General features: G+C 60.9%; 59 protein-coding genes and 1 pseudogene (1 of these 60 cut by a window edge). 34 read left to right on the forward strand and 26 right to left on the reverse strand.

Annotated features, from left to right (window positions below; all coding sequences use genetic code 11):
• The 4 genes from Q7F16_RS16445 to Q7F16_RS16460 all read left to right on the forward strand — a co-directional run.
• A protein-coding gene (locus Q7F16_RS16445; protein ID WP_014339833.1) for a transporter crosses the window boundary here: on the forward strand, positions 1-2 show a 2-nt sliver of it. The gene continues 1,021 nt to the left of window position 1, outside the view; only 2 of the gene's 1,023 nt are visible here; the start codon falls outside the window, past its left edge; the stop codon is cut by the window's left edge — 2 of its three bases fall inside, at positions 1-2.
• A gap of 142 nt (positions 3-144) precedes the next feature.
• Positions 145-288 (forward strand): hypothetical protein, encoded by a 144-nt coding sequence (locus Q7F16_RS16450; RefSeq protein WP_162893862.1) that lies wholly within the window; start codon positions 145-147, stop codon positions 286-288.
• A gap of 37 nt (positions 289-325) precedes the next feature.
• A complete protein-coding gene (locus tag Q7F16_RS16455; protein ID WP_409556062.1) occupies positions 326-556 on the forward strand; it encodes a hypothetical protein in 231 nt (76 codons plus the stop codon).
• A 102-nt stretch (positions 557-658) separates the two neighbouring features.
• Entirely contained in the window at positions 659-1,858 is a 1,200-nt protein-coding gene (locus Q7F16_RS16460) for an MFS transporter (protein ID WP_095974138.1), read from the forward strand.
• Here the strand turns inward: Q7F16_RS16460 and arfB are convergent.
• From arfB to Q7F16_RS16475, 3 genes are all read right to left on the reverse strand, one after another.
• Positions 1,855-2,268 (reverse strand): alternative ribosome rescue aminoacyl-tRNA hydrolase ArfB, encoded by a 414-nt coding sequence (gene arfB, locus Q7F16_RS16465; protein WP_018604539.1) that lies wholly within the window; start codon positions 2,266-2,268, stop codon positions 1,855-1,857. The genes Q7F16_RS16460 and arfB overlap by 4 nt on opposite strands.
• A gap of 267 nt (positions 2,269-2,535) precedes the next feature.
• Positions 2,536-3,957, reverse strand: a complete 1,422-nt coding sequence (locus tag Q7F16_RS16470; protein WP_046062573.1) for an amino acid permease — start codon at positions 3,955-3,957, stop codon at positions 2,536-2,538.
• Between the two features lie 418 nt (positions 3,958-4,375).
• A complete protein-coding gene (locus Q7F16_RS16475; protein ID WP_046062574.1) occupies positions 4,376-4,600 on the reverse strand; it encodes a hypothetical protein in 225 nt (74 codons plus the stop codon).
• A 14-nt stretch (positions 4,601-4,614) separates the two neighbouring features.
• Between Q7F16_RS16475 and Q7F16_RS16480 the strand changes: the two genes are divergently transcribed.
• Together Q7F16_RS16480 and Q7F16_RS16485 are read left to right on the forward strand one after the other, a co-directional pair.
• A complete protein-coding gene (locus Q7F16_RS16480) occupies positions 4,615-4,752 on the forward strand; it encodes a hypothetical protein (protein ID WP_003178782.1) in 138 nt (45 codons plus the stop codon).
• A 93-nt stretch (positions 4,753-4,845) separates the two neighbouring features.
• Positions 4,846-5,811 (forward strand): leucyl aminopeptidase (aminopeptidase T), encoded by a 966-nt coding sequence (locus Q7F16_RS16485; RefSeq protein WP_046062575.1) that lies wholly within the window; start codon positions 4,846-4,848, stop codon positions 5,809-5,811.
• A 225-nt stretch (positions 5,812-6,036) separates the two neighbouring features.
• Here Q7F16_RS16485 and rluB read toward each other — a convergent pair whose 3' ends face one another.
• The 5 genes from rluB to Q7F16_RS16510 form a co-directional block, all read right to left on the reverse strand.
• Complete coding sequence (gene rluB / locus Q7F16_RS16490; protein WP_046062576.1) at positions 6,037-7,272, reverse strand: 23S rRNA pseudouridine(2605) synthase RluB; 1,236 nt, start codon at positions 7,270-7,272, stop codon at positions 6,037-6,039.
• A 350-nt stretch (positions 7,273-7,622) separates the two neighbouring features.
• Entirely contained in the window at positions 7,623-8,570 is a 948-nt protein-coding gene (gene scpB, locus Q7F16_RS16495) for an SMC-Scp complex subunit ScpB (protein WP_409556063.1), read from the reverse strand.
• Positions 8,571-8,581: 11 nt separating this feature from the next.
• Complete coding sequence (locus Q7F16_RS16500; RefSeq protein ID WP_172898801.1) at positions 8,582-9,280, reverse strand: segregation and condensation protein A; 699 nt, start codon at positions 9,278-9,280, stop codon at positions 8,582-8,584.
• A gap of 132 nt (positions 9,281-9,412) precedes the next feature.
• On the reverse strand, positions 9,413-10,042 hold the full coding sequence (locus Q7F16_RS16505; RefSeq protein WP_046062687.1) for an L-threonylcarbamoyladenylate synthase: 630 nt from the start codon (positions 10,040-10,042) through the stop codon (positions 9,413-9,415).
• A 13-nt stretch (positions 10,043-10,055) separates the two neighbouring features.
• Positions 10,056-10,919 carry a PHP domain-containing protein gene (locus Q7F16_RS16510; RefSeq protein ID WP_409556064.1) on the reverse strand — a complete coding sequence of 288 codons (864 nt, stop codon included), beginning with the start codon at positions 10,917-10,919 and terminating at the stop codon, positions 10,056-10,058.
• Between the two features lie 87 nt (positions 10,920-11,006).
• On the opposite strand from Q7F16_RS16510, the gene Q7F16_RS16515 reads away from it, so the two are divergent.
• The 11 genes from Q7F16_RS16515 to Q7F16_RS16565 all read left to right on the forward strand — a co-directional run bounded on the left by Q7F16_RS16515 (position 11,007) and on the right by Q7F16_RS16565 (position 23,374).
• Positions 11,007-11,603: a septation protein A gene (locus tag Q7F16_RS16515; protein ID WP_079303492.1), complete on the forward strand. Its 597-nt coding sequence runs from the start codon at positions 11,007-11,009 to the stop codon at positions 11,601-11,603.
• A 1-nt stretch (position 11,604) separates the two neighbouring features.
• Positions 11,605-11,904: a YciI family protein gene (locus Q7F16_RS16520; protein ID WP_409556065.1), complete on the forward strand. Its 300-nt coding sequence runs from the start codon at positions 11,605-11,607 to the stop codon at positions 11,902-11,904.
• Positions 11,905-12,011: 107 nt separating this feature from the next.
• Positions 12,012-12,422 carry a translation initiation factor 2 gene (locus tag Q7F16_RS16525; protein WP_046062581.1) on the forward strand — a complete coding sequence of 137 codons (411 nt, stop codon included), beginning with the start codon at positions 12,012-12,014 and terminating at the stop codon, positions 12,420-12,422.
• Between the two features lie 7 nt (positions 12,423-12,429).
• Positions 12,430-13,107, forward strand: coding sequence for a response regulator transcription factor (locus Q7F16_RS16530; RefSeq protein ID WP_409556066.1), 678 nt, complete (start codon positions 12,430-12,432; stop codon positions 13,105-13,107).
• A 304-nt stretch (positions 13,108-13,411) separates the two neighbouring features.
• The gene (locus Q7F16_RS16535; RefSeq protein ID WP_014339849.1) at positions 13,412-13,849 is read left to right on the forward strand and encodes a Spy/CpxP family protein refolding chaperone; all 438 of its coding nucleotides are present in this window, start codon (positions 13,412-13,414) and stop codon (positions 13,847-13,849) included.
• A gap of 65 nt (positions 13,850-13,914) precedes the next feature.
• Entirely contained in the window at positions 13,915-15,255 is a 1,341-nt protein-coding gene (locus Q7F16_RS16540; protein ID WP_046062584.1) for a sensor histidine kinase, read from the forward strand.
• 154 nt (positions 15,256-15,409) lie between these two features.
• On the forward strand, positions 15,410-16,837 hold the full coding sequence (locus Q7F16_RS16545) for a di-heme oxidoreductase family protein (protein ID WP_409556067.1): 1,428 nt from the start codon (positions 15,410-15,412) through the stop codon (positions 16,835-16,837).
• A 28-nt stretch (positions 16,838-16,865) separates the two neighbouring features.
• On the forward strand, positions 16,866-17,930 hold the full coding sequence (locus Q7F16_RS16550) for an imelysin family protein (protein WP_409556068.1): 1,065 nt from the start codon (positions 16,866-16,868) through the stop codon (positions 17,928-17,930).
• Positions 17,931-17,932: 2 nt separating this feature from the next.
• Entirely contained in the window at positions 17,933-19,030 is a 1,098-nt protein-coding gene (locus tag Q7F16_RS16555; RefSeq protein ID WP_409556069.1) for a DUF1513 domain-containing protein, read from the forward strand.
• A gap of 155 nt (positions 19,031-19,185) precedes the next feature.
• Positions 19,186-20,334, forward strand: coding sequence for an efflux RND transporter periplasmic adaptor subunit (locus tag Q7F16_RS16560; RefSeq protein ID WP_046062587.1), 1,149 nt, complete (start codon positions 19,186-19,188; stop codon positions 20,332-20,334).
• A 13-nt stretch (positions 20,335-20,347) separates the two neighbouring features.
• The gene (locus tag Q7F16_RS16565; RefSeq protein ID WP_409556070.1) at positions 20,348-23,374 is read left to right on the forward strand and encodes a multidrug efflux RND transporter permease subunit; all 3,027 of its coding nucleotides are present in this window, start codon (positions 20,348-20,350) and stop codon (positions 23,372-23,374) included.
• 207 nt (positions 23,375-23,581) lie between these two features.
• Here the strand turns inward: Q7F16_RS16565 and Q7F16_RS16570 are convergent, their stop codons facing one another.
• The 5 genes from Q7F16_RS16570 to colR form a co-directional block, all read right to left on the reverse strand.
• The gene (locus tag Q7F16_RS16570) at positions 23,582-23,809 is read right to left on the reverse strand and encodes a hypothetical protein (RefSeq protein WP_041476108.1); all 228 of its coding nucleotides are present in this window, start codon (positions 23,807-23,809) and stop codon (positions 23,582-23,584) included.
• A gap of 2 nt (positions 23,810-23,811) precedes the next feature.
• The gene (locus Q7F16_RS16575) at positions 23,812-24,522 is read right to left on the reverse strand and encodes a lipopolysaccharide kinase InaA family protein (RefSeq protein ID WP_046062589.1); all 711 of its coding nucleotides are present in this window, start codon (positions 24,520-24,522) and stop codon (positions 23,812-23,814) included.
• A 4-nt stretch (positions 24,523-24,526) separates the two neighbouring features.
• Positions 24,527-25,195 (reverse strand): class I SAM-dependent methyltransferase, encoded by a 669-nt coding sequence (locus Q7F16_RS16580; protein WP_014339858.1) that lies wholly within the window; start codon positions 25,193-25,195, stop codon positions 24,527-24,529.
• Between the two features lie 114 nt (positions 25,196-25,309).
• Positions 25,310-26,587 (reverse strand): sensor histidine kinase, encoded by a 1,278-nt coding sequence (locus Q7F16_RS16585; protein WP_046062590.1) that lies wholly within the window; start codon positions 26,585-26,587, stop codon positions 25,310-25,312.
• The gene (gene colR, locus Q7F16_RS16590; protein ID WP_014339860.1) at positions 26,577-27,260 is read right to left on the reverse strand and encodes a two-component system response regulator ColR; all 684 of its coding nucleotides are present in this window, start codon (positions 27,258-27,260) and stop codon (positions 26,577-26,579) included. The genes Q7F16_RS16585 and colR overlap by 11 nt, the downstream gene beginning before the upstream one ends.
• 311 nt (positions 27,261-27,571) lie before the next feature.
• Between colR and Q7F16_RS16595 the strand changes: the two genes are divergently transcribed.
• A complete protein-coding gene (locus tag Q7F16_RS16595) occupies positions 27,572-28,315 on the forward strand; it encodes a phosphatase PAP2 family protein (RefSeq protein WP_046062591.1) in 744 nt (247 codons plus the stop codon).
• Between the two features lie 145 nt (positions 28,316-28,460).
• On the opposite strand, the gene groL is transcribed toward Q7F16_RS16595, so the two are convergent.
• The 4 genes from groL to Q7F16_RS16615 all read right to left on the reverse strand — a co-directional run bounded on the left by groL (position 28,461) and on the right by Q7F16_RS16615 (position 31,967).
• On the reverse strand, positions 28,461-30,104 hold the full coding sequence (gene groL, locus Q7F16_RS16600; protein ID WP_014339862.1) for a chaperonin GroEL: 1,644 nt from the start codon (positions 30,102-30,104) through the stop codon (positions 28,461-28,463).
• Between the two features lie 50 nt (positions 30,105-30,154).
• Positions 30,155-30,448, reverse strand: coding sequence for a co-chaperone GroES (locus Q7F16_RS16605; RefSeq protein ID WP_003204913.1), 294 nt, complete (start codon positions 30,446-30,448; stop codon positions 30,155-30,157).
• 244 nt (positions 30,449-30,692) lie between these two features.
• Positions 30,693-31,169, reverse strand: coding sequence for an FxsA family protein (locus tag Q7F16_RS16610; protein ID WP_014339863.1), 477 nt, complete (start codon positions 31,167-31,169; stop codon positions 30,693-30,695).
• 66 nt (positions 31,170-31,235) lie between these two features.
• Complete coding sequence (locus Q7F16_RS16615; RefSeq protein WP_046062592.1) at positions 31,236-31,967, reverse strand: HugZ family pyridoxamine 5'-phosphate oxidase; 732 nt, start codon at positions 31,965-31,967, stop codon at positions 31,236-31,238.
• A 164-nt stretch (positions 31,968-32,131) separates the two neighbouring features.
• Between Q7F16_RS16615 and Q7F16_RS16620 the strand changes: the two genes are divergently transcribed.
• A complete protein-coding gene (locus tag Q7F16_RS16620) occupies positions 32,132-32,890 on the forward strand; it encodes an SDR family oxidoreductase (RefSeq protein ID WP_003204919.1) in 759 nt (252 codons plus the stop codon).
• Between the two features lie 190 nt (positions 32,891-33,080).
• Here the strand turns inward: Q7F16_RS16620 and apbC are convergent, their stop codons facing one another.
• Positions 33,081-34,175 carry an iron-sulfur cluster carrier protein ApbC gene (gene apbC / locus Q7F16_RS16625; RefSeq protein WP_014339866.1) on the reverse strand — a complete coding sequence of 365 codons (1,095 nt, stop codon included), beginning with the start codon at positions 34,173-34,175 and terminating at the stop codon, positions 33,081-33,083.
• A 343-nt stretch (positions 34,176-34,518) separates the two neighbouring features.
• Between apbC and metG the strand changes: the two genes are divergently transcribed.
• The 8 genes from metG (at position 34,519) to Q7F16_RS16665 (ending at position 41,321) form a co-directional block, all read left to right on the forward strand.
• Entirely contained in the window at positions 34,519-36,564 is a 2,046-nt protein-coding gene (gene metG, locus Q7F16_RS16630) for a methionine--tRNA ligase (RefSeq protein WP_409556071.1), read from the forward strand.
• A 130-nt stretch (positions 36,565-36,694) separates the two neighbouring features.
• Positions 36,695-37,267 carry an Rnf-Nqr domain containing protein gene (locus Q7F16_RS16635; RefSeq protein ID WP_046062594.1) on the forward strand — a complete coding sequence of 191 codons (573 nt, stop codon included), beginning with the start codon at positions 36,695-36,697 and terminating at the stop codon, positions 37,265-37,267.
• Positions 37,264-38,289: an electron transport complex subunit RsxB gene (gene rsxB / locus Q7F16_RS16640; protein WP_409556072.1), complete on the forward strand. Its 1,026-nt coding sequence runs from the start codon at positions 37,264-37,266 to the stop codon at positions 38,287-38,289. Before Q7F16_RS16635 ends, rsxB begins: the two co-directional genes overlap by 4 nt.
• On the forward strand, positions 38,276-39,262 hold the full coding sequence (locus Q7F16_RS16645; RefSeq protein ID WP_409556073.1) for an RnfABCDGE type electron transport complex subunit D: 987 nt from the start codon (positions 38,276-38,278) through the stop codon (positions 39,260-39,262). Before rsxB ends, Q7F16_RS16645 begins: the two co-directional genes overlap by 14 nt.
• Complete coding sequence (locus tag Q7F16_RS16650; protein ID WP_409556074.1) at positions 39,259-39,870, forward strand: RnfABCDGE type electron transport complex subunit G; 612 nt, start codon at positions 39,259-39,261, stop codon at positions 39,868-39,870. The genes Q7F16_RS16645 and Q7F16_RS16650 overlap by 4 nt, the downstream gene beginning before the upstream one ends.
• Positions 39,863-40,396 (forward strand): Rnf-Nqr domain containing protein, encoded by a 534-nt coding sequence (locus tag Q7F16_RS16655; RefSeq protein WP_046062598.1) that lies wholly within the window; start codon positions 39,863-39,865, stop codon positions 40,394-40,396. The genes Q7F16_RS16650 and Q7F16_RS16655 overlap by 8 nt, the downstream gene beginning before the upstream one ends.
• On the forward strand, positions 40,393-41,031 hold the full coding sequence (gene nth, locus Q7F16_RS16660; RefSeq protein ID WP_046062599.1) for an endonuclease III: 639 nt from the start codon (positions 40,393-40,395) through the stop codon (positions 41,029-41,031). The genes Q7F16_RS16655 and nth overlap by 4 nt, the downstream gene beginning before the upstream one ends.
• Before the next feature lie 107 nt (positions 41,032-41,138).
• Positions 41,139-41,321 (forward strand): PA3496 family putative envelope integrity protein, encoded by a 183-nt coding sequence (locus tag Q7F16_RS16665; RefSeq protein WP_014339874.1) that lies wholly within the window; start codon positions 41,139-41,141, stop codon positions 41,319-41,321.
• Positions 41,322-41,376: 55 nt separating this feature from the next.
• Here Q7F16_RS16665 and Q7F16_RS16670 read toward each other — a convergent pair whose 3' ends face one another.
• Complete coding sequence (locus Q7F16_RS16670) at positions 41,377-42,003, reverse strand: response regulator (protein WP_409556075.1); 627 nt, start codon at positions 42,001-42,003, stop codon at positions 41,377-41,379.
• 471 nt (positions 42,004-42,474) lie between these two features.
• Between Q7F16_RS16670 and Q7F16_RS16675 the strand changes: the two are divergent.
• A pseudogene (locus Q7F16_RS16675) lies at positions 42,475-42,732 on the forward strand (hypothetical protein); the annotation flags it as partial.
• A gap of 316 nt (positions 42,733-43,048) precedes the next feature.
• On the opposite strand, the gene Q7F16_RS16680 reads toward Q7F16_RS16675, so the two are convergent.
• Together Q7F16_RS16680 and Q7F16_RS16685 are read right to left on the reverse strand one after the other, a co-directional pair.
• A complete protein-coding gene (locus Q7F16_RS16680; RefSeq protein ID WP_003204943.1) occupies positions 43,049-44,266 on the reverse strand; it encodes an argininosuccinate synthase in 1,218 nt (405 codons plus the stop codon).
• 127 nt (positions 44,267-44,393) lie between these two features.
• The gene (locus Q7F16_RS16685) at positions 44,394-45,395 is read right to left on the reverse strand and encodes a flagellar protein MotY (RefSeq protein ID WP_079303511.1); all 1,002 of its coding nucleotides are present in this window, start codon (positions 45,393-45,395) and stop codon (positions 44,394-44,396) included.
• Positions 45,396-45,585: 190 nt separating this feature from the next.
• On the opposite strand from Q7F16_RS16685, the gene pyrC reads away from it, so the two are divergent.
• Positions 45,586-46,632 (forward strand): dihydroorotase, encoded by a 1,047-nt coding sequence (gene pyrC, locus Q7F16_RS16690; RefSeq protein ID WP_003204946.1) that lies wholly within the window; start codon positions 45,586-45,588, stop codon positions 46,630-46,632.
• The gene (rnt, locus tag Q7F16_RS16695; protein ID WP_046062602.1) at positions 46,629-47,306 is read left to right on the forward strand and encodes a ribonuclease T; all 678 of its coding nucleotides are present in this window, start codon (positions 46,629-46,631) and stop codon (positions 47,304-47,306) included. The genes pyrC and rnt overlap by 4 nt, the downstream gene beginning before the upstream one ends.
• A 220-nt stretch (positions 47,307-47,526) precedes the next feature.
• Here rnt and Q7F16_RS16700 read toward each other — a convergent pair whose 3' ends face one another.
• Positions 47,527-48,129: a peroxiredoxin gene (locus Q7F16_RS16700; RefSeq protein ID WP_003204949.1), complete on the reverse strand. Its 603-nt coding sequence runs from the start codon at positions 48,127-48,129 to the stop codon at positions 47,527-47,529.
• Positions 48,130-48,442: 313 nt separating this feature from the next.
• Here Q7F16_RS16700 and Q7F16_RS16705 point away from each other — a divergent pair, with 313 nt between their 5' ends.
• Both Q7F16_RS16705 and bfr read left to right on the forward strand, forming a co-directional pair.
• Entirely contained in the window at positions 48,443-48,661 is a 219-nt protein-coding gene (locus Q7F16_RS16705; protein WP_014339879.1) for a bacterioferritin-associated ferredoxin, read from the forward strand.
• 198 nt (positions 48,662-48,859) lie between these two features.
• Positions 48,860-49,333 (forward strand): bacterioferritin, encoded by a 474-nt coding sequence (bfr, locus tag Q7F16_RS16710; protein ID WP_003204954.1) that lies wholly within the window; start codon positions 48,860-48,862, stop codon positions 49,331-49,333.
• 215 nt (positions 49,334-49,548) lie between these two features.
• On the opposite strand, the gene grxD is transcribed toward bfr, so the two are convergent.
• The 3 genes from grxD to Q7F16_RS16725 form a co-directional block, all read right to left on the reverse strand.
• Positions 49,549-49,890, reverse strand: a complete 342-nt coding sequence (grxD, locus tag Q7F16_RS16715; RefSeq protein ID WP_003204956.1) for a Grx4 family monothiol glutaredoxin — start codon at positions 49,888-49,890, stop codon at positions 49,549-49,551.
• Positions 49,891-49,979: 89 nt separating this feature from the next.
• Positions 49,980-52,088: a molybdopterin oxidoreductase family protein gene (locus tag Q7F16_RS16720; RefSeq protein WP_409556076.1), complete on the reverse strand. Its 2,109-nt coding sequence runs from the start codon at positions 52,086-52,088 to the stop codon at positions 49,980-49,982.
• A 131-nt stretch (positions 52,089-52,219) separates the two neighbouring features.
• Entirely contained in the window at positions 52,220-52,507 is a 288-nt protein-coding gene (locus Q7F16_RS16725; RefSeq protein ID WP_014339882.1) for a hypothetical protein, read from the reverse strand.
• Between the two features lie 403 nt (positions 52,508-52,910).
• Between Q7F16_RS16725 and argF the strand changes: the two genes are divergently transcribed.
• A complete protein-coding gene (gene argF / locus Q7F16_RS16730; protein WP_409556077.1) occupies positions 52,911-53,831 on the forward strand; it encodes an ornithine carbamoyltransferase in 921 nt (306 codons plus the stop codon).
• A complete protein-coding gene (locus Q7F16_RS16735) occupies positions 53,828-54,937 on the forward strand; it encodes an ABC transporter ATP-binding protein (RefSeq protein WP_046062605.1) in 1,110 nt (369 codons plus the stop codon). The genes argF and Q7F16_RS16735 overlap by 4 nt, the downstream gene beginning before the upstream one ends.
• Before the next feature lie 152 nt (positions 54,938-55,089).
• Here Q7F16_RS16735 and Q7F16_RS16740 read toward each other — a convergent pair whose 3' ends face one another.
• A complete protein-coding gene (locus Q7F16_RS16740) occupies positions 55,090-55,872 on the reverse strand; it encodes a PhzF family phenazine biosynthesis protein (protein WP_046062606.1) in 783 nt (260 codons plus the stop codon).
• Between the last annotated feature and the right edge of the window lie 50 nt (positions 55,873-55,922).

The raw sequence follows: 55,922 nt of genomic DNA on the forward strand, positions 1-55,922 counted from the left end.
GAACATGACGTGTCTAGACAATCCCTTTTGTCGGCCCGACGGGATTTAAAAGTCTTTTTGTCATTTCTCCTGCTGTATCCTGCCCAGGCTTTGTAAAAGCGCGGATCTACCAGATCTATCCACAGACTTTGCGAGGAGCGCGATATGCACGAGATCCCTAATCTCCCCTTCCCAAGCCTGCACGACACTGAGCAGACGACCACGCTACAAGCCGGGGGGCAACCAGACGCCCAGCAACCCGAGCCAAAAGAAGCCACTGAACGCCGCCAGGCCGACAGCGAAGACTGATTGACCCGCACCACCAGACCGTGTGGAAAGCGCTAAGATGCGCTTTCCACACTGCCTGAATCCCGAGCCCTCCATGACCGATGACATCCCTCCCTTCAGCGAAGCCCAGGCCAGCGTGCTGATCGGAACTGCCGAAAAAATGGTCGATATCTGGACCCGTCTTCCTGCCGAGAAACAAGCGGCCCTGCTGGCGCGTTTTGGCAGCGAAGAAAATGCCATCGCCGCACTGGTGACCACACGCCTGGTCAGCGGTGAGAACGACAGCTGAACCACCGTTGGGCAAATAGTTTTACTTTTCCCCGCCCTGACCCCACGGTCGCCGTTATCATAAGCAGCCTATCTATCCAGCTGCTCCGTGGACCTCTTCCCCATGTCAGATTCCCAGCGCCCCCTGGCGGTCACGCTGCAAGTCGTTTCCATCGTCCTGTTCACATTCATCGGCTACCTGAATATCGGCATTCCGCTTGCCGTGCTGCCCGGGTTCGTCCACGGCAAACTGGGCTTCGGCGCGGTAATCGCCGGGTTGGTGATCAGCGTGCAATACCTGGCCACCCTGCTCAGTCGTCCTTACGCCGGGCGAATCATCGATAACCTGGGGAGCAAGCGCGCGGTGATGTTCGGCCTCGCCGGCTGCGGGCTGAGCGGTGTGTTCATGCTGGTGTCTGCCTGGACGCCCCACCTGCCCACGTTCAGCCTGATCAGCCTGCTGATCGGTCGCCTGGTGCTCGGCAGCGCGGAAAGCCTGGTGGGCTCCGGTTCGATTGGCTGGGGCATCGGCCGGGTCGGTGCGGCGAATACCGCCAAGGTGATCTCCTGGAACGGTATCGCCAGTTACGGCGCGCTGGCGATCGGTGCACCGCTGGGGGTGTGGCTGGTCAATGCGCTGGGACTGTGGAGCATGGGCGTGAGCATTATCTTGCTCGGTTTGCTGGGATTGGCATTGGCCTGGCGCAAAACCGCCGCGCCCATCGTCACTGGCGAACGCCTGCCGTTCATGCACGTGCTGGGACGTGTGCTGCCACACGGCTGCGGCCTGGCCCTGGGTTCCATCGGGTTTGGCACCATCGCGACCTTCATCACCCTGTACTACGCCACCCAGCACTGGGACAACGCCGTGCTGTGCCTGAGCCTGTTCGGCGCCAGCTTCATCGGCGCGCGCCTGCTGTTCGGCAACCTGATCAACCGTCTGGGCGGCTTTCGCGTGGCGATTGCCTGCCTGTCGGTGGAAACCCTCGGCCTGTTGCTGTTGTGGCTCGCACCGGATGCCCACTGGGCCCTGGCGGGCGCGGCGTTGAGCGGTTTCGGCTTTTCCCTGGTGTTTCCGGCGCTGGGCGTGGAAGCGGTCAACCTGGTGCCGGCCTCCAGCCGCGGGGCGGCGGTGGGCGCTTATTCACTGTTCATTGATTTGTCGCTGGGGATCACCGGACCGCTGGCCGGTGCAATTGCCGCCGGCTTCGGCTTTGCCTCGATCTTTCTGTTCGCCGCACTGGCGGCCCTGGGCGGCTTGGCATTGAGCGTCTACCTGTACCGACAGGCGCCAAGGCATCGCCAGGAACGGGAGAAAAGCTAGAAGTCCACCTTGCCGCGCCCGGCCTTGATCGAGCCGCGCTTGGTCTTGGATTCCAGGCGACGCTTTTTCGAACCCAGGGTCGGCTTGGTCGGACGGCGCTTCTTTTCGACCTTGGTGGCGCTGAGGATCAGTTCGGTCAGGCGCTCCAGGGCATCGGCGCGGTTCTGTTCCTGCGTGCGGTATTGCTGGGCCTTGATGATCAATACACCGTCGCTGGTAATGCGACTGTCGCGCAGGGCCAGCAGCCGCTCCTTGTAGAACTCGGGCAGCGACGAGGCCGGAATGTCGAAGCGCAAATGCACGGCGCTGGAGACCTTGTTGACGTTCTGCCCCCCTGCCCCCTGGGCGCGGATGGCCGTCAGCTCGATCTCGGCGTCCGGGATGTGCACGGTGTTGGAAATGACCAGCATGGAAAGTGTCCGGTATCAGGACCCACAGGATACCCGAAACAGCCGGAATGAAGATTGCGAGAGCCTGACCTGTGGAATTGGTCTGTGGGAGCAAGGCTGCCCGCGATGGCATCGCCTCGGTCCATCAGCTGCACCGAGGTGACTGCATCGCGGGCAAGCCTTGCTCCCACAGACCTTGTTCCCAGAGTTCTTGCTTCCACAGGATTTGTGTCTTGCCTGAAACGACAAACCCGGCACTTGGCCGGGTTTGTCATATCTCAGGATTACCTACTTGGCAGCAGCCGCCACAGCCACTTCATGCCGGGCACTACGCTTGTTCTTGATCACGTAGCACACCCACATGAACACCACCCATACCGGAATCGCATAGACCGATACCTGGATGCCGGGGATCAGCAGCATCACGCCCAGGATGAACACCACGAACGCCAGGCAGATGTAGTTGCCGTACGGGTACCACAGCGCCTTGAACAGCGGCGTCTGGCGGGTCTGGTTCATGTGCTGGCGGAACTTGAAGTGCGAGTAGCTGATCATCGCCCAGTTGATCACCAGGGTCGCGACCACCAGCGACATCAGCAACTCCAACGCATGCTGCGGGACCAGGTAGTTCAACAGCACCGCCACCAGCGTGACCGCCGCCGACGCGAGGATCGAACGCACCGGCACGCCGCGCTTGTCGATCTTGGACAAGGCCTTGGGCGCATCGCCCTGCTCGGCCATGCCCAGCAACATGCGGCTGTTGCAATAGGTGCCACTGTTGTACACCGACAGCGCGGCGGTCAGCACCACGAAGTTGAGGATATGCGCCGCGGTGTTGCTACCCAGCATCGAGAACACTTGCACGAACGGGCTGCCGCTGTAGGCGTCGCCGGAAGCGTTGAGTGTGGTCAGCAGACTGTCCCAAGGGGTCAGGGACAACAGCACCACGAGCGCACCGATGTAGAAAATCAGGATCCGGTAGATCACCTGGTTGATGGCCTTGGGGATCACGGTTTTCGGTTTGTCGGCCTCGGCTGCGGTGAAACCGAGCATTTCCAGGCCACCGAAGGAGAACATGATGATCGCCATGGCCATCACCAGCCCGCTGACGCCGTTGGGGAAAAAACCGCCGTGGGACCACAGGTTGGTCACCGACGCCTGCGGCCCGCCATGGCCGCTGACCAGCAAATAGCTGCCCAGGGCAATCATGCCGACAATCGCCACGACCTTGATGATCGCGAACCAGAACTCGGCCTCGCCGAAGACTTTGACGTTGGCCAGGTTGATGACGTTGATCAGGATGAAAAACGCTGCCGCCGACACCCAGGTCGGAATGTCCGGGGCCCAGTAATGGATGTACTTGCCGACTGCAGTCAGCTCGGACATGCCCACCAGGATGTAGAGAATCCAGCAGTTCCAACCCGACAGGAAGCCGGCGAAACCGCCCCAGTACTTATGGGCAAAGTGGCTGAAGGAACCGGCCACCGGCTCTTCGACGATCATTTCGCCCAACTGGCGCATGATCATGAAGGCGATGAAGCCGCAGATGGCGTAGCCCAGGATCATCGACGGGCCGGCTGATTTCAGCACCCCCGCCGAGCCGAGGAACAGGCCGGTGCCGATCGCGCCACCAAGGGCGATCAGTTGAATGTGGCGATTTTTCAGGCCGCGTTTCAGCTCGCCCGAATGCGTATTTTCTACAACGGTCATGCGTCACCTATTTGTTTTTATCTGTGACGAAATCGAACCCGACACGCTTATGACGTGGCGGAGTGAACAAGGCGGATAACCTTGAAAATGCGTGGGTACGCGAAGGGTCACAGTAAAACGCCGCGCATTGTACACTGCGGCCCTCCTGCTGCCAGACACCACCGGATCAGCGTCTCACCCCGCACTTCAGGTATGGCGCGCATCTGACCCTTCCCGTTGGCCTGAAACAAGCGCTGCGAAGTATCAGAAAACTCGTCAAACCGGTGCCCTCGGCAGCTTTTTCTTACAGCCATCCGAAACGCCGACAGAGGCCCGTTCACAAGGCAAAAATCGTCAGCATTCCTTTACGCCGCGTAACGCAAACTTTCCAAAGAGGAAATTTCCGTAGGCTGACTGCAAATTGACGGTAGGTAGCTACCTATTTAAAAAAGCACCCAGGCAGCTGTTTTTGAATGACTAATGTCGTCGTAAAAAATGGAACAAAAAGTTCAAACAAAAAAAATAAAATTATTTTTTTGCAATCCAAAAATCCCTCGACTAGGTTTTCAGCGACTTGCCAAGGCATCGTGCCGACAAGTTCTGCGGTGCCGTTGCCGGCCTGTTCCATTCGCCGAATCGAGCCGCAAATTTCCGTAAAAGTCATCTAGGAGATTCACTATGCAAGCACTGGACAAAGACTTGGAAACCGAACTGCAACTGGACGAATGGTTTGAAGCCCCAACCCATGAAGCCGCCGTTGAAATGATGCAGGCCGACGCCGTCGTTCCGTTCGGCACGGCGATGTGGCCTCTGTAGGCACCGCCCGGCGGAGGCGATCCGGCCGGTCGACTCCGCCACTAGTTGCCGGCTGTCAGGGACGTTAAATGAACTTGTCAGGGAAGAATAAGCATGGACACACAACGAGCCATCTCACATTTCCTTTACTACCTCGAACACCATCCCGCCCTGGTCGGCATCCAGCCCGCCAAGGTGTTGCTCGGCCATACCGCTGACTACGAAGCGCTGACCGGCGCCATTGCCGAGCAGGCTGGCAGCGGCTCGCCCTTCCGGTTCAGTGCCATGCGCCTGGACCTTGAACCCACGGAACGCCTGTCCAAGGCCATTGCCGACAGTGATCTGTATATTTTCTTCTACGACTCTTCCACCCTGCCCAACCCTCGCCCCGACGGCCCGGACTTTGTCCGCGCGCTGCAAGGCGTGATGGCCGACAACTGGAAGAAATCACTGCTGTTCAAGGACTACGGCGACTACTTCTACGACACCTTCAGCGTGATTCCCCAGCGTATCGCCGGGCTCAACAGTCATCTGATCCGGCGCATGTCCCAGGCGACGACCTTGAGTTTCCAGGATGACCACGGTTCGTATTTCGACACCGCCCTGGGCAGCGTGAAAAAATGGACCGACATCAACGGCCTCGGCAACTACGACCTGGCCCCCGGCGAAATCGCCACCCACAGCGACACCATCAATGGCCGAGTGAATTTCGTCGGCACCTTCCTGAGCACCATCCCGTTCGCGCGCAAATATGGCGTGCTGCAATCGCCACTGGAGCTGTGGATCGAAGACTCCACCATCCAGAAAATCGCCACCGACGTACCGGGCCTGGAGCACGACTTCAACAAATACCTGGACGCCAACCCGTCCAACCGTCGCATCGAGGAACTGGGGATCGGCACCAACGAAGGGGTCAAGAACCTGTACGCCCGCAATGCCGGTTTCGAAGAACGGCATTGCGGCCTGCACCTGGGGCTCGGCGGCGGGGCCAAGGGCAGCCATCACCTGGATCTGATTTTCGAGAAGGGGATGTTGGCGCTGGATAACGAGCCGATGTTTGATGGGCGGTTTGTGCTTTAGGCTGGGATTTCTGCAAGGCTGATATCGCCATCGCGAGCAAGCTCGCTCCCACAATGGAACGGTGTCAAACACCTATCTCCCATCCACTGAAGATCAACTGTGGGAGCGAGCTTGCTCGCGATGACGAACTCACCGGCACCGCATCAATTAAAGCCAGACAAAAAAACGCCAACCCAACGGTTGGCGTTTTTTCTTGCAGCTTGCAGCTAGAAGCTCACAGCTGCCTCACTCCGGCTTACGACGCCCAAACCCCGGACGCTGTCCCGAACCTGCCGGTGCACCACGGCGTTTACCCGATGGCGCATCGCGGTCGGCCAGGATGATACCCGGGCGTTTTTTCGGCGCTGGCTTGGCCGGGCGCTTGGTGTCGGCCGGGCGATCGGCGACTGGCGTACCGCGACCAGCCGGAGCACCGCGACCTTCGCCGCGCTCAGTGCGACCATTGGCCGGACGCGGCGTGCGTGGACCACGCTCGCCGTCCTGACGTGGTGCAGGCTTGCGGGCCGGGCGTTCGCCTTCGATCTGCGGCTCGCGCGAAGGACGCGGACCGGTCGGCGCGCCTTCGGCAGCCGGACGCAGCGTACGCACACGCTCGGTCTTGCCCATCGGGCGCGAGGATTTACGCTGCATCCGCTCCAGCTTGTCCTTGCTCTTGGCGGTCATCTGCGGCATTGCTACCGGCTTGAGGCCCACTTCGGCGGCCAGGATGTCGACTTCGTACTGGCTCATTTCGCGCCAGCGGCCCATCGGCAGGTCGGAATTGAGGAACACCGGACCGAAACGCACGCGCTTGAGGCGGCTGACCACCAACCCCTGGGATTCCCACAGACGCCGCACTTCACGGTTGCGGCCTTCCATCACCACGCAGTGGTACCAGTGGTTGAAGCCTTCGCCGCCGGGCGCCTGCTTGATATCGGTGAAACGCGCCGGGCCGTCTTCCAGCACAACGCCGGCCTTGAGGCGCTCGATCATCTCGTCGTCGACTTCGCCACGCACACGCACGGCGTATTCGCGGTCCATCTCGTAGGACGGGTGCATCAAACGGTTGGCCAGTTCACCGTCGGTGGTGAACATCAGCAAACCGGTGGTGTTGATGTCCAGGCGACCGATGTTGATCCAGCGGCCTTCTTTCGGACGCGGCATCTTGTCGAACACGGTCGGACGGCCTTCCGGGTCGTCACGGGTGCAGATTTCGCCGTCGGGCTTGTTGTACATGATCACGCGGCGCACCGTTTCGGCGGCCTCTTCGCGCTTGATCACCTTGCCATCAATGGTGATGGCGTCGTGCATGTCGACACGCAGGCCCAAGGTGGCATCTTTGCCGTTGACCTTGATCCGGCCCTGGGTGATCCAGGCTTCCACGTCGCGGCGCGAGCCGACGCCGATACGGGCGAGGACTTTTTGCAGCTTCTCGCCTGCTGGGCCGATTTCCTGGCTGTCGTTCTGGTCTTGGTCTTTCATTCTGGGCACCTCCCGGTGTGGTCGGGTCAGGCTTGGCCTGACGCTTTGAAAACGGGTCTTCGACGAAGGGATCGCCAAAGGGTCGCGAATCATACGCTCGTTGAGGCGATTGCGCATCAGAGACTAGCTGATCGACGAACGCCCGGCGCTTTTTCCGCCGACTGGTGCGGCGCACGAATCATGTGGGAGCGAGCCTGCTCGCGATTGCCGGTGTTGACTGTCAGACCGCTATCGCGAGCAAGCTCGCTCCCACAGGGATTGGGGTGCACCGGGTTCCTGTGACCGCCGCAGATCCACTGTGGGAGCGAGCTTGCTCGCGATAGCGGAGGTCCAATCACCAAAAAATCGGATCAGTCGTCGAACTGGCGCCGTTCGTTCTCGATCGCTTCGGCCAGGGCGCGGGCTTCGGCTTCTTCGTCACTCAGTTCGGGTTCCGGCGGCTGGAGGGCGGCGACGGCGGCCAGCAGTTTTTCCCGGGCTTGGGCAACGCCGAGGATGTCTTCTTCTGGCTCTGGCTCTGGCTCAGGTTCCGACTCGCTGTCAGGCTCCGGCAACTCATCCGACTCACCCTCAGGCCCCGGCCCCTCACGCAGCAGGTCATCGAAATCGGTCTTCAAGCCCTCCTCCATGGTGTCCAGCTCCAGCAACAACGAGTGGAAACTGGTCTCTTCCTTCGGTTCCTCTGGCTCGGCACTGGCATCGGCCAATTCCTGCAGGCCCTGGGGCACCGGGGCGTCGTCGAACTCCAGCATCGGTTCGGGTTCCAGCTCCCGAAGCTCGGCCAGCGGCGGCAGGTCATCCAGGTTCTTCAGGTTGAAGTGATCGAGAAAGGCCTTGGTGGTGGCGAACATCGCCGGTTTGCCCGGCACATCGCGATAGCCGACGACGCGGATCCACTCGCGCTCCAGCAGCGTCTTGACGATATGACTGTTGACCGCCACGCCGCGCACATCTTCGATTTCGCCGCGGGTGATCGGTTGGCGGTAGGCAATCAACGCCATGGTTTCGAGCATGGCGCGAGAGTAGCGCTGCGGCCGCTCCTCCCACAGGCGCCCGACCCATGGCGCAAACTTCTCGCGGATCTGCAGGCGATAGCCGGACGCCACTTCCTTGAGCTCGAAGGCCCGCCCCTCGCAGGACTTGCCCAACAGCGTCAGGGCTTTCTTGAATACGGCCGGCTCGGGTCGCTCGCCTTCTTCGAAGAGTTCGAACAGGCGCTCCATCGATTGCGGCTTTCCCGAGGCCAACAGGAAAGCTTCAAGCAAGGGGGCCAGCTCGCGGGGTTCAGTCAGATTCATTGATTTGCTCGTTATTCGGCTCGTGCCCGCACGTGGATCGCTGCGAACGGCTCATTCTGCACCAGCTCGACCAAGGATTCCTTGACCAATTCCAGGACCGCCATAAACGTCACCACCACCCCCAGGCGTCCTTCCTCGGCGGTGAACAGCTCGACGAACGGCACGAAACCGCCGCCCTTGAGCCGCTCCAGCACATCGCTCATGCGCTCGCGGGTGGACAGCGCTTCGCGGCTGACCTGGTGACTTTCAAACATATCGCCCCGGCGCAGGACTTCGGCCATGGACATCAGCAACTCTTCCAGGCTTACATCCGGCAGCAACTTGCGCGCCCGCGCTTCGGGTGCGTCAAGCTTGGGCACCACCACATCGCGCCCGACCCGGCTCAAGCCGTCGATGCCTTCGGCCGCGACCTTGAAGCGTTCGTACTCCTGCAAGCGCCGGATCAACTCGGCCCGCGGGTCGTCTTCTTCCTCTTCGATCGCTGCCGAGCGCGGCAGCAGCATCCGCGACTTGATCTCGGCGAGCATGGCCGCCATCACCAGGTACTCGGCCGCCAGTTCCAGGCGCACCGACTGCATCAACTCGACGTAGCCCATGTACTGGCGGGTGATTTCCGCCACGGGGATGTCGAGGATGTTGATGTTCTGTTTGCGGATCAGGTAGAGCAGCAGGTCAAGTGGACCCTCGAAGGCTTCAAGGAACACTTCCAGCGCATCTGGCGGAATGTACAGGTCCAGAGGCATTTCCATTACCGCCTGGCCATAGACCATGGCGAACGGCAACTCCTGCTGCGCACCGGCCTGGCTGTCGGCACTGTCCACGGCGGTTTCCACGGCGGACATTCAGGCCTCGACCATGAACGGCGTCGGATCGCCACAACCGACGCGCACCACCTGGGGCTCGCCGTCGGCCAGGTTGATCACCGTAGACGCCGACATACCGCCGAAACCGCCGTCGATGATCAGGTCCACCTGATGTTCGAGTATCTGGCGCATCTCATAGGGATCGGTCAACGGCTCGGTCTCGCCGGGCATGATCAGCGTCACGCTCATCAGCGGCTCACCCAGTTCCGCCAGCAGCGCCAGGGCGATGGGATGGCTCGGCACCCGCAGGCCGATGGTACGTTTTTTCGGGTGCAGCAACAGCCGCGGAACTTCCCGCGTGGCATTGAGAATAAAGGTGTACGGCCCCGGTAAATGCGCCTTGAGCAGGCGGAAGGTGCCGGTGTCGATCTTGGCGAACAGGCCCAACTGCGACAGGTCGCTGCAGATGAGCGCGAAGTTGTGCTTGTCGTCCAATTGACGCAGGCGTCTGACCCGCTCCACGGCATTCTTGTCGCCGATCTGGCAACCGATGGCGTAGGAGGAGTCGGTGGGATAGACCACCACGCCACCGGCACGAATGATCTCCACGGCCTGTTTGATCAGGCGCGCTTGCGGGTTTTCCGGATGAATCTGGAAAAATTGACTCACGTGTTCTACCTGTTCAGACGGCGGCGGTAACGGGATCATGTTTGAATCTACACCAGAGTGGTGGCAGATCTTCCGGCAACGGGCGGTATTCGCCGATCTCGGACCAGCCCCCAGGGCCATGGAAATCACTGCCGGCGGTGACCAGCAGGCCGAACTCACGGGCCAGGATCGCCAGGCAGCCAACCTGCTCGGCAGGCTGATGGCCGTTGACCACCTCAATGGCATGGCCCCCCACTTGAATATAGTCGGCGACCAGACGGCGGCGCTTGCTGCGAGTGAAATCATAGTGCCATGGATGTGCCAGGCTGACCCAGGCGCCAGCGGCCCGCAGGGTCCCGACGGTTTCTTCCAGCGTCGGCCAGTGCTGCTTGACGTCCCCCAGCTTACCGGCCCCCAACCACTTGCGAAACGCTTCGGCGCGGTCCTTGACGAACCCTTCGCGCACCATCCAGTCGGCAAAGTGTGGCCGGGCCGGTGCGTTGCCACTGTCGCCCAGTTCCTGCTGGATCTGCCTCGCGCCGTCCAGCGCACCGGGCATGCCCTTGAGGGCCAGCTTGCGGCTGATCTCTTCGGAACGCAGCCAGCGCCCGTCGCGCAGTTGTGCAATGGCCTGGACCAACGCCGGCGCATTCACATCAAAGCCGTAGCCCAGCACATGGATGGTCGCCCCGCCCCAGGTACAGGACAGCTCGACCCCATTGACCAGCTGCATGCCCAGCGCCGTGGCGGCGCTGCGGGCCTCGTCGAGGCCTTCGAGGGTGTCGTGATCGGTCAGGGCCAGGACTCGCACGCCGTGCTCGAACGCCCGCGCCACCAGAACCGCAGGCGCCAGGGCGCCATCGGAGGCCGTGCTATGGCAGTGCAAATCAACATTCACGAGAGTTTGTTACCTCAAATCAGCTGGCCCTATCGCGGCCAAGGATGTTTGTTATTATGCCGCCACATCCTGCTTCTGGCTGCCACTGTGAAACAATTCATCGACTTCATCCCGCTCCTGCTGTTTTTCATCGTCTACAAACTTGATCCCCGGGCCGTCGACTTCGCCGGTCATTCCTTGACTGTAGGCGGTATTTACAGCGCCACGGCAGTGCTGATCATCAGCTCCCTGGTGGTCTACGGCGCGCTGTTCGTGTCCCAGCGCAAGCTGGAGAAGAGCCAGTGGCTGACCCTGATCGCCTGCCTTGTGTTCGGCAGCCTGACCCTGGCCTTCCACAGCGAAACCTTCCTCAAATGGAAGGCCCCGGTGGTCAACTGGCTGTTCGCCCTCGCTTTCATCGGCAGCCACTTCATCGGTGACCGCCTGCTGATCAAGCGCATCATGGGCCATGCCATCAACCTGCCGGAACTGATCTGGACCCGGTTGAACATCGCCTGGATCGCGTTTTTCCTGTTCTGCGGCGCCGCCAACCTGTTCGTCGCGTTCACGTTCCAGGACTACTGGGTCGACTTCAAGGTCTTCGGCAGCCTGGGCATGACGCTGTTGTTCCTGATTGGCCAGGGTATCTACCTGTCCCGTCATCTGCATGATGCCGACCCCACCACGCCAAAAACCGAGGACTGACATGCTCTACGCAATCATTGCTACCGACGTCGCCGACTCCCTGGAAAAACGCCTGGCCGTACGCCCGGCCCACCTGGAACGCCTGCAACAGCTCAAGGCCGAAGGTCGTATCGTGCTGGCCGGCCCGCACCCGGCGGTGGACAGCAATGACCCGGGCGCCGCGGGTTTCACCGGCAGCCTGATCGTGGCCGAATTCGATTCCCTGGCCGCCGCGCAGGTCTGGGCCAAGGCCGATCCGTTCGTGGCGGCCGGCGTCTATGCCGATGTCGTGGTCAAGCCGTTCAAGCAAGTCCTGCCGTAAATCCCCCTTGGCGCGATGAGCCTTCGCGGCTCATTGCCCCCGTTGCTCATCTTTCTCATTCGCCTGCCGACAACCTGTCTAATCTCGATTGGAATTCAGGAGTTGCAATGCGCAAAGGTCCGTTGTGCCTGTTGTTGGTCTCGTTGGCGATCGGGGCACCCGCCCATGGCGAGGAAAGCACCGAGGGCAGTCATTCGGCGCCCTTGTCCCTGAGCGCCGGCGGCCAGATCGCCGAACTGCAGCAACGCCTGAAAGACAGCGAACGCCAGCGTGAAGAACTGAGCAAGCAATTGCAAAGCGCTGACAGCGCACGCGAGAGCGCACTGCTGGCCAGGCTGCGCCAGGAAAACCAGCGACTGAAGCTGCAACTCAAGGAAGCCCAGGCAAGCCCGCTGCCACGCCTGTTGACCGATCAACAGCAATGGTTTGTCATTGGTGCCGGGGTAGCGCTATTGGCCCTGCTGTGCGGTATCTTTGCCAGCGGTGGACGTAGACAACGTCGGCAATGGCTAAATTGAGTGAGTCATGAGCGAGCTGTTACTGATAGACGATGACCAGGAGCTGTGTGAGCTCCTCGTAAGCTGGTTGAGCCAGGAAGGTTTTCAGGTCCGGGCCTGTCACGATGGCCAAAGTGCCCGCAAGGCCCTGGCCGAAACCTCTCCGGCAGCCGTGGTACTGGACGTGATGCTGCCCGACGGCAGTGGCCTGGAACTGCTCAAGCAATTGCGCAACGATCACCCGGAGCTGCCGGTGCTGATGCTGTCGGCCCGGGGAGAACCGCTGGACCGTATCCTCGGCCTGGAACTGGGCGCCGATGACTACCTGGCCAAGCCCTGCGACCCCCGCGAACTGACCGCCCGCCTGCGCGCCGTGCTACGCCGCAGCCACCCGACGGCGGTGTCCAGCCAGATCGAACTGGGTGACCTGACTTTCAGCCCGGTGCGTGGCGTGGTCAGCATCGATGAGCAGGAACAGGCCCTCACCGTTTCCGAAAGCCGCCTGCTCGAAGCGCTGCTCAAGCAGCCGGGCGAGCCGCTGGGCAAGCAGGAACTGGCGCAGCTCGCCCTGGGCCGCAAGCTGACCCTGTACGACCGCAGCCTCGATATGCACGTGAGCAACCTGCGCAAGAAAATCGGCCCCCACCCCGACGGCCGCCCGCGCATCGTGGCGCTGCGTAGCCGGGGCTATTACTACAGCCTTTAAGGCACTGCGCCGATCTCCTGTGGCGAGGGGATTTATCCCCGCTGGGGCGCGTAGCGCCCCCTCGGTTTCATCTGATACACCGCAGTGGTTGGGTAGTTGGGGGCGCTTCGCACCCCAGCGGGGATAAATCCCCTCGCCACAGTAATCCTCTCGCCACAATTTCTGTGTCCGGCCCTGCAGATTTGTCAGGTCCGCACCAAACCGTCTTTACCCAAGCTTTACCCACCCCTGACCGCCGCTGACCTTGATCTCCGTAATCTGCACTCATCCGGAACTGACCGGGAATGAGACAAGGAGACACACCATGCGCAAGACCCTTATCGCTCTGATGTTCGCTGCCGCCCTGCCGACCGTCGCCATGGCCATGCCCGAAGGCGCCGGTCCGATGGGACCCATGGACGGCCCACGCCACGGCGGCCAGATGCACGACAAAGGCCCGTACAGCCAACTGGACCTGAGCCGCGAACAGCGCCAGCAGATTCGCCGGATCATGGGCGAACAGCGCCACGAACAACGCGAGCTGGTAGACAAGTACCTGGCCAAGCTGTCGCCAGCCGACCAGAAAGCCATGCAGGACGAAATGCAAGCCCGGCATCAGAAGATCGATGCCCAGATCCGCGGGCTGTTGAAGCCTGAACAGCAGAAAGAGTTCGACGCGATCCAGAAGAAACAGGCCGAGCGTCGTGCCGAGTGGGCTGAGTTCAAGGCCTGGAAAGCGCAACAGCCGCAAAAAGCGCAATAATGCACTGAAGCCCCCAGCCCAACGGCAAGTCGCCGTTGGGCTTTCTTTGTTTTCGAGGATTTACCGTGCGTTCATTGTTCTGGCGCATCCTGGCCAGTTTCTGGCTGGCCATCGCTCTGGTTGCAGGGCTTTCACTCTTGATGGGCCACATGCTCAACCAGGACGCCTGGATCCTCAGCCGCCACCCGGGCCTCAACACCTTGCCCGAAGAGTGGACGCAAACCTACGAAAGCCAAGGCGAGGACGCCGCCCAGGACATCCTGCAACAGCGCAAGCGTCAGTACCACGTCGACGTCCAGGTGTTCAATGAAAGCGGCGACCCGGTGGTGCGCGGCACCTTCCCCCATCGCGCCGCGGCCTTCGAGGCGCGGCAGAACAACAACGATCGACGCCTGCCCTGGAGGCGCCTGACCGACGAATTCACTAGCGCCAAAACCGGCGACACCTACCTGTTCATCTATCGCATCCCCCATCCCGAACTGGACGCCTGGCACCGCGACAGCCTGCTCTGGCCCCTCAGTGCGCTGGGGATCGCGCTGGTGGTGCTGACGTTGTTCAGCCTGTTGGTGACGCTGTCCATCACCCGCCCGCTGAGTCGCCTGCGCGGTGCGGTGCATGACCTGGGCCAGGCTGCCTATCAGCAGAACAGCCTCGCCAAGCTGGCCAACCGGCGGGATGAGTTCGGCGTACTGGCCACTGACTTCAACCGCATGGGCGCGCGCCTGCAAAGCTTGATCACCAGCCAGCGACAACTGCTGCGCGACGTGTCCCACGAACTGCGCTCGCCCCTGGCCCGGCTGCGCATTGCCCTGGCATTGGCTGAACGGGCCAGTCCTGAAGAGCGTGAGAAGCTCTGGCCGCGCCTGACCCGCGAATGCGATCGCCTGGAAGCACTGATCAGCGAAATCCTGGTGTTGGCGCGGGTCGATGCCGACAACGCCAGCGCCGAAGAGGTGGAACTCAACGGCTTGCTGGTCACCCTGCAAAAAGATGCGCAACTGGCCTCACCGGAACAAACCGTGCAGCTCGAAACCGAGGCGGACCTGACCCTCAAGGGCTGGCCAACCATGATCGAGCGAGCGGTGGACAACCTGCTGCGAAACGCCCAGCGCTTCAATCCGGCTGGGCAATCGATCGAGATGCGCGCGGCGCGCCAGGGCGAACGGATCCTGATCAGCGTGCGCGACCACGGGCCAGGCGTGGAGGCCGAACACCTGGGGCAATTGGCCGAGCCGTTCTACCGCGCACCCGGCCAGACCGCCGCCGGTCACGGCCTGGGCCTGGCCATCGCACGCCGTGCCGCCGAACGCCATGGCGGCACGCTGGTGCTGGGTAATCATCCTGGCGGCGGGTTCATCGCGACGCTGGAGTTGCCGTTGGTGCCGGGGGCTGTCGTCCAGCCCTGAGGGCCTTAGGTGAACCTGTGGCGAGGGAGCTTGCTCCCTCGCCACAGTGAAGCAAGCACGATCCCATCAAACCAAACGATAATTCCTCTTATTCAAACTGCCCCGCCCTGTTAGACTTTGCGCCCTCGTTTTCACTCATCTCCCAGGACGCCCGATGCCGTCGTTGCCTCTTCGTTTATGTGCGCTGTTCATGGCCCTGGGCCTGAGCGCCTGCGATGATGCCCCGCGTTTTACCCAGGCCGAACCCGGTGAAGCCCGTTCCGGTGGCGCTGCGACGGTACGCAAGACGGATCAGAACGCCTTTTCCCTGCCCTCGGCCAATCTGCCGCCCTCGCGGCGCGTGGACTTCAGCGTCGGTAACAGTTTCTTTCGCAGCCCCTGGGTGATCGCTCCCTCGACCACCACCGCCCGCGACGGCCTCGGGCCTTTGTTCAACACCAACGCCTGCCAGAACTGCCACATCAAGGACGGTCGCGGCCACCCGCCCGCGCCGGACGCAACCACCGCAGTATCGATGCTGGTACGCCTGTCGATCCCCGACGCGCCGCCTTACGCCAAGGTCATCGAGCAATTGGGGGTGGTGCCGGAGCCGGTTTACGGCGGGCAGTTGCAGGACATGTCCGTGCCCGGCGTCGCCCCCGAAGGCAAGGTGCGGGTCGATTACACGCCGGTCCCGGTGCGTTTCAAGGACGGCACCGTCGTGGAACTGCGCAAGCCGAACCTGCAGATCACCCAACTGGCCTATGGGCCGATGCACCCGGACACGCGCTTTTCCGCCCGCGTCGCCCCGCCGATGATCGGCCTGGGACTGCTCGAAGCCATCCCTGACGAAGCGATCCTGACAAACGCCGAGGCCCAGGCCCGGGAGAAAAATGGAATCGCCGGGCGTCCCAACCAGGTCTGGGACGATGCCCAACAAAAAACCGTCCTGGGACGCTTCGGCTGGAAGGCCGGGCAGCCCAACCTCAACCAACAGAATGTCCACGCGTTCTCCGGTGACATGGGCCTGACGACGAGCCTGCGGCCCTTCGACGATTGCACCGAGACCCAGGTCGACTGCAAGCGCGCGCCCAGCGGTAATGGCCCGGACGGCGAACCGGAAGTCAGCGACAACATCCTGCGACTGGTGCTGTTCTATAGCCGCAACCTCGCCGTACCGGCCCGGCGCGAGGTGAATTCACCCCAGGTGCTGGCGGGCAAGAATCTGTTTTTCCAGGCCGGTTGCCAGTCCTGCCACACACCGAAATACACCACCTCCGCCAACGCCGCCGAACCGGAACTGGCGAACCAGGTCATCCGCCCTTACACCGACCTGCTGTTGCACGACATGGGCGAAGGCCTGGCGGACAACCGCAGCGAATTCAAGGCCAGCGGCCGTGACTGGCGAACCCCGCCGCTGTGGGGCATAGGCCTGACCGAAACCGTCAACGGCCACTCCCAGTTCCTGCATGACGGTCGTGCCCGCAACCTGCTCGAAGCCGTGCTGTGGCATGGCGGCGAAGCACAAGCGGCGCAGCGACAGGTCTTATCGTTCAATGTCGAACAGCGCGCTGCGTTGCTGGCCTTCCTGAATTCCCTTTAAACACCTTTTCCAGAAGTGGGAGCACAACATGTTCCGTCCCAAGCTGTTGTTCACCAGCCTCGCCGCCATCGCCCTTGGCGCCTGTTCGCCCCAGGATCCGCAAGCCGTTACCTCGGCCGCCATCGCCAAGCAAGTGATCCTGCCGACCTACAGCCGCTGGGTGGATGCCGACCGGCAACTGGCGACCAGCGCCCTGGCGTTCTGCCAAGGCAAGGAAAACCTGGAAACCGCCCGCGCCGATTTTCTCAAGGCGCAAAAGGCCTGGGCCGAGCTGCAACCGCTGCTGATCGGCCCACTGGCCGAGGGCAACCGCTCCTGGCAGGTGCAGTTCTGGCCGGACAAGAAAAACCTGGTGGGCCGTCAGGTCGAGCAATTGGTCAATAGCCAGCCACAGATCGACGCCGCCGGCCTGGCCAAGTCCAGCGTCGTGGTCCAGGGCCTCTCGGCCTACGAATACCTGCTGTTCGACGCCAGGATCGACATGGCCGACAGTGCGCAAAAAGCCAAGTACTGCCCGCTGCTCACCGCCATCGGCGAACGCCAGAAGCAACTGGCCGAAGAGATCCTCTCGGGCTGGAACACCAACGACGGCATGCTCGCCCAGATGAGCAAATTCCCCAACCAGCGCTACGCCGATTCCCACGAGGCCATCGCTGACCTGCTGCGCGTCCAGGTCACCGCCCTGGACACGCTGAAGAAAAAGCTCGGCACACCGATGGGCCGCCAGAGCAAAGGCGTGCCACAACCGTTCCAGGCCGATGCCTGGCGCAGCCAGTCGTCGTTGCAAGGCCTGGAGGCCAGCCTCAGCGCGGCCAGGACCGTCTGGGCGGGCGTGGACAACAAAGGCCTGCGCGGCTTGCTGCCTAGCGACCAGAAGCCACTGGCCGACAAGATCGATGCCGCCTACGATGCCTCGTTGAAATTGTTCGCCAGCAGCCAGCGCTCGCTGACCGAAATGCTCAACGACGATGCCGGGCGCCAGCAACTCAACGATTTGTATGACAGCCTCAACGTCGTCCATCGCCTGCACGAAGGCGAATTGGCCAAGGCGCTGGGCATTCAACTGGGCTTCAATGCCAACGACGGTGACTGATCATGTTTCGACGTCAGGTTCTGGCACTGGGCAGCTTGCTGCTCGGTGCCGTCACCCTGGGCGGCTGGACGCTGTTCAAGCAAAAGGACAAGCACCCACTCCTGCTTTCGGCACGGGACGATGGCGACGGCAAGCACTACGCCGTCGGCTATCGACTGGACGGCACCCGGGTGTTCGCCACCCAGGTCGGCCAGCGTTGCCATGACATCATCAATCATCCGACACAGCCGATTGCGCTGTTCGTCGCCCGTCGTCCAGGTACCGAAAGCTACCTGATCGACCTGCGCGACGGGACGCTGCTGCAAACCATCACTTCGTTGCCGAACCGGCATTTCTACGGCCACGCGGTGATCCACAAAAGCGGCGAATGGCTGTACGCCACCGAGAACGACACCACCGACCCGGGACGCGGCCTGTTGGGCGTGTACCGTTTCGAAGGCGAACGACTGGTGCACAGCGGCGAGATGTCCACCCATGGCATCGGCCCTCACCAGGTGTCATGGATGTCCGATGGCGAAACGCTGGTGGTCGCCAACGGCGGCATTCGCACCGAGGCCGAAAGCCGGGTCGAAATGAACCTCGACGCCATGGAGCCGAGCCTGGTGCTGATGCAACGCGATGGCACCCTGCTGAGCAAGGAAAGCCTCGCTCAATCGATGAACAGCGTGCGCCACCTGGGCATCGCCAGCGACGGCACCATCGTCTCCGGCCAGCAGTTCATGGGCGCTGCCCACGAGTCGTCGCAACTGCTGGCGATCAAGCGGCCGGGCCAGCCGTTCCAGGCGTTCCCGGTGCCTGAAGAGCAATTGCAGGCCATGGGGCACTACACCGCCAGCGTCGCCGTGCACAGCGACCTGCGCCTGGTGGCCCTGACCGCCCCCCGTGGCAACCGCTTCTTCATCTGGGACCTGGACAGTGGCGAAGTACGCCTGGATGCGCCGCTGCCGGACTGTGCCGGCGTGGGCGCGGTGGCCGACGGTTTTGTCGTGACGTCGGGACAAGGGCGTTGCCGCTATTACGATTGCCAGCAGACACAACTGGTTGCAAAGCCTCTGGATCTGCCGGCAGGGCTCTGGGACAACCATTTGCATCTGGCCTGAGCCAGGGAGCGAAGCCCCTCGGGGCCGAGCTCCCTGATTTTTCGGAAAAATCCCACGCACCTCCAGCCCGCCAGCATCTGGAATAGCCCGCACACTCAGGGTAATGTGCCCGCCTATCTGTATTTTCTCTCAGCTCTTTTCCAAGGAAGTGGAACATGCTGCGACGCCGCATGCTGATCATGTTGGGTGTTGTCCTGCTGGTGGTGCTGTTGCTCGCCGGCTACAAGGCCTTCTCTGTCTACCAGCAGATCCAGATGTTTTCTGCCCCCAAACCACCGGTCAACGTCGCCGTGGCCACGGCCGCCCGGCAACCCTGGCAGGCTCGCCTGCCCACCGTTGGCAGCCTCAAGGCGCTGCAAGGCGTGGACCTGAGCCTGGAAATTGCCGGGACCGTGCAGAAGCTGCAGTTCCAGTCCGGACAGAAGGTCAAGGCCGGCCAGCCACTCCTGCAACTGGACAGTGAAGTCGAAAGCGCCCTGCTGGCAACCGCCGAGGCCGACCTTGGGCTGTCGCAACTGGATTTCGGTCGCGGCCGACAACTGGTGGGCAGCCAGGCGATCTCCAAGGGCGAGTTCGACCGGCTCTCGGCGCAACTGAAAAAGAACCAGGCCACGGTCAATCAGCTCAAGGCTTCGCTGGCCAAGAAGCACATCCTGGCACCGTTCAGCGGCACCATCGGCATTCGCCAGGTGGATGTCGGCGACTACCTGGCCAGCGGCACGGTGATCGCCACCCTGCAGGACCTCAGCAGCCTTTACGTGGACTTCTACGTCCCTGAACAAACCGTGCCCAGGCTCGCCGTTGCCCAGCCGGTCAACGTCAGCGTCTCGGCCTACCCCGGGCAGAACTTCGTCGCCACCATCAGCGCGATCAACCCCAAGGTCGAAGACAGCACCCGCAACGTATTGGTACGCGCCACCCTGGCCAACCCCGACGGCAAGCTGCTGCCTGGCATGTTCGCCAACCTGGAAGTCATCCTGCCAGACGTGGCCGCCGGAATCGTCGTGCCGGAAAGCGCCGTGACCTACACGCTCTACGGCAACTCCATGTACGTGGTGACCCAAAAGAAAGGCGCCGACGGCAATGTCGAGAAAGACGACAAGGGCCAGCCGGTCCTGATCGCCGAACGGCGTTTCGTAGAAACCGGCGAGCGCCGCGACGGGCAGGTATTGGTTACCAAAGGCGTGCAGAGCGGCGAACAAGTCGTGACCGCCGGCCAGCTCAAGCTCGATAACGGTACGCCGATCGCCATCAGCGACGACAAGACCCTGACCGAACAGAACAGCTCGCCGCGCGCGGACTGATCAAGGAACCCCCATGGCCTTTACCGATCCATTCATCCGCCGTCCGGTGCTCGCCACCGTGGTCAGCCTGTTGATCGTGCTGCTGGGCTTCCAGGCCTGGAGCAAGTTGCCCCTGCGCCAGTATCCGCAAATGGAGAACGCCCTGATCACGGTGACCACCGCCTACCCCGGGGCCAACGCCGAGACCATCCAGGGCTACATCACCCAGCCGATGCAGCAGAGCCTGGCCAGTGCCGAGGGCATCGACTACATGACCTCGGTCAGCCGCCAGAATTTCTCGGTGATTTCGGTCTATGCCCGCATCGGTTCCAACAGCGACCGGCTCTTTACCGAACTGCTGGCCAAGGCCAACGAGGTCAAGAACCAACTGCCCCAGGACGCCGAGGACCCGGTCCTCAGCCGCGAAGCCGCCGATGCCTCGGCACTGATGTACATCAGCTTCTTCAGCAAGGAACTGAACAACCCGCAGATCACCGACTACCTGTCACGGGTGATCCAGCCCAAACTGGCGACCCTGCCAGGCATGGCTGAGGCAGAGATCCTCGGCAACCAGGTCTTCGCCATGCGCCTGTGGCTGGACCCGGTCAAGCTCGCCGGTTTCGGCCTGACCGCCGCCGACGTGACCAACGCCGTGCGCCAGCACAACTTCCTCTCCGCTGCCGGTGAAGTGAAAGGCGAATTCGTCGTCACCAGCATCAACGCCAACACCGAACTCAAGTCCGCCGAGGCCTTCGGCGCGATCCCGCTCAAGACCGACGGCGACAGCCGCGTGTTGCTGCGGGACGTGGCTCGCGTGGAAATGGGCGCCGAGAACTACGACACCATCAGCTCCTTTGGTGGCACGCCTTCGGTGTACATCGGGATCAAGGCCACGCCCGGTGCGAACCCGCTGGATGTGATCAAGGAAGTGCGCAAGATCATGCCGGACATGGAGGCCCAGCTCCCGACCAACCTCAAGGCCGAGATCGCCTACGACGCCACCCTGTTCATCCAGGCCTCCATCGACGAAGTGGTGAAAACCCTGTTCGAGGCGGTGCTGATCGTCATCGTCGTGGTGTTCCTGTTCCTCGGTGCCCTGCGTTCGGTGGTCATCCCGGTGGTGACCATCCCGCTGTCGATGATCGGCGTGATGTTCTTCATGCAGTTGATGGGCTACTCGATGAACCTCCTGACCCTGCTGGCCATGGTGCTCGCCATCGGTCTGGTGGTGGACGACGCCATTGTGGTGGTGGAGAACATTCACCGGCACATCGAGGAAGGCAAGACCCCGTTCGATGCCGCAATAGAAGGGGCCCGGGAAATCGCCATGCCGGTGGTCTCGATGACCATCACCCTGGCGGCGGTGTACGCGCCGATCGGCCTGCTCGAGGGCCTGACGGGCGCTTTGTTCAAGGAGTTCGCATTGACCCTGGCCGGGGCGGTGGTGATCTCCGGGATCGTCGCCCTGACCCTGTCACCGATGATGTGCGCCATGCTCCTGCGTCACGACGAGAACCCCTCAGGGCTGGCCCACCGACTGGACGTGATATTCGAACGCTTGAAGAGCCGCTACCAGCGCATGCTTCACGGCACGCTCAACACCCGGCCGGTGGTCCTGGTGTTCGCCGTGATCGTCCTGCTGCTGATCCCGGTGCTGATCATGTTCACCAAGTCCGAACTGGCTCCCGACGAAGACCAGGGCATCATCTTCATGATGGCCACCGCTCCGCAACCCACCAACCTCGACTACCTGAACACGTACACCGATCACTTCATTACCATCTTCAAGGAGTTCCCGGAGTACTACTCCTCGTTCCAGATCAACGGCTACAACGGCGTGCAGTCGGGCATTGGCGGCTTCCTGCTCAAGCCCTGGAACGAACGCAGCCGCACCCAGATGGAAATTCTGCCAGAGGTCCAGGCCAAGCTGGAAAGCGTGCCTGGCTTGCAGATCTTCGGTTTCAACCTGCCCTCACTGCCGGGCACCGGCGAAGGCTTGCCATTTGCGTTCGTCATCAACTCGCCGAAGGATTATGCGACGCTGCTGGAGGTTGCCGACCGGGTCAAAAAGCGCGCTTTGGAATCCGGCAAGTTCGCCTTCATGGACATTGACCTGGCGTTCGACAAGCCCGAAGTCGTGGTGGATATCGATCGCGCCAAGGCCGCCCAGATGGGCGTTTCGATGCAGGACCTGGGCGGTACCCTGGCGACACTGCTGGGTGAAGCCGAGATCAACCGCTTCACCCTCGAGGGACGCAGCTACAAGGTCATTGCCCAGGTCGAACGGCCCTTCCGGGACAACCCGGACTGGTTGAACAACTACTACGTGAAAAATGCCAAGGGTGAATCGCTACCGCTGTCGACCCTGATCAAGGTGAGCGACCGGGCGCGACCGCGACAACTGAACCAGTTCCAGCAGCTCAATGCGGTGACCATTTCGGGCTTCCCCGTCGTGAGCATGGGTGAGGCGATCGAGACCGTCCGCCAGATCGCCCGGGAGGAAGCGCCGGTGGGGTTCGCCTTCGATTACGCCGGGGCTTCGCGCCAGTTCGTACAGGAAGGCAGCGCGTTGTGGGTGACCTTTGCCCTGGCCCTGGCGATCATCTTCCTGGTGCTGGCCGCGCAGTTCGAAAGCTTCCGGGACCCACTGGTGATCCTGGTGACCGTGCCGCTGTCCATTTGCGGAGCCTTGATCCCGCTGTTCCTCGGCTGGTCGAGCATGAACATCTATACCCAGGTGGGCCTGGTGACGCTGATTGGCCTGATCAGCAAACACGGGATCCTGATTGTCGAGTTCGCCAACCAGTTGCGCAGGGAACAGAACCTGACACCGCGCGAAGCGGTGGAACAAGCCGCGTCGATTCGTCTGCGGCCAGTGCTGATGACCACTGCGGCGATGGTGTTCGGCATGGTACCGCTCATCTTCGCCACAGGCGCCGGGGCGGTGAGCCGCTTCGACATCGGCATGGTGATCGCAACCGGGATGTCGATTGGCACACTGTTCACCCTGTTCGTGCTGCCTTGCGTCTACACGCTGCTGGCCAAGCCGGACAAGGCCTGAAGTAGACACCTGTGGCGAGGGATAGTGTGGGAGCAAGGCTTGCCCGCGATGAAGGCGATGCGGTCTTCCAGAAATCGAGGCGGCTGTTTCGCGAGCAAGCTTTGCTCCCACAATCCAACGGAGATAAATCCCCTCGCCACAATGGTTTTCTACAGTCAAAAAAATAAAGGCCTCATACAGGAGGCCTTTATTTTGGCTTCATGTCTCTCAACTTTGCGGCCTCATCCCCTGGGACAGGCTGAACATGAACAGCAGCAGATCATCGTCCGGTTGGATCGCCTCGCTGGCCTTTGCCACGCGTGGCAAAGGACAATGCGCATCAGCATTGGACACACTGAGAATCTGCGAGCGCGGCTGTTCCCACACAGCCACCGCCATCGATGCAACTGCCAGGGCTCCTACTAAAAACAAACCTCTAGCAATTTCTAGTTTCATCGCTATAAACCTTTGATAGCGCTGCCAAACGCCGCCTCATAAAAGTAGACGAGTTTTTCCCAATCAACATCGCTGAACGACGAATGGCGCCGCAGCTGTTTCATGTCATGGGAGGCCGCACGCCGGGCAGTCAGGCGTTGACGACACTTTTCCAGGTCCAGCAGGGCCACTTCGACCTTGGCCGCTTCGCCCTCCCCCATCACACGTACAAAGACATGCTTGATGTAGAGGCAGCCATGTTGCCAACGGCCTTTGTGCATGCGGGCCAGGTTCTGCGCCAATGCCTGGAGGATTCGATCATGCACCGCTTCGCCATGGCGCTCACGTCCGCCTTCGGCATACCAGTGCTCGATCTCCTCAAAGCCTTCCAGCGCATGGGTCACCAACAGCGCACGCCACTTGTGAACGGGGTCGCGCTGGGCACCACAGAAGATCAGCTCGGGCACACGGACATCCAGTCGAGTCAACGCCAGCAGCGCGTCTTGCTCACGCAGTACGGTCGGCCGACCGAATGGATGCAGCCAACTGCGATAAATGTGGCCGGTCTGACGCTTGGCATAAAGCAGCTCGCCGTCGGTGTTGTTGATCCGCTGCACACCGCTTTCACCGCCACGCCGCACGTTGGGTTCTTCTACCCACTCACCTTGCTGGTTCCAGAAGTGTTCGAAGCTGCTGTGGGAAATGCCAGTTGTCTCTACTGCCTGCACAACCATGCTGTTACCTCTTGCGTAATACATAAACTCGCCACATGGCATAGAGCGGTAGGAAATCCAGTCGTTCCTGAATGCGAAACCCAGCCTGCCGAAACTCCTCTTCTACTGTATCAGTCGGTAACACAAATCGATTCTGGTAGTCTTTCTGCCCACGGCTGCGCTCCAGACGCTTGCGTTTCCAGGCCTTGAAATTGCCATCGACCCACAACGAAACGATCACGCTGTCACGGCTGACTCGCTCGAATTCCTTCAGAATCGCCAGTCGATGCGCGGGTTCGCCGATGTGGTGCAGCAAGCGCATGCAAAAAATGCTATCGACGGCGTTATCAGGCAAGGCGATGTCGAACGCGGATGTGTGCAAGGGGCGTACCCGTTTTACGACCTCACTCGGTTGGGCCTCCAATGCGGTCTTGAGCATGGCCTCGGAATTGTCCGCGCCGATGATGACCCTGTTCGGTTTTTCGGCCAACAAGGACCAGAAACGTCCGGCACCGCACGGCAAGTCCAACACCAGGCCGGGGTCACCGGCAAGCGCCAACGCACGCCGGGCCAGTTGTTGGTCTCGCTGGTTGGAAAGACGGCGACTCAAGCCACTGCGATGTTTAAGAAAATATTGCTTGGCGTGCTGCTCGTCGTATTTTTCGGAAAAATCCAGCTTGATGGGCTTGGACATAAAGGGGGGCTCCATGACTGATCGGCCCCACCTTATGGAACGGGATGTCATGTCTTTGTGAAAATAAAGTCACGTAAATGCCCTATTGTTTACAAGACTTTTCCAAACATTCGCTTAGCCCTTTGGGTTCAATTCCACTTCGAAATGGCAACCGTTGGGCTCCATCGTACTGAGGCTCACCGTCCAGCCCTGGTTCTCGCAAATGCGCTGCACCAGGGACAACCCCAACCCCAATCCCTCGCCGCGTTTTTCGTTACCGCGCACGAACGGCTCGAACATCGCCTCGCGCTTCTCCTCGGGAATGCCTACGCCACTGTCCTCGACCACAAAGCCGGTGGCGGTCAGCGAAAGGCGGATGAACCCCTGATCGGTGTAGTGCAGGGCGTTGCGTAGCAAATTGCCCATCACGGCAGTCAGGAACGTGGCGTTATACAGGGTGTCGACAGTTTGCCCGGGGTCGAAGATCAGCATCAGGCCTTTGGATTCAATGGGCGCGCGCCACACGCCGAGGAGGTTCTCGGCCACCTGCCCCAGGGTCAGCCGAGGCGACATGCCGTTGTCTTCGCGTTCGGCCCTGGCGAGCATCAGGAAGGTCTGCACCAACTCACGCATCTCTTCACTGGCTCGATTGATGCGTTCGACCTGGGTACGACCGCGCGGGTCCAGTGCCGGGTTTTCCAGCAGCAACTCACAGGAGGTCGCCAACACCATCAACGGTGTGCGCAATTCGTGGCTCACGTCGCTGGTGAACAATCGCTCGCGGGTCAGGGCCTGGCGCAAGCGCCCCAGTGTTGCGTCGAATGCCACGGCCAGTTCACCCACTTCATCGGCGGCATAATCCGGGGCCAGCGGTGGAGCGAGGCCGAGGAGCTGGTCGCGATGGCGCACCTGCCGGGCCAGGCGAACCACCGGCGCCATCACCCGGCGTGCCAGGACCCAGCCCAAAAATACCGCCAGTGCCAGGCTGAGCACAAAGCCCACCAGCACCACGGCGAACAGCACCCGCTCGCGCTCTTCGAAGTCGCTCTGGTCCTGCAGCAACACGTAATGCCGACCGTCAACGATCTCGACCATGGCGTGATACGACAACTGCTCGCGAAACACCTCGTGAAACCCACGCTCCAGATGGCGCAGGTCCTTAGGCAACTCGAAGTCACCTGGGCCGCCACTGAAATAAAACAATTGGTCAGGTTCCGGCCGATGGTTCCAGTCCGAAACACTGTCCATCAACAGCAAGCGTTGCAGATCACCACCAAGCCCGGCGGAAATCAGTTTCTCTTCCACCAGATGGACCGTCGCCACGATGCCCATGGCGAAAGCGCCAGCCACCAATGCGCTCATCAGCGCAAAGGCGATGATGATCCGTTGGGCAAGGCTCTGCTTAAACTCCATCGCGGCCCTCGGCCAGGCGATAGCCGACGCCGTGTACGGTGTGCAGCAACGGTTTGTCGAACGGTTTGTCGATCACCTGGCGCAATTGATGGACGTGACTGCGCAAGCTGTCGCTGTCCGGGCAGTCATCGCCCCACAACGCTTCTTCGAGGATTTCGCGGCGCAGCACGTGAGGGCTTTTCTGCATCAATACCGCCAGCAGCTTGAGGCCTACGGGGTTGAGCTTGAGCAGCTTGCCTTCCCGCGTCACTTCCAGGGTATCGAGGTCGTAGCTCAGGTCGCCAACCTGCAAGGCCCGGCGGCCACCGCCCTGGGCCCGACGCATGACGGCTTCGATCCGCGCTGCCAATTCTGACAGGGCAAACGGTTTGATCAGGTAGTCATCGGCCCCTGACTTGAAGCCCTGCAGACGATCGTCCAACTGATCCCGGGCGGTGAGCATGATCACCGGCGTATCGCGCCGGGCATCTTCGCGCAGGCGCTGGCACAAGGTATAGCCGTCGATGCCCGGTAGCATGATGTCGAGCACGATCAGGTCGTAGTGTTCGGTCGCGGCCAGGTGCAACCCCGACAAACCGTCCTGGGCACAATCGACGGTGTAGCCCTTGAGCTCCAGGTAATCGGCCAGGTTGGCCAGGATGTCGCGGTTGTCTTCGACCAATAGAATTCGCATGGGCACCTCTGCGTACACAGTTAACGGCCATCTTGGCCCGCGCAGCTTACGGCCAAGTTTGGCTCACGGCTAGGATTGTATCCGCTGTGACAGCGAGCTTGCTCGCGATAGCGGTGGATCAGCCGCCATCAATGTTGGGTGTGCCGACGCTATCGCGAGCAAGCTCGCTCCCACAAGGATCCAGTGAGCTCAGGAACAGGACTGCGCGGGCATTGACGAGTTTTTCACCCAACCTTCACACCGCCCCGACGCAGCGCAAACGAGACTGCGCGCAACGCGCTGCTTACGAAAAACCCATCAAAGGTACTCTCATGGTTTCCACCGCCATCCGCCCCGTTTCCAGGCCCCTGAATTTCTGGGTTGCCCTGGGCCTGCCTGCTGTTGTCGCAGCCATTTTGGTGTTGCTGGAATTGACCACGCTGGACATGGACGTGGCCAAGCTGTTTTACGACCCGATGGCGGGTGGATTCATCGGTCGGCACAGTTTTTTCCTGGAAGACATCCTGCACGACCGAGCCAAAGAGCTGGTTATCGCATTCTCCATGCTGGCAATCCTCGGCTTCATCGGTACGTTTTTCATCGCACGGCTCAAACCGTTCAAACGGGAACTGGGTTGCCTGGTGCTGTCCCTGGCACTGGCGACGTCCTTCGTCACACCGATGAAAGCGGTGACAGCGGTGCAATGCCCCTGGAGCGTGAAGGAGTTCGGCGGCAAGGAAAACTACAGTGAGCTGCTCAGCCCGCGCCCGGCCACGGACAAACCCGGTCGATGCTGGCCCGGCGGTCACGCCGCCACCGGGTTCACGTTGTTTGCGCTGTTCTTCGTCCTGCGCGACCGCCGCCCACGCCTGGCCCGCCAGGCCTTGGCGCTCGCCTTCACGCTGGGTACGGTGTTTTCCCTGGGGCGGATGATGCAAGGGGCGCACTTCTTTTCCCATAACGTGTGGACGGCGGTGTTCTGTTGGCTGATTTGCCTGGGGTGTTACTACTACATTCTGTACCGACCGGCCGCCATGACTGATCGCGCAGTGTTGAGCCAGCCCGCCAACGCCTGAAAGCGCCTCGGACAAACCCTGTGGGAGCTAAGCTTGCTCCCACAGAGACAACCGAGCCCTGCTCAATGCTGGGGCAAACCCAAGGCCATAAAAAACCCCGCTTGCTTTCGCAGGCGGGGTTTTTCGCTACAGGGGTAAGGCTGGCTTACATCATGCCGCCCATGCCACCCATGCCGCCCATGTCTGGCATACCGCCGCCAGCTGGAGCGTCTTCCTTGATTTCAGCGATCATCGCCTCGGTGGTGATCATCAGGCTGGCAATCGACGAAGCCGCTTGCAGAGCCGAACGAGTCACTTTGGCCGGGTCCAGGATACCCATTTCGATCATGTCGCCGTATTCGCCGGTAGCAGCGTTGTAACCGTAGTTACCCGAACCCTGCTTGACCTTGTCGACCACAACGCTTGGCTCGTCGCCGGAGTTGGCAACGATCTGGCGCAGTGGCGCTTCAACAGCGCGACGCAGCAACTGGATGCCCACGTTCTGGTCATCGTTGTCGCCTTTGAGCTCGGAGATAGCCTGCAGAGCGCGAACCAGTGCCACGCCACCGCCAGGTACCACGCCTTCTTCGACGGCTGCACGGGTCGCGTGCAGGGCGTCTTCAACGCGGGCTTTCTTCTCTTTCATTTCTACTTCGGAACCGGCACCAACCTTGATCACTGCAACGCCGCCGGACAGCTTGGCCAGGCGCTCTTGCAGTTTTTCACGGTCGTAGTCGGACGAAGTGTCGGCCACTTGCTGACGGATCTGCAGAACGCGAGCCTGGATGTCAGTCTCAACGCCGGCACCGTCGATCACGGTGGTGTTTTCCTTGGACAGGATCACGCGCTTGGCGTTACCCAGGTGCTCCAGGGTGGTGCTTTCCAGGCTCAGGCCGATCTCTTCGGAGATAACGGTACCGCCGGTCAGTACGGCGATGTCCTGCAGCATGGCCTTGCGACGGTCGCCAAAGCCTGGAGCCTTGACGGCTGCGACTTTAACGATGCCACGCATGTTGTTCACGACCAGGGTCGCCAGGGCTTCGCCTTCAACGTCTTCAGCCACGATCAGCAGTGGGCGGCCGGCTTTGGCAACGGCTTCCAGCACTGGCAGCATTTCGCGGATGTTCGAGATCTTCTTGTCGACCAGCAGGATCAGCGGACCGTCCAGCTCGGCAGTCATGGTCTCTGGCTTGTTGACGAAGTATGGGGACAGGTAGCCACGGTCGAACTGCATGCCTTCTACAACCGACAGTTCGTTTTCCAGGCCCGAGCCTTCTTCAACGGTGATCACGCCTTCTTTACCGACTTTTTCCATGGCTTCGGCAATGATGTCGCCGATGGAGTTGTCGGAGTTGGCGGAGATGGTGCCGACCTGAGCGATTGCCTTGGTGTCAGCGCATGGCTTGGACAGGGCTTTGAGCTCTTTGACAATGGCGATGGTCGCCTTGTCGATGCCGCGCTTGAGGTCCATCGGGTTCATGCCGGCAGCGACGGCTTTCAGGCCTTCGTTGACGATCGATTGAGCCAGGACGGTAGCGGTGGTGGTGCCATCGCCGGCGTCATCGTTGGCACGGGAGGCAACGTCTTTGACCAGTTGCGCGCCCATGTTTTCGAAGCGGTCTTTCAGCTCGATTTCTTTGGCTACGGAAACGCCATCCTTGGTGATGGTCGGAGCGCCGAAGCTCTTCTCGATGATCACGTTACGGCCTTTCGGGCCCAGGGTCGCTTTTACTGCGTCAGCCAGGACGTTGACACCGGCGAGCATTTTCTTGCGGGCGGAATCGCCGAATTTAACTTCTTTAGCAGCCATGATCGATATTCCTTAAATACTTTGTAGTAACGGGAAAATGGGCGGGGGAATCAGCCTTCGAGAACAGCGAGGATTTCGTTCTCGCTCATTACCAGCAGGTCTTCGCCGTCGACTTTCACTGTGTTGCTGCCGGAGTAAGGGCCGAACACAACCTTGTCACCCACTTTCACGGCCAGCGCACGTACTTCACCGTTTTCCAGTGCCTTGCCTGGGCCTACAGCGAGAACTTCACCGTGGTTGGCTTTTTCAGCAGCCGAACCTGGCAGGACGATACCGCCAGCGGTTTTCTTCTCTTCTTCGCTGCGACGGATGACGACGCGGTCATGCAGAGGACGAAGCTTCATTGTCGATCTCTCCTAATTTTTGGTTTTCATCGGCCGGTGTAGTCCCGGCGGGTTTAACAAAGCCGGCGGAGCCGGGTGCGGTTCGTCAGTCGAACCGCGGAAGTCTGTCCGGTGTCACCACCGGAAACCTTGCGGTGACCGTTACATAAGGGCGCACAAGTGGATTACAAGGGCGGGGGCAGAAAATTTTTTACTCCGTGCCACCAAAACGAGCACGGCGCCCGAAGGCGCCGTGGAGCGGGTTTTACTTGGAATCCCGGTGTTCGAATTCACCTTCGATCACGTTGGGCTCGCGGCCCACAGGCTCGCGCGGCGCCGGACCGCCACGGGGCTGGAGGTCATCGGCGAAGGCGCGCTGACGCATCGCCTGCTCTTCGGCGCGCTGGCGCATTTTATTGGCCAGCAACCGACGGGTGAACGGCAACAGCATGACCAGGCCCAGCACGTCGCTGATAAAGCCGGGCAGGATCAACAGGCCACCGCCCAGGGCCAGCATCAGGCCTTCGAGCATGGTCTGGGCGGGCAGCTCGCCACGGTTCAGGCTTTCACGGGCCCGCAACGCCGTGGCGAGGCCGGCAATGCGCAGCACGAACACGCCGAGCATCGAGCCGAGAATGACCAGCAGCAGCGCCGGGAAAAACCCGATCGCACCGCTGACCTTGACGAATACGAACAGCTCCAACACCGGGAACAGCAGAAAGAGCAACAAAAAAGGGCGCATCAAATGGTTCCTCAACGCAAGAATGCCTTGCTATGAAAACCTAAATGACGTCGCCCTTTCGTGAATTCAAGCGTCGACTTCCGCATTTTTTGGCCATTGCTCGGCGTGAGCCAGATAAACCAAGGCTTCGCGCACTTGTGTCGGCGTGTTGCAAGGCGTCGGAAACGCCAGCCAGTGCAGGCCCTGGCCAATGCGCAAGTGCATGCCCTCGCTGTCGATGCCCACCAGTTGTGCCGGTTCGCTTTTCGGCAGGCCGGTCAATTCCACGTAATGGGCGATGGCCTTGGCGTGATCGGCATTCATGTGCTCGACCATGCTGGCTTCGGCTTTGCCGGCGAAGGGATTGGCCAGGGTGAGCTGGTCGATCCAGTGGATGGCGCCAAAGCCGCCGATGTAGCGATGGCGTACCGGCTCGAGCACCCAGAAATCGAAATCATGGGCCTTGTGGTAGTTCTGCGAGTCAGGGAAATAGCGGTAGTAACGCTCGGCGGCAGCCTCGATGGCGCCACTGTCTTCGAGTTTGCGGGCCTCGGCCAGGTAGGTCAGGCGCCCCACGGCCTGCACATCCTCGGCACCGCGCTCGCCCACCAGCATCGAACACTTGGGGTCTTTTTGCAGATTATGAGTGTGCTGGGCGATACGGCTGATCAGGATCAGTGGCCGGCCTTGTTCGTCCAGGCAATACGGAACGACGGAGCCGAACGGAAAGCCGGGCATGGATTTGGAATGAGTGGCGAGCACTCCACGGTATTCCTTGAGCAGCAGTTCCCGGGCATGCTTGGCAGCTTCAACGCTCAATTTATGACTCCTTTTATGAAAACCGTCTAGAAAACGGTCAGGTGACTGGAGTAATGTTCCAGCACGCCTATAGGGCAGTTCTCGTGTGCAGCCGGGCTACACCGTCGCAAATCGAGAGACCTCCCAAAAGGTCCCCTCCACCGCTGCGCCATCTGGACATGAGCATGCAACTCACTGACAAAGTAATCATTATCACCGGCGGTTGCCAGGGCCTGGGCCGCTCCATGGCCGAGTATCTCGCGGGCAAAGGCGCGAAGCTCGCCCTGGTGGACCTCAACCAGGAAAAACTCGACCAGGCGGTTGCCGCGTGTGTAGCCAAGGGCGTCGAAGCCCGGGCGTACCTGTGCAACGTTGCCAATGAGGAGCAGGTCAGCGACATGGTCGCCCGGGTGGCCGAGGACTTCGGCGCGATCCACGGCCTGATCAACAACGCCGGGATCCTGCGTGACGGCCTGCTGCTCAAGGTCAAGGACGGCGAAATGACCAAGATGAGCCTGGCCCAGTGGCAGGCCGTGATCGACGTCAACCTCACCGGTGTATTCCTGTGCACCCGTGAAGTGGCAGCGAAAATGGTCGAGCTGAAGAACAGCGGCGCCATCATCAATATCTCGTCGATCTCCCGCGCCGGCAACGTCGGCCAGACCAACTACTCGGCCGCCAAGGCCGGTGTGGCTGCCGCCACTGTGACCTGGGCCAAGGAACTGGCGCGCTACGGCATACGTGTCGCCGGCATCGCACCGGGTTTCATCGAAACCGAGATGACCCTGGGCATGAAGCCCGAGGCCCTGGAAAAAATGACCTCGGGGATCCCGCTCAAGCGCATGGGCAAGCCTGAGGAGATTGCGCATTCGGCGGCGTATATCTTCGAGAACGACTATTACACCGGTCGGATCCTGGAGATGGATGGCGGGTTGCGGATCTAAACCCACCGCCTAACAAAATGTGGGAGCAAGCCTGTGGGGGGCAAAGCCTGTGGGAGCATAGCTTGCTCGCGATGACCGCGTCACACCCAACATCTCTGTTGGCTTTAAAACCGCTATCGCGAGCAAGCTATGCTCCCACAGGCTATGCTCCTACAGGCTTGCTCCCCACATTAGATTGCATTTCAGCTGATCAATCGTCGCTGACAGTGATGTTCGGCATCGCCGGCATGGCCGCTTCCTGCAACACGATCCGCGCGCCCACGTGGCGGGCCAGTTCCTGATAGACCATGGCGATCTGGCTGTCCGGTTCGGCGATGACCGTCGGCTTGCCGCCGTCGGCCTGCTCGCGGATCACCATCGACAGCGGCAGCGAAGCCAGCAATTCGACGCCGTACTGGGTCGCCAGTTTTTCCCCGCCACCTTCGCCGAACAGGTGCTCGGCATGTCCGCAATTGGAGCAGATGTGCACGGCCATGTTCTCCACCACACCCAGCACCGGGATGTTCACCTTGCGGAACATTTCCACACCCTTGCGTGCATCCAGCAGGGCCAGGTCTTGAGGCGTGGTGACGATCACCGCACCGGCCACCGGGACTTTCTGCGCCAGGGTCAGTTGGATATCGCCAGTGCCCGGTGGCATGTCGATCACCAGGTAATCCAGGTCGCCCCAGGCGGTTTGCGTGACCAGTTGCAGCAAGGCACCGGAAACCATCGGCCCGCGCCAGACCATCGGTGTGTTGTCGTCGGTCAGGAAGGCCATGGACATGACTTCCACGCCATGGGATTGGATCGGCACGAACCACTTCTGGTCCTTGACCTGCGGTCGGGTGCCCTCGGCAACACCGAACATGATGCCCTGGCTCGGACCGTAGATGTCTGCATCGAGGATCCCGACCTTCGCCCCTTCACGGGCCAGGGCCAGGGCCAGGTTGGCCGCGGTGGTGGACTTGCCCACGCCGCCCTTGCCCGAGGCCACGGCGATCACGTTCTTGACGTTCGCCAGCCCCGGGACCTGCGCCTGGGCCTTGTGGGCGGCGATCACGCTGGTGATGTCGACTTTGGCGGCGCTCACCCCGTCCAGGGCCTCGATCGCCATTTGCAGCATCTGCGCCCAACCGTTTTTGAACAGGTCGGCGGCGTAGCCGATTTCCAGCTGGACGCTGACGCGATCGCCCTGGATGTCGATGGCGCGCACGCATCCGGCGCTGACCGGGTCCTGGTTCAGATAGGGGTCGGTGTACTGGCGAAGGACGGCTTCCACCGCTGCGCGATTGACGGCGCTCATGGGCAACTCCGATAGCAAGACTTGAAAACAGGCCGCTATCCTACGCCGCGCATGCTTTTGTGGCGACCCGATTAAGGGCGACGAATGCTCTTGTGGCTAGGGAGCTTGCTCCCTCTGTGTGGGAGCAAGGCTTGCCCGCGATGCAGGCGATGCGGTCTTTCAGAAATCGAGGCGCCGGTTTCGCGAGCAAGCTTTGCTCCCACAATCCCCTCGCCGCAAGTTGTGCCAGGCTTAATCCTTGCATCGCTCCCGGCAATGCATCCCGAAACAGCCCCGAAGGGTGAAAAAAAGCCGCCGGCGCTTTATAGTGGCCGACCTCCGTTTCATCAAGTAGCCGAGCCCCATGTCCGAGCCACGCAAGATCCTCGTCACCAGCGCCCTGCCCTATGCCAATGGTTCGATTCACCTCGGCCATATGCTGGAGTACATCCAGACCGATATGTGGGTGCGCTTCCAGAAGCATCGCGGCAACCAATGCATTTATGTCTGCGCCGACGACGCCCACGGTTCGGCCATCATGCTGCGCGCGGAAAAGGAAGGCATCACCCCGGAACAACTGATCGCCAACGTCCAGGCTGAACACAGCGCCGACTTTGCCGAGTTCCTGGTGGACTTCGACAACTTCCACTCCACTCACGCCGAAGAAAACCGTGAGCTGTCGAGCCAGATCTACCTGAAGCTGCGTGACGCCGGGCACATCGCCACCCGTTCGATCACCCAGTATTTCGACCCGGAAAAGAAAATGTTCCTGGCCGACCGCTTCATCAAGGGCACCTGCCCGAAATGTGGCACTGAAGACCAGTACGGCGATAACTGCGAAAAATGCGGCGCCACCTACGCACCGACCGACCTGAAAGACCCGAAATCGGCGATTTCCGGGGCGACGCCGGTGCTCAAGGACTCCCAGCATTTCTTCTTCAAGCTGCCGGACTTCCAGCAGATGCTGCAAGCCTGGACCCGCAGCGGCACCCTGCAGGACGCCGTCGCCAACAAGATCGCCGAATGGCTCGATGCCGGCCTGCAGCAGTGGGACATTTCCCGCGATGCGCCGTACTTCGGCTTCGAGATCCCCGACGAGCCCGGCAAGTATTTCTACGTGTGGCTGGACGCACCGATCGGCTACATGGCGAGTTTCAAGAACCTCTGCAACCGCACGCCGGAGCTGGACTTCGACGCGTTCTGGGGCAAGGACTCCACCGCCGAGCTGTATCACTTCATCGGCAAGGACATCGTCAACTTCCACGCACTGTTCTGGCCGGCAATGCTTGAAGGCGCCGGTTTCCGCAAGCCGACGGGCATCAATGTCCACGGCTACCTGACCGTCAACGGCCAGAAAATGTCCAAGTCCCGCGGCACCTTCATCAAGGCCCGGACCTACCTGGACCACCTGTCCCCGGAATACCTGCGTTACTACTACGCGGCCAAGCTCGGCCGCGGCGTCGACGATCTGGACCTGAACCTCGAAGACTTCGTGCAGAAGGTCAACTCCGACCTGGTGGGCAAGGTCGTCAACATTGCCAGCCGTTGCGCCGGGTTCATCCACAAGGGCAACGCCGGGGTCCTGGTCGCCGGCAATGCCGCGCCGGAACTGACCGACGCCTTCCTGGCGGCCGCGCCAAGCATCGCCGAAGCCTACGAGTCCCGCGATTTTGCCCGTGCCATGCGCGAAATCATGGCCCTGGCCGACCGCGCCAATGCCTGGATCGCCGACAAGGCGCCCTGGTCGCTGGCCAAGCAGGAGGGCAAACAGGACGAAGTCCAGGCGATCTGCGCCCTGGGCATCAACCTGTTCCGCCAACTGGTGATTTTCCTCAAGCCGGTATTGCCGCTGCTGGCCGCCGATGCCGAGGCATTCCTCAACGTCGCGCCACTGACCTGGAACGATCACCAGACGCTGCTGAGCAATCATCAGTTGAACGCGTTCAAGCCATTGATGACTCGTATCGACGCGACCAAGGTGCAAGCCATGACCGACGCCTCCAAGGAAGACCTGGCCGCCAGCCAGACCGACACCGGCGCGCCTGCCGGGAACGGCGAACTGGCCAAGGACCCGCTGTCGCCGGAAATCGAATTCGACGTCTTTGCCGCCGTTGACCTGCGCGTGGCGCTGATCGTCAAGGCCGAGGCCGTCGAAGGGGCCGACAAGCTGCTGCGCCTGACCCTGGACATCGGCGACGAGCAACGCAACGTGTTCTCCGGCATCAAGAGTGCCTACCCGGACCCGGCCAAGCTCGAAGGCCGCTTGACGATGATGATCGCCAACCTCAAGCCGCGCAAAATGCGCTTCGGCATCTCCGAGGGCATGGTGATGGCGGCAGGCCCTGGCGGCGAGGAAATCTACCTGTTGAGCCCTGACAGCGGCGCCAAGCCGGGCCAGCGGATCAAGTAACGCGACCGTTTGCTGTACCGATCCCACAGCCGCCTTGCAGGTGGCTGTGGGATTTTCATATCTGGCCCACGCCCCCGGCGTGCCGGATAATGCCTAATCTTGTAACAGGCCCTTTGTCGCCAACACACCCATGACCGAAATCGTCCTCACGCTGTTCAGCGCTGCCCTGATCAACAACCTGGTGTTGCACTGGCCGCTGGGCGTCGATCCGCTGCTGGCGGCCGACGGTAGAAGACAGGTACACGCCTTGGGCCTGGCGACGGCATGCCTGATGCTGATCGTCGGCACCCTGGGCCATCTGATCGATCATGGCCTGCTGTTGCCGACGAATCTGGTCTCGCTGCGCCTGTTGGTCTGGTTGTCCTTGAGCGTATTGCTGATCAAGCCCTTGCTGCGCCTGCTGGCACGCTGGCTGCCGGCAATGCCGTTCGAGGGGTTGTGGCCGCTGTTGCTGGGTAATGCCGGCATACTCGGGGTCACGCTGCTCAACGGCCAGGATGACCGAGGCCTGGGCCACGCCATCGCCCTGAGCATGGGTGCCGGGCTGGGGTTCTGGCTGGTGCTGAGCCTGTTCGATGATCTGCGCCAGCGCACCTTCAATAATGATATTCCCCTGCCCTTTCGGGGCCTGCCGATTCAGTTGATCAGCGCCGGACTGATGGCGGTGGCCTTTCTCGGATTGCGTGGGCTGGTCAAAACATGAGCCTGATTCAACGTATCGACGCCCTGCTGCCGCAGACCCAATGCGGCAAGTGCGGCCATCCCGGGTGCAAGCCCTACGCCGAAGGCATCGCCCAGGGCGAGCCGATCAACAAATGCCCGCCCGGGGGGCGCGAAACCATCGCCGCCCTGGCCGAGCTGATGAAAATACCGGTGTTGGAACTGGACACCAGCCGCGGCGTGGCCCCGGCACAAATCGCCTTTATCCGTGAAGCCGAATGCATCGGTTGCACCAAGTGCATCCAGGCCTGTCCGGTGGACGCGATTGTCGGCGCCGCCAAGCTGATGCACACCGTCCTCATCGACGAATGCACAGGCTGTGATCTGTGCGTGGCGCCCTGCCCGGTCGATTGCATCGAAATGCGTCCGCTGCCGACGGCGACCGTGCTGCCGATCGTCGGCGGCCTGGCCTTCAGCACCGAAGAACAACAGGCGCGAACCGCCAAGCGCAATCATGCCCGACGCCGCTTCGAACAACGCAATGCGCGCCTACGCCGCGAAGAAGAGCAGCGCCAGGCCGAACGCCTGGCTCGCACCCAACGGGCGGCCCAGGCTAAGACCCAGGAGCAGAGCCAGGACCCGGCACTCGATCCCGTACAAGCGGCACTGGAGCGCGTACGCGCGCAAAAAGCCGCCACCGCCGATGCCGCCTTGAAAAAAGCCAAGGTCGACCTGGCCATGAGCCGGGCACAGTTGAACAAATCCTTGAAGGCGTTCGGCCACCCGCCAACCTTCGAGCAACAGTCGCAACTGATCGTGCTGCAACGCCAGTTCGAAGCGGCCGAACAGGCCCTGAGCCAACTGGAAAACGCCGCCCCCGCGGCTGCGCCAGCCCCTGCACCGACGCAAAACGCCGAGCTGAAGCGGGCCAAGATCCAACTGGCGATGCGCCGCGCCGAACTCAGCAAAGCCCGGGCAGCTACGGCATCGGATGAACAACTGCAGGCATTGGAACAAGCCGTGAGGGATGCCGAACGCCAGGTGGACGCCCATGCCGCTTCCTGAGCCAGTGGACGAACGGCTGCGCCAAGCAATGACGCGGGTGTTGCTGGCGACACTGCCCGGCATGCTGGCGTTGCTGTGGTTCCATGGCTGGGGCGTGGCGCTCAACCTGCTGTTGTCCGGCGTCACTGCCCTGGCAGTCGAGGCGTTGGTGTTGCGTTTACGGCGCCGGCCACTCAAGCCCGAGCTCAACGATGGCAGCGCGCTGGTCAGCGCCACGCTGCTGGCCCTGGCCTTGCCAGCCTATTGCCCCTGGTGGCTGACCGTCACGGCGGTCGCCTGCGCCTTGCTGTTGGGCAAGCACCTGTGGGGCGGCGTCGGCAGCAACCCGTTCAACCCGGCGATGCTCGGATACGCCTTGATACTGGTGGCGTTTCCGTCCCAGATGAGTCAATGGCCGGCGCTCCACGGCGTGGGCCTGTCCGAAGGCTTGCAACAGGTGTTCGGCACTCATCCGGCACCCGATGCCTGGGCCGGGGCGACCGCACTGGACAGCCTGCGAATCAACACGAGCCTGACCGTCGATGAACTGTTCGCCAACGATCCGGCGTTCGGGCGTTTCGGTGGCCAGGGTGTCGAATGGGTCAACCTGGCCTTCCTCGCGGGCGGTCTGTTTCTGCTGCAGCAACGGGTGTTCAGTTGGCATGCACCGGTGGGGATGCTGGTGAGCCTGTCCATCGTCAGCCTGCTGTGCTGGAACGGTTCGGGGTCCGACTCCCATGGCTCGCCGCTGTTTCATCTGTTCAGCGGCGCAACCATGCTCGGCGCGTTTTTTATCGCGACCGAACCGGTCTCGGGTGCCAAGGCGCCTCTCGCCCGTCTGCTGTTTGGCGCGGGCATGGGATTGCTGGTCTATCTGATACGCACCTGGGGTGGCTACCCGGACGGCGTGGCGTTCGCGGTGTTACTGATGAACCTCGGCGTGCCGGCACTGGACCGGTTCGCCGAGGCGCGACAACGGCGGCCACTGACATGAGCAATCCCCTCGGCGTGGCAATCCTGACCTTGTTGATCGGCCTGGGTATCGGTGCCACTTACCTCACGCACCTCGGCACCGCCGGGCGCATCGAGGCCCAGCAGCAAGCGCTGGCGAACAGGGCCTTGCTCGAGGTGCTGCCCACCGACCACTATGATAACCAGCCGTTGGCGCACCCCGTTGTCACAGCCTCAGTGCCCCTGGCCCATAGCACGCTGCTGGGTGGCTACCTGGCGACTCGCAGCGGCCAGCCCAGCGCAGTGCTGCTGCGTAGCCAGGCGCTGGGCTATGAAGGCAGCATCGAATTGCTGGTCGCTATCGATCCGCAGGGCCGGTTGCTGGGCGTCAAGACCCTGCGCCAATCCGAGACACCCGGGTTGGGCGCGGCGATTGCCGGCTGGCCGAACGCCTGGTTGCAGACCTTCACGGGTAAATCACGCCAGGCACCTGATGACAGCGGCTGGGCCTTGAAAAAGGACCAGGGCCAGTTCGATCAACTGGCAGGCGCGACAGTGACGTCCCGAGCGGTGCTCCAGGCTGTTCACGATGCGCTGCGTTACTTCGACGAGCACAAGGCTCAGTTGACGGGGGTGGCTGTGGATGAATAAACCATGGGGACTGACACACGGCCTGCTGCTCGTGCCATTGATTGGCGCGAGCGATTCGCTGGTTGGCGCGCTGGGGTTATGGCTGGCCTGGGCCCTGGTTCTTTTCAGCCATGGCTTGGCAATGGGGCTTGTCCGGCAACGCCTGACAGCCTGTCAACGGCTGCTCGCCTCCATCGTGCTGGCCGCGACCCTGGCCACCTGCACGGGCCTTGTCGTCCAGGCCTGGGCGCTGGAACTGTATCGACCGTTGAGCCTTTACGTTGGCTGGATTGCCCTGAGTTGCGTAGCGCTGGAGCAGGAAGGCTTCTTCGTTGAATCTCGCTGGCCCGAACGCCTCAGACTGGCCGGGCTGTTTGGCCTCTTGATGATCAGCCTGGGCGCCGTGCGTGGGCTGATCGGCAGCGGCCTGCCCCTGGCCCTGCTCGCCCCCGGCGGGTTCATTCTGCTCGGGCTGCTGCTGGCGGCCCGACAAGCCTGGACGGCCGCCAGACCCCATTCATCCGCTGAGGAAACGCCGCGCCCATGAACGCCGCAAAACGCCTGGAAATATTTCGTCGCTTTCACGAAGACAACCCGGAACCGAAAACCGAACTGGCCTATTCCTCGCCGTTCGAGCTGCTGATCTCGGTCATCTTGTCGGCTCAATCCACCGACGTCGGCGTCAACAAAGCCACGGCCAGACTGTACCCGGTGGCCAATACGCCGGAGGCGATCCATGCCCTGGGTGTCGAGGGGCTGTCCGAATACATCAAGACCATCGGGCTGTTCAACAGCAAGGCCAAAAACGTGATCGAGACCTGCCGCCTGCTGATCGAGCGCCACGGCAGTGAGGTCCCGCAGACTCGCGAAGCGCTGGAAGCCCTTCCGGGCGTCGGCCGCAAAACCGCCAACGTCGTGCTCAATACCGCGTTTCGGCAGTTGACCATGGCGGTCGACACCCACATTTTCCGGGTCAGCAACCGCACCGGACTGGCCCCCGGCAAAAACGTGGTGGAGGTCGAGAAGAAATTGATGAAGTTCGTCCCCAAGGAATTCCTGCTGGACTCCCATCACTGGCTCATCCTTCACGGACGCTACGTCTGCCTGGCGCGCAAGCCCCGCTGCGGCAGCTGCCGAATCGAAGATTTATGCGAATACAAGCACAAGACCTCCGACGATTGAGGCGCTATTGCTTTTATCGATCCATCGATTGAAAAAATCTTTTTTACCCGCCCGTGGTTTATCGATATAAGGAGCGCCAATGGCAGTCTTAGCCTGGAGTCGAACCCATGAGTGCTGGCAAAGAACAACTGGATGTGGAAGACGAATTCATCGCCGTTGAGTCCGACGACGTCGAACCTGTGGTCGTGGAAGTGGCGAAAACCAACCTGAGCAAGCGCCGCACCATTGATAACCTGCTGGAAGAGCGCCGTCTGCAGAAGCAATTGGCCGATTATGACTTTGACCTCTGACACGTAAAAGCCTCCCTTATGGAGGCTTTTTACTGAGTACGCGCAACCCGAAAACTCACACCAACCCATTGCGCTGCGCCAGTTCGATCAGGTCGACCAGCGAACGGGCATTGAGCTTCAATAACAGGCGCGTCTTGTAGGTACTGACGGTCTTGTTGCTCAAGAACATTCCATCGGCAATCTCCTTGTTGGTCTTTCCGCGTGCCAGTTGTTGCAAGACCATCATTTCCCGCCCCGACAATCGATCAACCATATCGGACTCACTGGCATTGCCCAGACTCGAACGCACCGTATGCAATGCCTGATTGGGAAAGTAACTGTAACCTGACAGTACTGCCTTGATTGCACTCAGTAATTCGGTAAGGTCCTGTTGCTTGCATACATACCCGGCCGCCCCCGTCTGCATGCAGCGCATTGAAAAATGTCCCGGTGCCTGGGAAGTCAGCACCAATGCCTTCATCGGTGAAGGAATGGCCGTCAGGCGGGCAATGACTTCCAACCCGTCCAGCTTCGGAATACCGATATCGAGAATGACGATATCGGGCATAAGTTCGCGAGCAAGTTGTAACGCATCGACGCCATTATCGGTTTCGGCAAGGACTTCATAACCATGACGCTCCATCAGTAAACGTACAGCAAGACGAATGACGGGATGATCATCCACGATCAGCACTTTATTCATGGGCAAATCCAACTTCGCTGTTCGAATTTTTAGAGCACGCACAATAGCCTAGTCATTTCTACCTTGGCATGCTGCCCCCCCCTGAACGCTCGCACCGAGAGACAGAACCTACAAGCTATACAGAAAATTCCTACGAATCACCCAAGAAAAAATGTGTCATGAATTTTTTTACAGAGAAGGAATGACCTTTCTTAACAATCAGGTAACCCTATGAACAATGCGTTCTTTCACCGTCACGCCCATCCGTGGACAGCCCCTTGAAAAGCTCTTCACTCATAGAAAGTAACTGAATTATTTACTGTTAAAACTGCCTTTCACTCACTTAAGGCAGGAGAATTCATATATAAAACGCACTCAGGCGCCCGACATCCAACATGGGCAGCCATTGCGACTGTGTCTATATTTTATTCGGCATGGAACAAGCATTTTTCAAACCACTTACCGAGCACAAGTATTCCATGAGCATTAACCATGAACAAACCTTTGAAGACTATAACCAACCCCATGACCCTCATCGCCATATTTGCAACTTTGTCCGAAACTTCCGCAGCGATTTCGCTGCCATTTCTGGATGACCAGGACCGTGAATATTATCTGTGGTTCCTGATCAGCTTTCCTTTTTATCTATTGCTGCTTTTTTTCATAACGCTCAACTTCAATTATCGTTCCTTGTATTCACCTTCGGATTTTCGCAAGAACAAACACTTCATAAAAACCATGGATGATTCGCCCTGTCGACGCAAGCGACAGCTACGTCGGGCGGACGACGTCAAGGAGCTGCTGGTGATACGTCTTCATCGACGCAGGCGCGAACCAGACACCCTTTGTATCGTATGCAGCCAATCGAAACGCCCGATCGAAACCTGTCGATCAAGACATTTGAAGCAAGCCAGCATCGTCGTGTACGTCATCTACAGCAACGCAGGCCTGGCAACGCATGGGCAGGATGAATGAGCGACCGAGGGCAGCGCCGCAGCAAAGGCCACACAAAAAAAGGGCAAAAAAAACGGCCTGCTCATGGCAGGCCGTTTTCATATCGCCAGGGTCAGAACAGCTTGCGACCCTTGTTCGCCGCGATGCGCATGCGCAGGGCGTTAAGCTTGATGAAGCCGGCCGCGTCAGCCTGGTTGTAGGCACCGCCGTCTTCTTCGAAGGTCGCGATGTTGGCATCGAACAACGACTCGTCGGACTTGCGCCCGGTGACGATCACGTTGCCCTTGTACAGCTTCAGGCGTACCACGCCATTCACGTGAGCCTGGGAGGCGTCGATCATCTGTTGCAGCATCAGACGCTCTGGGCTCCACCAGTAGCCGGTGTAGATCAGGCTGGCGTACTTGGGCATCAACTCGTCTTTGAGGTGAGCCACTTCGCGGTCCAGGGTGATCGACTCGATCGCCCGGTGGGCGCGCAGCATGATGGTGCCGCCCGGGGTTTCGTAGCAACCACGGGACTTCATGCCGACATAGCGGTTCTCGACGATGTCCAGACGACCGATGCCGTGTTCGCCACCGATGCGGTTCAGGGTCGCCAGCACGGTGGCCGGGCTCATCTCAACGCCGTCCAGTGCGACGATATCGCCGTTGCGATAGGTCAGTTCCAGGTATTGCGGGGTATCGGGAGCCTTCTCCGGGGAGACGGTCCAGCGCCACATGTCTTCTTCGTGCTCGGTCCAGGTGTCTTCCAGCACGCCGCCTTCATAGGAGATGTGCAGCAGGTTGGCATCCATCGAGTACGGGGATTTCTTCTTGCCGTGGCGCTCGATCGGAATCGCGTGCTTCTCGGCGTAGTCCATCAATTTTTCACGGGACAGCAAGTCCCATTCGCGCCACGGGGCAATGACTTTCACGCCTGGCTTGAGAGCATAGGCACCCAGCTCGAAACGCACCTGGTCGTTGCCTTTGCCGGTGGCGCCATGGGAAATGGCGTCGGCGCCGGTTTCGTTGGCGATTTCGATCAGGCGCTTGGCGATCAACGGACGGGCGATGGAGGTACCCAGCAGGTACTCGCCTTCGTAAACAGTGTTGGCGCGGAACATCGGGAACACGAAGTCGCGGACGAACTCTTCGCGCAGGTCATCGATGTAGATCTCTTTGACGCCCATGGCCTGGGCCTTGGCGCGTGCAGGCTCGACTTCTTCGCCCTGTCCCAGGTCAGCGGTGAAGGTCACCACTTCGCAGTTATAAGTGTCCTGCAGCCACTTGAGGATCACCGAAGTGTCCAGGCCGCCGGAATACGCCAGAACGACCTTGTTTACGTCCGCCATGCCATCACTCCACGGGTTGTACGGAAAGCCGTGAAGTCTAACGTCCAGCGCGGATAATTTACAGAGGCGCGACAGCTTATGACGACGAAGCGACAGATTATGTCGATTGCGCGACGATCCGGCGGGATCAGGAAGTGCGCGCAGCCGCCGTAGCAGGCACCGCCGCCTTGGCCGGGGCAACCGGCGCCGCCGTCTTGCCCGGCGCAGCAGCGGGCGCCACGGCAGGCGGCGCTGGTGTTGCCGCTGGTGTTGGCGGCTGTGGAGCCGGGGCCTGGGTGGCTGCGACCCGATCCAGTTTTACGACGACACGACGGTTCTTGGCCCGATTGGCTGCGTTGGTATTGGCGACCAGCGGATAACGCTCGCCGTGGAAACGCACGGTGAACTGGGACTCCTGGAAACCGTTGGCCTTGAAGAAGTCCATGACGGCCAGCGCACGGCGGCGCGAAAGCTCACGGTTGGTCAGGCGGTTGCCACTGTTGTCGGAATGGCCATCAAGCTCGATATGATTGACGCTCGGGTCTGCCTTGATGAAGTCGAGCATGACCTGCAACTGGGCCTTGGCCCGAGCGTCCAGCTCAATCCCCTCGCCGGGGAAGCCGATCTGGGTTTGCTTGATCTGTTCGAAGTTCTTGGGCAACAGTTTCGCCACGCAGCCCTGGTAATCGTTGAACGCCTTATTGAAGCGCACGGGCAGCAGCCGGACTTCAGAAACGCGCCCATCCTCGGTGTTGCGTCGAACCACGGGGCTGCGACCTTCCATCAATCCGCTGATCAGTCGGCCTGCCTGTACTTGGGAACTGTCGAACAGCACATCGCCGCTGCCGATCCTGACCGAGCCCAGGTTGATATCGCCCCGCCCCGGTTGCCACGGTGCGGCCGCCGCCAGCAAGGTGGCCGAACCGCCGCCCAGCATCGGGTTATAGCTCTTGAGGCGGAACGTGGCCTGCTCGCCCGCCCGGCGCACGAATTCACCGCTGCCGAAATCGGTGATCGGCTGGCTCAGCCGGCACTCGAACTTGTCGCCTTCGACCGTCCACTCAATGCTCTCCAGACGGGTCTGGAAAGTGAGCGCCATGGCGGGGAGGCTGGCAAACACACTGAGCAAGGCTAGATAACGCTGGCGCACGGGAGGCTCCACTGACTTTTATACAAAGATCGACGCATACCAGGGGTATGACGCCTGTCCGGGGCACTGCACGGATTCGTGGCACACCTGTAGGAGCTATCGGTAAGTTGCGGCAGAACTTGATAGCGGGTGCCTGAATCGGTCTTTTCCGGTAGCATTCCCACAGTTTGACCCGCCTGGAAGCCCCCCAATGTCCGACCGCCTGACCCTGCTGCGTCCCGACGACTGGCATATTCATCTTCGCGATGGTGCTGTGTTGACCCATACCGTCGCCGATGTCGCGCGCACCTTCGGGCGCGCAATCATCATGCCTAACCTGGTTCCGCCAGTGCGCAACGCCGCTGAGGCCGACGGCTATCGCCAGCGCATCCTCGCCGCACGCCCGGCTGGCAGCCGCTTCGAACCGCTGATGGTGCTGTACCTCACCGACCGCACCCAGCCCGAAGAGATCCGCGAGGCCAAGGCCAGCGGCTTCGTCCACGCCGCCAAGCTGTACCCGGCCGGCGCGACCACCAATTCCGATTCCGGCGTCACCAGCATCGACAAGATCTTCCCGGCGCTGGAGGCCATGGCCGAAGTCGGCATGCCGTTGTTGATCCATGGTGAAGTCACCCGGGGCGACGTCGACGTGTTCGACCGCGAGAAAATCTTCATCGACGAGCACATGCGCCGCGTCGTGGAGCGCTTCCCGACCCTCAAGGTGGTGTTCGAACACATCACCACCGGCGATGCCGTGCAGTTCGTCAACGAGGCCCCGGCCAACGTTGGCGCGACCATTACCGCCCATCACCTGCTGTACAACCGCAACCACATGCTGGTGGGCGGGATCCGGCCGCACTTCTATTGCCTGCCGATCCTCAAGCGCAATACCCACCAGGAAGCCTTGCTGGACGCCGCCACCAGCGGCAGCGCCAAGTTTTTCCTCGGCACCGACTCGGCCCCCCACGCCCAGCACGCCAAGGAAGCGGCCTGCGGTTGCGCCGGTTGCTACACCGCCTATGCCGCCATCGAGATGTACGCCGAGGCATTCGAACAGCGCAACGCGCTGGACAAACTCGAAGGCTTCGCCAGCCTGCATGGCCCACGTTTCTATGGCCTGCCGGTGAACACCGATCGTATTACCCTGGTCCGTGACGAATGGACCGCCCCCGCCAGCCTGCCTTTCGGCGACCTGGCTGTCATCCCGCTGCGCGCCGGTGAAAAACTGCGCTGGCGCCTGCTGGAGGAAAACGCGTGAGTGAAGATCATTTCGACGACGAACTGGACGGCAACGGTGGTTCGGGCGGCGCCCGTCACCCCATGGCTGCTCGGTTCCGTGGCTACCTGCCGGTCGTCGTCGACGTAGAAACCGGCGGTTTCAACTCCGCCACCGACGCCTTGCTGGAAATCGCCGCGACCACCATCGGCATGGACGAAAAAGGCTTTGTGTTCCCTGACCACACCTACTTCTTCCGTGTCGAACCGTTTGAAGGCGCCAACGTCGAAGCCGCAGCCCTGGAATTCACCGGGATCAAGCTCGATCACCCGTTGCGCATGGCAGTCAGCGAAGAAACGGCCCTGACCGACATCTTCCGTGGCGTGCGCAAGGCGCTCAAGGCCAACGGTTGCAAGCGAGCGATCCTGGTTGGCCACAACAGCAGCTTCGACCTGGGCTTCCTCAACGCCGCCGTCGCGCGCCTGGACATGAAGCGCAACCCGTTCCACCCGTTCTCCAGCTTCGACACCGCGACCCTGGCTGGCCTGGCGTACGGCCAGACCGTCCTGGCCAAAGCCTGCCAGGCGGCCGATATCGATTTCGATGGCCGTGAAGCCCACTCGGCCCGCTACGACACCGAGAAGACCGCCGAGCTGTTCTGCGGCATCGTCAACCGGTGGAAAGAGATGGGTGGCTGGCAGGATTTCAACGACTAAAGAGCAGAGCCATTGTGGCGGCGCCACTCTGCGGGAGCAAAGCTTGCTCGCGACACAGGCGACTCGGTTTCTGGAAGACCGCATCGCCGCCATCGCGGGCAAGCCTTGCTCCCACAGATAAATCCCCTCGCCACAGGGCTTTGTGTTTCAGCCGACAAGTTTGAAACACCCATAAAAAAACCGGCCCATGATGGGCCGGTTTTTTTATGCCTGTGTGCGCTTACAGCTTATCGCTGTGCTCGCCCAGGTAAGCAGCAACGCCTTCAGGCGAAGCGGTCATGCCCTTGTCGCCTTTTTTCCAGTTGGCCGGGCAGACTTCGCCGTGCTCTTCGTGGAACTGCAGCGCGTCGACCAGGCGGATCAGTTCTTCCATGTTACGACCCAGTGGCAGGTCGTTGATGATCTGCGAACGGACAACGCCTTTGTCGTCGATCAGGAACGCGCCACGGAAGGCCACGCCGCCTTCGGACTCAACGTCATAGGCCTTGGCGATTTCGTGCTTCATGTCGGCAGCCATGGTGTATTTCACCTGACCGATACCGCCATTGTTGATCGGAGTGTTGCGCCAGGCGTTGTGGGTGAAGTGCGAGTCGATCGAAACAGCGACCACTTCAACGTTGCGCGCCTTGAAATCATCCATGCGGTGATCCAGTGCGATCAGCTCGGACGGGCAGACGAAGGTGAAGTCCAGTGGATAGAAGAACACCAGGCCGTATTTGCCTTTGATGGCCGAGGACAGGGTGAAGCTGTCGACGATTTCGCCGTTGCCGAGGACGGCTGGTACGGTGAAGTCTGGGGCTTGTTTGCCTACGAGTACGCTCATTGGATATCTCCTGATGTAATAGCGTGAAAACAAGGTCCGGGCCAGCCTGTCACCCTCAGGCGACAGCCCTGTGACACGAACCCGCTTGCAAGGGCCGATCATCATACACCGCGCATTTGGACTGTCTTCAACGGTTTTTCGGTGGCATCGAAAAATCGCCGTCCGGTTTCATGCCGCATCAGTCGTTCTGGATAAACCGTTCGTCAGCCCGGCAACGCTCTGGCGAAAGACCTTGTGAAACCACTTTGACAATCATTCTCGTTAACATTAAGATCCGTCCCAATTGAGTCACAACCAGCGACGGTTCTCACTTATGTATGTATGCCTCTGCACTGGCGTCACCGACGGGCAAATCCGCGAAGCGATCTACGAAGGTTGCTGCAGCTATCGCGAAGTCCGCCAGGCCACCGGCGTAGCCAGCCAATGCGGCAAATGTGCCTGCCTGGCCAAGGAAGTGGTTCGTGAAACCCTCGCCAAAGTGCAAACGGCACAGGCCTCGATTTCCTACCCGGTAGAATTTACCGCGGCGTAATAGACAGTTTTCAAGGAACCGGACTCAATGTCCGGTTTTTTTATGCCTGTAAATCAAATGCTTAGCGTCCAGACGCGGAACACAAACATTCTTATTCCGATTAATTTTCATTTATTATTCAATAACTTAGGTTTGACACTCGTAAATGCGCGGCTCAAACTCTGCCTTATACACAGCTATTACAGGGCAGGCCTCATCATGAAAGGCGACATTACAGTCATCCAGCATCTCAACAAGATCCTTGCCAATGAGCTGGTCGCGATCAACCAATACTTCCTGCATGCGCGCATGTACGAGGATTGGGGCCTGAACAAGCTGGGCAAGCACGAATACCACGAATCCATCGACGAGATGAAGCACGCGGACAAGCTGATCAAGCGCATCCTGTTCCTCGAAGGCCTGCCGAACGTCCAGGACCTGGGCAAGCTGCACATTGGCGAACACACTCGCGAGATGCTTGAGTGCGACCTGCGTATCGAGCGCACCGGCCACACTGACCTGAAGGCCGCCATCGCCCATTGCGAAAGCGTTGGCGACTTCGGTAGCCGTGAACTACTGGAAGATATTCTCGAATCCGAGGAAGAGCACATCGACTGGCTGGAAACCCAACTGGGCCTGATCGACAAAGTCGGTCTGGAGAACTACCTGCAATCGCAGATGGGTGAAGAGTAAGCTTCCCCGAAAGCAAGCCACTAAAAAGCCCCGCCCTCTTTCGAGAGGCGGGGCTTTTTATTACCTGGGTTTCCAGGCCCACCTAAATCCACTGTGGGAGCGAGCTTGCTCCGGGCGGCGATCCGACGATAGCGGTGGATCAGGCAAAAAAATACTGACTGACCTACCGCTATCGCGAGCAAGCTCGCTCCCACATGGTTTCATGCATCCATAAATCAGGCTTCGGTCTTGTTCGCCGCCGCTTTTTCTACCGCTTCCTTGATCGTGGCCTGCAGAGAGCCGTCGGCGGCCATCTCGGTCATGATGTCGCTACCGCCGATCAGTTCACCACCTACCCACAGCTGTGGGAAGGTTGGCCAGTTGGCGTACTTGGGCAGGTTGGCGCGGATTTCCGGGTTCTGCAGGATGTCCACGTAGGCAAACTTCTCGCCACACGCCATCACCGCCTGAGCAGCCTTGGCCGAGAAACCGCACTGTGGCGCGTTCGGCGAGCCTTTCATGTAAAGCAGGATGGTGTTGTTGGCAATCTGGTCTTTAATCGTTTCGATGATATCCATGGAGCACCTCGGCTTAAAACTTTTGCGACTTAAGTTGTCGACACGGTGACGCATTGTAACGGAAAGCCGAACCTGCTCCAGAGACAATTTTACGCAGCCGCCACCTTCACCGGAACGCCGTTAAGCGCCGCGTTGCCGGACAACTCATCGAGCTGACAATCATCGGTCAGGTCGTTGGCGCTGGAGCCCGGCTGTCCGCTGGCAATGGTCATCTGCACGCCCGGCCGGGCATGGCCCCAGCCGTGGGGCAGGCTGACCACGCCTTTCATCATGTCCAGGCTGCCCAGCACCTCGACTTCGATGACGCCCACCCGCGAACTGACCGTCACCCGCTGCCCGTCCTCAAGGCCGCGACTGGCGAGGTCATCCGGGTGCATCAACAACTGATGACGCGGCTTGCCCTTCACCAGTCGATGGAAGTTATGCATCCAGGAGTTGTTGCTGCGCACATGGCGGCGGCCAATCATCAGCAACTCGTCCGGTTTTGGCGCCTGCAACGCGGCAAAGCGCACAAGGTCGGCAAGAATCACCGCTGGCGCGGCCTGCACCCGTTGGTTTTCGGTTTTCAGGCGCGCAGCCAGGTTGGGCTTGAGTGCGCCGAGGTCGATGCCATGGGGATGGTCGAACAGGGTCGCCAGGGACAACTTGTGCGGCGAGGCGTCGCCATACGCCCCGCTGCGCAGGCCAAAATCGATCATTTGCGCGGGGGGCATGGTCGGCTTGAGCTCCTTGCCGGTTCGGGTGGCAAAAGCCTTGGCCAGGCCGACAAAGATTTCCCAATCGTGCAGCGCGCCCTCGGGCTTGGGCAGGATCGCCCGGTTGAAACGGGTCACGTTGCGCACCGCGAACAGGTTGAACGTGGTGTCGTAATGATCGTTTTCCAGGGCCGAGGTCGAGGGCAGGATCAGGTCGGCATAACGCGTGGTTTCGTTGATGTACAAGTCGACGCTGACCATGAACTCCAGCCCGTCCAGGGCCTGCTCCAATTGCCGCCCGTTGGGTGTGGACAGCACCGGGTTGCCGGCCACGGTGACCAGCGCACGGATCTGGCCTTCGCCCTCGGTGAGCATTTCCTCGGCCAGGGCCGACACCGGCAACTCCCCCGCATATTCGGGACGCCCGGACACCCGGCTCTGCCAACGGTTGAAATGCCCGCCCGAGGTAGTGGCCACCAGGTCCACTGCCGGCTCGGTGCACAGCGCCCCGCCCACGCGATCAAGATTGCCAGTGATCAGATTGATCACCTGGATCAGCCAATGGCACAGCGTGCCAAACGCCTGGGTCGACACCCCCATCCGCCCGTAACACACAGCTGACGGGGCGGCGGCGAAGTCCCGGGCCAACTGCCGGATCTGCGCTGCCGGCACCGCACAGAGCGGACTCATCGCTTCAGCCGTGAAAGTGGCGACGGCCTCGCGCACCTCGTCCAGGCCGTCCACTGGCAGGTGGCTGTCACGGGTCAAACCTTCGCTGAACAATGTATTGAGCAAACCAAACAGCAGCGCGGCATCGCCGCCAGGGCGTACGAAGACGTGCTGGTTGGCAATGGCCGCCGTTTCGCTGCGGCGCGGATCGACCACCACCACTTTGCCACCACGGCCCTGGATCGCCTTGAGGCGCTTTTCCACATCCGGCACGGTCATGATGCTGCCGTTGGACGCCAGCGGATTACCGCCCAGGATCAGCATGAAGTCGGTGTGGTCGATGTCCGGAATCGGCAGCAGCAGGCCGTGACCGTACATCAGGTAGCTGGTCAGGTGATGGGGCAGTTGGTCCACCGAGGTCGCCGAGAAACGGCTGCGGGTTTTCAACAGGCCCAGGAAATAGTTGCTATGGGTCATCAGCCCATAGTTATGCACGCTGGGGTTGCCCTGGTAGACCGCCACCGCGTTCTGGCCGTGGCGCGCCTGGATATCCGCCAGGCGCTCGGCCACCAACGCAAAGGCGTCGTCCCAGGCAATGGGTTGCCATTCGTTGCCAACACGCTGCATGGGCTGGCGCAGGCGATCTGGATCGTTCTGGATATCTTGCAGGGCCACCGCCTTGGGGCAGATGTGCCCGCGGCTGAAGGTGTCCAGCGCATCGCCCTTGATCGAGGTGATCGCCAGGCCCTGGCCGTCGGTTTCGGTGGTTTCGAGGGTCAAGCCGCAGATGGCTTCACACAGATGGCACGCACGGTGGTGGAGAGTCTTGGTCATGGCCAGTCTCTGTTTTATTCGTGGCGGACGCTTTCGGCCGCGGGAACAAAACTATGGCGCGTGATCCCCGGCAACGCCAGCGACGTTCGTCCTGTGAATTGCCGGGCATCAGGCCCACCGATGACCGGGCGTCAAGGCTGGTCGGGAGGCGGCGCCAGCAGCTGGATTTCTTCGACGGTTTCCACCTGCTCCTGGGCAATGGGCACCCCCGTCAACTCGCCAATCAGCCGCCAATGCTCGTCGAGCCCGTTACTGATAGTCGCCATACGGTCGATCATCCGACGGCCCGCGGCCTTGGTCACCTCGTCATCGCTGCGCAGCAATTCGAATGACATGGAAGTCACCGAAGCCGTCAGGTGCGTCAGCGAGCGTGCAGTCAGCCCCAGCAGTTCCATCAATTGTTGCTCTTTCGAATCCATTTCGGGCTCCTGTGCCGCTGTGGCTCATTTATAACCCAGGCCTTTGCATTAGGAAATGTTTCACATCCACCAGTAGACAGGCGAAAGGATGGAATGGCATGGCGTAAACCGACCATCCTCCACGGCTCGCCCGCCACGCTGGATTGCCAAGCCAAGCAACGCCAGTGTACAAATGGGTCGCTGCTGTCAGGAAACCGGCCACAAATATGCCATCGCAGTCTGGCGATGGTCTCGCTGAAGTCCCCCAAAACCGTAGCCCTATTGGTAAGACGCGACATTTAATTATAAGATCGCGCCTTCCCCTATTTCGTCGCCCCGTGCGGCTTTTGCCGCAGGTCTCGCCCGTTTTTTCATTAAACAAGGCTTTGAGCATCTGCGGTCAGTTACAAAAAGGTAGTCAATCATGAGCGCAAGGCACTTTCTCTCCCTGATGGATCTCACGCCCGAAGAGTTGCTCGGCGTGATCCGTCGAGGCGTGGAGCTCAAGGACCTGCGTAACCGCGGCGTACTGTTCGAGCCCTTGAAAAACCGCGTGCTGGGAATGATCTTCGAGAAGTCATCGACCCGCACCCGCATCTCTTTCGAAGCCGGCATGATCCAACTGGGCGGCCAGGCGATCTTCCTGTCGCCCCGTGACACCCAGCTGGGCCGTGGCGAACCCATCAGCGACTGCGCCATCGTCATGTCGAGCATGCTCGACGCGATGATGATCCGTACCTTTGCCCACAGCACCCTGACCGAGTTCGCGGCCCATTCCCGCGTGCCCGTCATCAATGGCCTGTCCGATGACCTGCACCCCTGCCAGTTGCTGGCCGACATGCAGACGTTCCTCGAGCACCGTGGCTCGATCCAGGGCAAGACCGTGGCCTGGATCGGCGACGGCAACAACATGTGCAACAGCTATATAGAAGCGGCGATGCAATTCGACTTCCAACTGCGCATTGCCTGCCCCGAAGGTTTTGACCCCAATGCCGAGTTGCTGGCCAAGGCCGGGGAGCGGGTGACCATCGTCCGTGATCCGAAACAGGCCGTGGCCGGTGCACACCTGGTGAGCACCGACGTCTGGACCTCCATGGGCCAGGAAGAAGAAACCGCCAGGCGCCTCAAGCTGTTCGCGCCGCTTCAGGTCAACCGGGCCTTGCTCGACCTGGCGGATGCCGACGTACTGTTCATGCACTGCCTGCCGGCCCACCGTGGCGAGGAGATCAGCTTCGATTTGCTCGATGACCCCCGATCGGTGGCCTGGGACCAGGCAGAGAATCGACTTCACGCGCAAAAGGCCCTGCTCGAGTTCCTTGTCGAGCCGGCGTATCACCACGCATGAGCCACTCGCTGCTGCTGAACTTGCACAACCTGGCCTGCGGCTACCAAAACCAGCGGGTCGTGCAAAACCTCAACCTGCACCTCAATGCCGGCGATATCGGTTGCCTGCTCGGTTCGTCCGGGTGCGGCAAGACCACCACGTTGCGCGCCATCGCCGGCTTCGAACCGGTGCACGAGGGTGAAATCCAACTGGCCGGGGAAACCATTTCCCGCGCCGGTTTCACCCTCGCCCCGGAAAAACGCCGTATCGGCATGGTGTTCCAGGACTACGCCCTGTTCCCCCACCTGAGCGTGGCCGAGAACATTGCCTTTGGCATTCGCAAGCATCCGGACAAGGATCGCGTCGTCGAAGAGTTGCTGGAACTGGTCAACCTCAAGCACCTGGGCAAGCGTTTTCCCCATGAATTGTCCGGCGGCCAGCAACAGCGCGTGGCCCTGGCCCGAGCGCTGGCACCGGAACCACAACTGCTGTTGCTCGATGAGCCGTTCTCCAACCTCGATGGCGAGTTGCGACGCAAGCTCAGCCATGAAGTGCGGGATATTCTCAAGGCCCGCGGCACCAGCGCGATCCTGGTCACCCACGATCAGGAAGAAGCCTTCGCCGTAAGTGACCATGTCGGGGTATTCAAGGAAGGTCGACTGGAACAGTGGGACACGCCCTACAACCTGTACCACGAACCGCTGACGCCATTCGTCGCAAGCTTCATTGGCCAGGGCTATTTCATTCGCGGCCGGCTCGACAGCCCGGAATCGGTACAGACCGAGCTGGGCCTCCTGCGTGGCAACCGCGCCTACACCTGGCCCATCGGCGGAGCGGTGGATGTGTTGCTGCGCCCGGACGATATCGTCTACGCACCGGACAGCCCGCTCACCGCCAGCATTGTCGGCAAGACGTTCCTGGGCGCTTCAACCTTGTATCGCCTGCAATTGCCCACAGGCGCGCAATTGGAATCGATCTTCCCCAGCCACGCCGACCATCAGCTTGGGGACAGTGTCGGCATCCGCGTGGCGGCTGAACACCTGGTGCTGTTCCAGGCCTCGGGCAGCACCGCGGCGCACATCCCGCCGGTGGACAGCGGTGTGCGGCGCTACAGCGCGGCCAGCTAAGACTTGGAGAAATGCAACCTCTGTGGGAGCGAGCTTGCTCGCGATAGCGGTGGTTCAGCTCACATCAATGTTGAATGTGGCTACGCCATCGCGAGCAAGCTCGCTCCCACAGTGGATCTCCCACAATTGATCTCATTGGCTTGAGTACTAACTCACCCCAACATCAACGTCCCACTGGCCACCAACGTCGCATTCCCGCCGATCTTCACCCGCTCCCCCTCCAGCCGACAGAACAAGGCGCCGCCCCGGGCCGAGCATTGGTAAGCCGTCAGGCCGTGCTTGCCCAAGCGCTTGGACCAATAGGGAATCAGGCTGCAGTGGGTCGATCCGGTGACTGGGTCCTCGTTGATGCCGATCGCAGGGGCAAAATAGCGCGAGACAAAATCATGCTTGCTCCCCGGCGCGGTCACAATAGCGCCGGGCCAAGGCAGTTTTGCCAGTGCCGCCATGTCCGGCTTGCAATCGAGCACCGCTTGCTCCGACTCCAGCACCACGAACAGCTCGTTGGAACTCAGCACATCCACCGCTTCGACGCCCAAGGCATTCTGGACGGCCAAGGACGCGCCCAACTCGGCAGGCACGACGGCCGGAAAATCCAGCCACAGCCGATCACCCTCACGCGTAACGCTCAACGAACCGGATTTGCAGATGAAATCCAGTCGTTCGACGGTTTCGTGGTAGACCTCGAACAGTACATAAGCACTGGCCAACGTGGCGTGTCCGCACAGCGGGACTTCGGTGGTGGGCGTAAACCAGCGGATATGCCAATGCTGGCCTTCACGCACCAGAAATGCGGTTTCAGCCAGGTTATGTTCGGCGGCGATCTTCTGCATCAACTCATCGGCAAGCCAGCCGTCGAGCCGATAGACCATCGCCGGGTTACCGCCGAACGGCCGATCACTGAACGCATCGACCTGATGAAACGCAAGCTGCATGGCACTTCTCCTTATTTTTTGATGCGCCAGCATGGGGTGTAGCGGTACGG

It is taken from the genome of Pseudomonas sp. Lb2C2 (assembly GCF_052112205.1).
GTDB lineage: Bacteria > Pseudomonadota > Gammaproteobacteria > Pseudomonadales > Pseudomonadaceae > Aquipseudomonas > Aquipseudomonas kilonensis.

Coding starts and splice junctions, on each gene's coding strand:
- Q7F16_RS16525 (WP_046062581.1), top strand. CDS start 12,012: ATGCGCAAAGGTCCGTTGTGCCTGTTGTTGGTCTCGTTGGCGATCGGG.
- Q7F16_RS16460 (WP_095974138.1), top strand. CDS start 659: ATGTCAGATTCCCAGCGCCCCCTGGCGGTCACGCTGCAAGTCGTTTCC.
- arfB (WP_018604539.1), bottom strand. CDS start 2,268: ATGCTGGTCATTTCCAACACCGTGCACATCCCGGACGCCGAGATCGAG.
- colR (WP_014339860.1), bottom strand. CDS start 27,260: ATGCGAATTCTATTGGTCGAAGACAACCGCGACATCCTGGCCAACCTG.
- Q7F16_RS16645 (WP_409556073.1), top strand. CDS start 38,276: ATGCCGCTTCCTGAGCCAGTGGACGAACGGCTGCGCCAAGCAATGACG.
- rluB (WP_046062576.1), bottom strand. CDS start 7,272: ATGAAAGACCAAGACCAGAACGACAGCCAGGAAATCGGCCCAGCAGGC.
- bfr (WP_003204954.1), top strand. CDS start 48,860: ATGAAAGGCGACATTACAGTCATCCAGCATCTCAACAAGATCCTTGCC.
- Q7F16_RS16610 (WP_014339863.1), bottom strand. CDS start 31,169: ATGCGCCCTTTTTTGTTGCTCTTTCTGCTGTTCCCGGTGTTGGAGCTG.
- Q7F16_RS16575 (WP_046062589.1), bottom strand. CDS start 24,522: ATGGTTGTGCAGGCAGTAGAGACAACTGGCATTTCCCACAGCAGCTTC.
- Q7F16_RS16650 (WP_409556074.1), top strand. CDS start 39,259: ATGAGCAATCCCCTCGGCGTGGCAATCCTGACCTTGTTGATCGGCCTG.
- Q7F16_RS16585 (WP_046062590.1), bottom strand. CDS start 26,587: ATGGAGTTTAAGCAGAGCCTTGCCCAACGGATCATCATCGCCTTTGCG.
- Q7F16_RS16520 (WP_409556065.1), top strand. CDS start 11,605: ATGCTCTACGCAATCATTGCTACCGACGTCGCCGACTCCCTGGAAAAA.
- Q7F16_RS16595 (WP_046062591.1), top strand. CDS start 27,572: ATGGTTTCCACCGCCATCCGCCCCGTTTCCAGGCCCCTGAATTTCTGG.
- nth (WP_046062599.1), top strand. CDS start 40,393: ATGAACGCCGCAAAACGCCTGGAAATATTTCGTCGCTTTCACGAAGAC.
- Q7F16_RS16725 (WP_014339882.1), bottom strand. CDS start 52,507: ATGGATTCGAAAGAGCAACAATTGATGGAACTGCTGGGGCTGACTGCA.
- Q7F16_RS16455 (WP_409556062.1), top strand. CDS start 326: ATGCGCTTTCCACACTGCCTGAATCCCGAGCCCTCCATGACCGATGAC.
- Q7F16_RS16570 (WP_041476108.1), bottom strand. CDS start 23,809: ATGAAACTAGAAATTGCTAGAGGTTTGTTTTTAGTAGGAGCCCTGGCA.
- Q7F16_RS16700 (WP_003204949.1), bottom strand. CDS start 48,129: ATGAGCGTACTCGTAGGCAAACAAGCCCCAGACTTCACCGTACCAGCC.
- Q7F16_RS16740 (WP_046062606.1), bottom strand. CDS start 55,872: ATGCAGCTTGCGTTTCATCAGGTCGATGCGTTCAGTGATCGGCCGTTC.
- Q7F16_RS16680 (WP_003204943.1), bottom strand. CDS start 44,266: ATGGCGGACGTAAACAAGGTCGTTCTGGCGTATTCCGGCGGCCTGGAC.
- Q7F16_RS16530 (WP_409556066.1), top strand. CDS start 12,430: ATGAGCGAGCTGTTACTGATAGACGATGACCAGGAGCTGTGTGAGCTC.
- argF (WP_409556077.1), top strand. CDS start 52,911: ATGAGCGCAAGGCACTTTCTCTCCCTGATGGATCTCACGCCCGAAGAG.
- metG (WP_409556071.1), top strand. CDS start 34,519: ATGTCCGAGCCACGCAAGATCCTCGTCACCAGCGCCCTGCCCTATGCC.
- Q7F16_RS16470 (WP_046062573.1), bottom strand. CDS start 3,957: ATGACCGTTGTAGAAAATACGCATTCGGGCGAGCTGAAACGCGGCCTG.
- Q7F16_RS16450 (WP_162893862.1), top strand. CDS start 145: ATGCACGAGATCCCTAATCTCCCCTTCCCAAGCCTGCACGACACTGAG.
- Q7F16_RS16605 (WP_003204913.1), bottom strand. CDS start 30,448: ATGAAGCTTCGTCCTCTGCATGACCGCGTCGTCATCCGTCGCAGCGAA.
- Q7F16_RS16555 (WP_409556069.1), top strand. CDS start 17,933: ATGTTTCGACGTCAGGTTCTGGCACTGGGCAGCTTGCTGCTCGGTGCC.
- Q7F16_RS16475 (WP_046062574.1), bottom strand. CDS start 4,600: ATGACTTTTACGGAAATTTGCGGCTCGATTCGGCGAATGGAACAGGCC.
- Q7F16_RS16705 (WP_014339879.1), top strand. CDS start 48,443: ATGTATGTATGCCTCTGCACTGGCGTCACCGACGGGCAAATCCGCGAA.
- Q7F16_RS16580 (WP_014339858.1), bottom strand. CDS start 25,195: ATGTCCAAGCCCATCAAGCTGGATTTTTCCGAAAAATACGACGAGCAG.
- Q7F16_RS16480 (WP_003178782.1), top strand. CDS start 4,615: ATGCAAGCACTGGACAAAGACTTGGAAACCGAACTGCAACTGGACGAA.
- Q7F16_RS16620 (WP_003204919.1), top strand. CDS start 32,132: ATGCAACTCACTGACAAAGTAATCATTATCACCGGCGGTTGCCAGGGC.
- scpB (WP_409556063.1), bottom strand. CDS start 8,570: ATGAATCTGACTGAACCCCGCGAGCTGGCCCCCTTGCTTGAAGCTTTC.
- Q7F16_RS16670 (WP_409556075.1), bottom strand. CDS start 42,003: ATGAATAAAGTGCTGATCGTGGATGATCATCCCGTCATTCGTCTTGCT.
- Q7F16_RS16565 (WP_409556070.1), top strand. CDS start 20,348: ATGGCCTTTACCGATCCATTCATCCGCCGTCCGGTGCTCGCCACCGTG.
- pyrC (WP_003204946.1), top strand. CDS start 45,586: ATGTCCGACCGCCTGACCCTGCTGCGTCCCGACGACTGGCATATTCAT.
- Q7F16_RS16720 (WP_409556076.1), bottom strand. CDS start 52,088: ATGACCAAGACTCTCCACCACCGTGCGTGCCATCTGTGTGAAGCCATC.
- Q7F16_RS16535 (WP_014339849.1), top strand. CDS start 13,412: ATGCGCAAGACCCTTATCGCTCTGATGTTCGCTGCCGCCCTGCCGACC.
- Q7F16_RS16485 (WP_046062575.1), top strand. CDS start 4,846: ATGGACACACAACGAGCCATCTCACATTTCCTTTACTACCTCGAACAC.
- Q7F16_RS16635 (WP_046062594.1), top strand. CDS start 36,695: ATGACCGAAATCGTCCTCACGCTGTTCAGCGCTGCCCTGATCAACAAC.
- Q7F16_RS16560 (WP_046062587.1), top strand. CDS start 19,186: ATGCTGCGACGCCGCATGCTGATCATGTTGGGTGTTGTCCTGCTGGTG.
- Q7F16_RS16655 (WP_046062598.1), top strand. CDS start 39,863: ATGAATAAACCATGGGGACTGACACACGGCCTGCTGCTCGTGCCATTG.
- rsxB (WP_409556072.1), top strand. CDS start 37,264: ATGAGCCTGATTCAACGTATCGACGCCCTGCTGCCGCAGACCCAATGC.
- apbC (WP_014339866.1), bottom strand. CDS start 34,175: ATGAGCGCCGTCAATCGCGCAGCGGTGGAAGCCGTCCTTCGCCAGTAC.
- Q7F16_RS16665 (WP_014339874.1), top strand. CDS start 41,139: ATGAGTGCTGGCAAAGAACAACTGGATGTGGAAGACGAATTCATCGCC.
- Q7F16_RS16545 (WP_409556067.1), top strand. CDS start 15,410: ATGCCGTCGTTGCCTCTTCGTTTATGTGCGCTGTTCATGGCCCTGGGC.
- Q7F16_RS16735 (WP_046062605.1), top strand. CDS start 53,828: ATGAGCCACTCGCTGCTGCTGAACTTGCACAACCTGGCCTGCGGCTAC.
- grxD (WP_003204956.1), bottom strand. CDS start 49,890: ATGGATATCATCGAAACGATTAAAGACCAGATTGCCAACAACACCATC.
- Q7F16_RS16550 (WP_409556068.1), top strand. CDS start 16,866: ATGTTCCGTCCCAAGCTGTTGTTCACCAGCCTCGCCGCCATCGCCCTT.
- groL (WP_014339862.1), bottom strand. CDS start 30,104: ATGGCTGCTAAAGAAGTTAAATTCGGCGATTCCGCCCGCAAGAAAATG.